The organism is Alcaligenes sp. EGD-AK7, assembly GCF_000465875.3.
Taxonomy (GTDB): Bacteria; Pseudomonadota; Gammaproteobacteria; order Burkholderiales; family Burkholderiaceae_B; genus Alcaligenes; species Alcaligenes phenolicus.
This window is the reverse complement of sequence record NZ_AVOG02000012.1, coordinates 1-55,977: the sequence shown is the minus strand read 5'-3', so window position 1 is coordinate 55,977 and position 55,977 is coordinate 1. Positions and strand designations below refer to the sequence as shown.

General features: G+C 56.2%; 57 protein-coding genes (1 of these 57 only partly in view). 42 read left to right on the top strand and 15 right to left on the bottom strand.

The genetic code is table 11. From position 1 onward, the window contains the following. The 3 genes in view from N879_RS08905 to N879_RS08895 are tightly spaced (at most 54 nt apart) and all read left to right on the top strand, a layout consistent with a single transcriptional unit that may run on beyond the window. Nucleotides 1-624 carry the 3' portion of an HAD family hydrolase gene (locus N879_RS08905; RefSeq protein WP_009456607.1) on the top strand. The gene continues 30 nt to the left of window position 1, outside the view, so only the last 624 of its 654 coding nucleotides appear in the window; its start codon lies beyond the left edge, outside the window; it ends in the stop codon at nucleotides 622-624. Nucleotides 625-678: 54 nt separating this feature from the next. Then, nucleotides 679-1,632, top strand: a complete 954-nt coding sequence (gene msrP / locus N879_RS08900; protein ID WP_021446874.1) for a protein-methionine-sulfoxide reductase catalytic subunit MsrP — start codon at nucleotides 679-681, stop codon at nucleotides 1,630-1,632. Next, nucleotides 1,632-2,240, top strand: coding sequence for a sulfite oxidase heme-binding subunit YedZ (locus tag N879_RS08895; protein ID WP_009456603.1), 609 nt, complete (start codon nucleotides 1,632-1,634; stop codon nucleotides 2,238-2,240). Before msrP ends, N879_RS08895 begins: the two co-directional genes overlap by 1 nt. Before the next feature lie 42 nt (nucleotides 2,241-2,282). On the opposite strand, the gene N879_RS08890 is transcribed toward N879_RS08895, so the two are convergent. Genes N879_RS08890 through N879_RS08880 form a run of 3 tightly spaced genes read right to left on the bottom strand, consistent with a single transcriptional unit; the run spans nucleotide 2,283 to nucleotide 4,383 of the window. Next, nucleotides 2,283-3,092, bottom strand: a complete 810-nt coding sequence (locus tag N879_RS08890) for an N-acetylmuramoyl-L-alanine amidase (RefSeq protein WP_009456601.1) — start codon at nucleotides 3,090-3,092, stop codon at nucleotides 2,283-2,285. A gap of 1 nt (nucleotide 3,093) precedes the next feature. Continuing rightward, the gene (locus N879_RS08885) at nucleotides 3,094-3,816 is read right to left on the bottom strand and encodes an SAM-dependent methyltransferase (protein ID WP_021446873.1); all 723 of its coding nucleotides are present in this window, start codon (nucleotides 3,814-3,816) and stop codon (nucleotides 3,094-3,096) included. A 12-nt stretch (nucleotides 3,817-3,828) separates the two neighbouring features. Next, on the bottom strand, nucleotides 3,829-4,383 hold the full coding sequence (locus N879_RS08880; protein ID WP_021446872.1) for a Maf family protein: 555 nt from the start codon (nucleotides 4,381-4,383) through the stop codon (nucleotides 3,829-3,831). 340 nt (nucleotides 4,384-4,723) lie between these two features. On the opposite strand from N879_RS08880, the gene N879_RS08875 reads away from it, so the two are divergent. The 20 genes from N879_RS08875 (at nucleotide 4,724) to rarD (ending at nucleotide 22,005) form a co-directional block, all read left to right on the top strand. Further along, nucleotides 4,724-5,245 (top strand): YceD family protein, encoded by a 522-nt coding sequence (locus N879_RS08875; RefSeq protein WP_009456592.1) that lies wholly within the window; start codon nucleotides 4,724-4,726, stop codon nucleotides 5,243-5,245. Nucleotides 5,246-5,319: 74 nt separating this feature from the next. Continuing rightward, nucleotides 5,320-5,502, top strand: a complete 183-nt coding sequence (rpmF, locus tag N879_RS08870) for a 50S ribosomal protein L32 (RefSeq protein WP_003800968.1) — start codon at nucleotides 5,320-5,322, stop codon at nucleotides 5,500-5,502. A 41-nt stretch (nucleotides 5,503-5,543) separates the two neighbouring features. Continuing rightward, on the top strand, nucleotides 5,544-6,632 hold the full coding sequence (gene plsX / locus N879_RS08865; protein WP_009456590.1) for a phosphate acyltransferase PlsX: 1,089 nt from the start codon (nucleotides 5,544-5,546) through the stop codon (nucleotides 6,630-6,632). Between the two features lie 25 nt (nucleotides 6,633-6,657). Continuing rightward, on the top strand, nucleotides 6,658-7,635 hold the full coding sequence (locus N879_RS08860; protein WP_009456588.1) for a beta-ketoacyl-ACP synthase III: 978 nt from the start codon (nucleotides 6,658-6,660) through the stop codon (nucleotides 7,633-7,635). A 46-nt stretch (nucleotides 7,636-7,681) separates the two neighbouring features. Further along, nucleotides 7,682-8,620, top strand: a complete 939-nt coding sequence (gene fabD, locus N879_RS08855; RefSeq protein ID WP_021446871.1) for an ACP S-malonyltransferase — start codon at nucleotides 7,682-7,684, stop codon at nucleotides 8,618-8,620. Continuing rightward, entirely contained in the window at nucleotides 8,621-9,364 is a 744-nt protein-coding gene (gene fabG, locus N879_RS08850; RefSeq protein WP_021446870.1) for a 3-oxoacyl-ACP reductase FabG, read from the top strand. It begins immediately after the preceding gene. Nucleotides 9,365-9,548: 184 nt separating this feature from the next. Further along, entirely contained in the window at nucleotides 9,549-9,788 is a 240-nt protein-coding gene (gene acpP, locus N879_RS08845) for an acyl carrier protein (protein WP_003800961.1), read from the top strand. A 140-nt stretch (nucleotides 9,789-9,928) separates the two neighbouring features. Next, a complete protein-coding gene (gene fabF / locus N879_RS08840; RefSeq protein WP_021446869.1) occupies nucleotides 9,929-11,161 on the top strand; it encodes a beta-ketoacyl-ACP synthase II in 1,233 nt (410 codons plus the stop codon). A gap of 274 nt (nucleotides 11,162-11,435) precedes the next feature. Continuing rightward, entirely contained in the window at nucleotides 11,436-11,621 is a 186-nt protein-coding gene (locus N879_RS20770; RefSeq protein WP_235484275.1) for a hypothetical protein, read from the top strand. Next, nucleotides 11,621-12,223 (top strand): RNA polymerase sigma factor RpoE, encoded by a 603-nt coding sequence (gene rpoE / locus N879_RS08830; protein WP_009456579.1) that lies wholly within the window; start codon nucleotides 11,621-11,623, stop codon nucleotides 12,221-12,223. The genes N879_RS20770 and rpoE overlap by 1 nt, the downstream gene beginning before the upstream one ends. A gap of 6 nt (nucleotides 12,224-12,229) precedes the next feature. Beyond that, complete coding sequence (locus N879_RS08825) at nucleotides 12,230-12,727, top strand: sigma-E factor negative regulatory protein (protein ID WP_009456577.1); 498 nt, start codon at nucleotides 12,230-12,232, stop codon at nucleotides 12,725-12,727. Further along, nucleotides 12,724-13,749, top strand: a complete 1,026-nt coding sequence (locus N879_RS08820; protein ID WP_230940648.1) for a MucB/RseB C-terminal domain-containing protein — start codon at nucleotides 12,724-12,726, stop codon at nucleotides 13,747-13,749. Before N879_RS08825 ends, N879_RS08820 begins: the two co-directional genes overlap by 4 nt. Before the next feature lie 24 nt (nucleotides 13,750-13,773). Further along, complete coding sequence (locus N879_RS08815; RefSeq protein WP_009456573.1) at nucleotides 13,774-15,282, top strand: DegQ family serine endoprotease; 1,509 nt, start codon at nucleotides 13,774-13,776, stop codon at nucleotides 15,280-15,282. 243 nt (nucleotides 15,283-15,525) lie between these two features. After that, nucleotides 15,526-17,319, top strand: a complete 1,794-nt coding sequence (gene lepA / locus N879_RS08810) for a translation elongation factor 4 (protein ID WP_009456571.1) — start codon at nucleotides 15,526-15,528, stop codon at nucleotides 17,317-17,319. A 64-nt stretch (nucleotides 17,320-17,383) separates the two neighbouring features. Next, nucleotides 17,384-18,268: a signal peptidase I gene (gene lepB, locus N879_RS08805; RefSeq protein ID WP_009456564.1), complete on the top strand. Its 885-nt coding sequence runs from the start codon at nucleotides 17,384-17,386 to the stop codon at nucleotides 18,266-18,268. After that, nucleotides 18,268-19,026: a ribonuclease III gene (rnc, locus tag N879_RS08800; RefSeq protein WP_009456563.1), complete on the top strand. Its 759-nt coding sequence runs from the start codon at nucleotides 18,268-18,270 to the stop codon at nucleotides 19,024-19,026. Before lepB ends, rnc begins: the two co-directional genes overlap by 1 nt. Further along, nucleotides 19,023-19,913 (top strand): GTPase Era, encoded by an 891-nt coding sequence (gene era / locus N879_RS08795; protein ID WP_009456562.1) that lies wholly within the window; start codon nucleotides 19,023-19,025, stop codon nucleotides 19,911-19,913. The genes rnc and era overlap by 4 nt, the downstream gene beginning before the upstream one ends. Then, a complete protein-coding gene (recO, locus tag N879_RS08790; protein ID WP_009456561.1) occupies nucleotides 19,906-20,496 on the top strand; it encodes a DNA repair protein RecO in 591 nt (196 codons plus the stop codon). The genes era and recO overlap by 8 nt, the downstream gene beginning before the upstream one ends. A gap of 1 nt (nucleotide 20,497) precedes the next feature. Beyond that, on the top strand, nucleotides 20,498-21,103 hold the full coding sequence (locus N879_RS08785; RefSeq protein ID WP_009456560.1) for a PIN domain-containing protein: 606 nt from the start codon (nucleotides 20,498-20,500) through the stop codon (nucleotides 21,101-21,103). Next, nucleotides 21,100-22,005 carry an EamA family transporter RarD gene (gene rarD, locus N879_RS08780; RefSeq protein WP_021446867.1) on the top strand — a complete coding sequence of 302 codons (906 nt, stop codon included), beginning with the start codon at nucleotides 21,100-21,102 and terminating at the stop codon, nucleotides 22,003-22,005. Before N879_RS08785 ends, rarD begins: the two co-directional genes overlap by 4 nt. 246 nt (nucleotides 22,006-22,251) lie before the next feature. On the opposite strand, the gene epsC is transcribed toward rarD, so the two are convergent. From epsC to N879_RS08760, 4 genes are all read right to left on the bottom strand, one after another. Continuing rightward, on the bottom strand, nucleotides 22,252-23,181 hold the full coding sequence (epsC, locus tag N879_RS08775; protein ID WP_021446866.1) for a serine O-acetyltransferase EpsC: 930 nt from the start codon (nucleotides 23,179-23,181) through the stop codon (nucleotides 22,252-22,254). A gap of 266 nt (nucleotides 23,182-23,447) precedes the next feature. After that, entirely contained in the window at nucleotides 23,448-24,158 is a 711-nt protein-coding gene (locus N879_RS08770; RefSeq protein WP_009456559.1) for a Bax inhibitor-1/YccA family protein, read from the bottom strand. Nucleotides 24,159-24,239: 81 nt separating this feature from the next. After that, on the bottom strand, nucleotides 24,240-24,662 hold the full coding sequence (locus tag N879_RS08765; RefSeq protein WP_009456558.1) for a DNA polymerase III subunit chi: 423 nt from the start codon (nucleotides 24,660-24,662) through the stop codon (nucleotides 24,240-24,242). 2 nt (nucleotides 24,663-24,664) lie between these two features. Next, nucleotides 24,665-26,158, bottom strand: a complete 1,494-nt coding sequence (locus tag N879_RS08760) for a leucyl aminopeptidase (protein ID WP_009456557.1) — start codon at nucleotides 26,156-26,158, stop codon at nucleotides 24,665-24,667. A gap of 56 nt (nucleotides 26,159-26,214) precedes the next feature. On the opposite strand from N879_RS08760, the gene lptF reads away from it, so the two are divergent. Next, nucleotides 26,215-27,324, top strand: coding sequence for an LPS export ABC transporter permease LptF (gene lptF, locus N879_RS08755; protein WP_021446865.1), 1,110 nt, complete (start codon nucleotides 26,215-26,217; stop codon nucleotides 27,322-27,324). Between the two features lie 66 nt (nucleotides 27,325-27,390). Here lptF and N879_RS08750 read toward each other — a convergent pair whose 3' ends face one another. Next, the gene (locus tag N879_RS08750) at nucleotides 27,391-28,284 is read right to left on the bottom strand and encodes a LysR family transcriptional regulator (protein ID WP_009456556.1); all 894 of its coding nucleotides are present in this window, start codon (nucleotides 28,282-28,284) and stop codon (nucleotides 27,391-27,393) included. A gap of 165 nt (nucleotides 28,285-28,449) precedes the next feature. On the opposite strand from N879_RS08750, the gene N879_RS08745 reads away from it, so the two are divergent. From N879_RS08745 to N879_RS08735, 3 genes are all read left to right on the top strand, one after another. Next, complete coding sequence (locus tag N879_RS08745; RefSeq protein WP_009456555.1) at nucleotides 28,450-29,943, top strand: CoA-acylating methylmalonate-semialdehyde dehydrogenase; 1,494 nt, start codon at nucleotides 28,450-28,452, stop codon at nucleotides 29,941-29,943. An 86-nt stretch (nucleotides 29,944-30,029) separates the two neighbouring features. Next, nucleotides 30,030-30,980, top strand: a complete 951-nt coding sequence (locus N879_RS08740; RefSeq protein WP_009456554.1) for a CysB family HTH-type transcriptional regulator — start codon at nucleotides 30,030-30,032, stop codon at nucleotides 30,978-30,980. A 206-nt stretch (nucleotides 30,981-31,186) separates the two neighbouring features. Beyond that, nucleotides 31,187-31,522 carry a DUF2325 domain-containing protein gene (locus N879_RS08735; RefSeq protein ID WP_009456553.1) on the top strand — a complete coding sequence of 112 codons (336 nt, stop codon included), beginning with the start codon at nucleotides 31,187-31,189 and terminating at the stop codon, nucleotides 31,520-31,522. 111 nt (nucleotides 31,523-31,633) lie between these two features. On the opposite strand, the gene N879_RS08730 is transcribed toward N879_RS08735, so the two are convergent. Further along, on the bottom strand, nucleotides 31,634-32,353 hold the full coding sequence (locus tag N879_RS08730; protein WP_031232602.1) for a C40 family peptidase: 720 nt from the start codon (nucleotides 32,351-32,353) through the stop codon (nucleotides 31,634-31,636). 346 nt (nucleotides 32,354-32,699) lie between these two features. On the opposite strand from N879_RS08730, the gene N879_RS08725 reads away from it, so the two are divergent. The 3 genes from N879_RS08725 (at nucleotide 32,700) to N879_RS08715 (ending at nucleotide 37,139) form a co-directional block, all read left to right on the top strand. Beyond that, entirely contained in the window at nucleotides 32,700-34,004 is a 1,305-nt protein-coding gene (locus tag N879_RS08725; RefSeq protein ID WP_021446863.1) for an MFS transporter, read from the top strand. 97 nt (nucleotides 34,005-34,101) lie between these two features. Continuing rightward, complete coding sequence (gene acs, locus N879_RS08720) at nucleotides 34,102-36,087, top strand: acetate--CoA ligase (protein WP_021446862.1); 1,986 nt, start codon at nucleotides 34,102-34,104, stop codon at nucleotides 36,085-36,087. 164 nt (nucleotides 36,088-36,251) lie between these two features. Then, nucleotides 36,252-37,139 carry a DMT family transporter gene (locus N879_RS08715; protein ID WP_031232600.1) on the top strand — a complete coding sequence of 296 codons (888 nt, stop codon included), beginning with the start codon at nucleotides 36,252-36,254 and terminating at the stop codon, nucleotides 37,137-37,139. Nucleotides 37,140-37,223: 84 nt separating this feature from the next. Here the strand turns inward: N879_RS08715 and N879_RS08710 are convergent, their stop codons facing one another. Next, a complete protein-coding gene (locus N879_RS08710; RefSeq protein WP_009456539.1) occupies nucleotides 37,224-38,870 on the bottom strand; it encodes an electron transfer flavoprotein-ubiquinone oxidoreductase in 1,647 nt (548 codons plus the stop codon). A 182-nt stretch (nucleotides 38,871-39,052) separates the two neighbouring features. Here N879_RS08710 and N879_RS08705 point away from each other — a divergent pair, with 182 nt between their 5' ends. The 8 genes from N879_RS08705 to N879_RS08670 all read left to right on the top strand — a co-directional run bounded on the left by N879_RS08705 (nucleotide 39,053) and on the right by N879_RS08670 (nucleotide 46,336). After that, on the top strand, nucleotides 39,053-39,475 hold the full coding sequence (locus N879_RS08705; protein WP_009456536.1) for an acyl-CoA thioesterase: 423 nt from the start codon (nucleotides 39,053-39,055) through the stop codon (nucleotides 39,473-39,475). 122 nt (nucleotides 39,476-39,597) lie between these two features. Then, entirely contained in the window at nucleotides 39,598-40,296 is a 699-nt protein-coding gene (locus N879_RS08700; protein ID WP_009456533.1) for a CoA transferase subunit A, read from the top strand. 19 nt (nucleotides 40,297-40,315) lie between these two features. Further along, the gene (locus N879_RS08695) at nucleotides 40,316-40,969 is read left to right on the top strand and encodes a CoA transferase subunit B (RefSeq protein ID WP_009456529.1); all 654 of its coding nucleotides are present in this window, start codon (nucleotides 40,316-40,318) and stop codon (nucleotides 40,967-40,969) included. A 93-nt stretch (nucleotides 40,970-41,062) separates the two neighbouring features. Further along, complete coding sequence (locus tag N879_RS08690; RefSeq protein ID WP_009456527.1) at nucleotides 41,063-42,841, top strand: aminopeptidase P family protein; 1,779 nt, start codon at nucleotides 41,063-41,065, stop codon at nucleotides 42,839-42,841. 148 nt (nucleotides 42,842-42,989) lie between these two features. After that, nucleotides 42,990-44,636 (top strand): CTP synthase, encoded by a 1,647-nt coding sequence (locus tag N879_RS08685; RefSeq protein WP_009456525.1) that lies wholly within the window; start codon nucleotides 42,990-42,992, stop codon nucleotides 44,634-44,636. Between the two features lie 88 nt (nucleotides 44,637-44,724). Then, on the top strand, nucleotides 44,725-45,105 hold the full coding sequence (locus tag N879_RS08680; protein ID WP_009456523.1) for a VOC family protein: 381 nt from the start codon (nucleotides 44,725-44,727) through the stop codon (nucleotides 45,103-45,105). Nucleotides 45,106-45,181: 76 nt separating this feature from the next. Then, a complete protein-coding gene (gene kdsA, locus N879_RS08675; RefSeq protein ID WP_009456521.1) occupies nucleotides 45,182-46,033 on the top strand; it encodes a 3-deoxy-8-phosphooctulonate synthase in 852 nt (283 codons plus the stop codon). An 18-nt stretch (nucleotides 46,034-46,051) separates the two neighbouring features. Then, entirely contained in the window at nucleotides 46,052-46,336 is a 285-nt protein-coding gene (locus N879_RS08670; protein WP_009456520.1) for a DUF1330 domain-containing protein, read from the top strand. A 125-nt stretch (nucleotides 46,337-46,461) separates the two neighbouring features. On the opposite strand, the gene N879_RS08665 is transcribed toward N879_RS08670, so the two are convergent. Next, nucleotides 46,462-47,187, bottom strand: a complete 726-nt coding sequence (locus N879_RS08665) for an SDR family NAD(P)-dependent oxidoreductase (RefSeq protein WP_009456518.1) — start codon at nucleotides 47,185-47,187, stop codon at nucleotides 46,462-46,464. A 158-nt stretch (nucleotides 47,188-47,345) separates the two neighbouring features. Here N879_RS08665 and N879_RS08660 point away from each other — a divergent pair, with 158 nt between their 5' ends. The 4 genes from N879_RS08660 to ftsB all read left to right on the top strand — a co-directional run bounded on the left by N879_RS08660 (nucleotide 47,346) and on the right by ftsB (nucleotide 51,361). Next, the gene (locus N879_RS08660) at nucleotides 47,346-48,920 is read left to right on the top strand and encodes an MFS transporter (RefSeq protein WP_009456515.1); all 1,575 of its coding nucleotides are present in this window, start codon (nucleotides 47,346-47,348) and stop codon (nucleotides 48,918-48,920) included. Nucleotides 48,921-48,922: 2 nt separating this feature from the next. Then, entirely contained in the window at nucleotides 48,923-49,369 is a 447-nt protein-coding gene (locus N879_RS08655) for a MarR family winged helix-turn-helix transcriptional regulator (RefSeq protein ID WP_021446859.1), read from the top strand. 354 nt (nucleotides 49,370-49,723) lie between these two features. Further along, entirely contained in the window at nucleotides 49,724-51,010 is a 1,287-nt protein-coding gene (gene eno / locus N879_RS08650) for a phosphopyruvate hydratase (protein ID WP_009456510.1), read from the top strand. Nucleotides 51,011-51,055: 45 nt separating this feature from the next. Continuing rightward, nucleotides 51,056-51,361 (top strand): cell division protein FtsB, encoded by a 306-nt coding sequence (gene ftsB, locus N879_RS08645; RefSeq protein ID WP_009456508.1) that lies wholly within the window; start codon nucleotides 51,056-51,058, stop codon nucleotides 51,359-51,361. Nucleotides 51,362-51,721: 360 nt separating this feature from the next. Here ftsB and N879_RS08640 read toward each other — a convergent pair whose 3' ends face one another. The 4 genes from N879_RS08640 to N879_RS08625 form a co-directional block, all read right to left on the bottom strand. Further along, nucleotides 51,722-52,549: a hypothetical protein gene (locus tag N879_RS08640; RefSeq protein ID WP_021446858.1), complete on the bottom strand. Its 828-nt coding sequence runs from the start codon at nucleotides 52,547-52,549 to the stop codon at nucleotides 51,722-51,724. 79 nt (nucleotides 52,550-52,628) lie between these two features. Next, nucleotides 52,629-53,540 carry an Hsp33 family molecular chaperone HslO gene (hslO, locus tag N879_RS08635; RefSeq protein WP_009456504.1) on the bottom strand — a complete coding sequence of 304 codons (912 nt, stop codon included), beginning with the start codon at nucleotides 53,538-53,540 and terminating at the stop codon, nucleotides 52,629-52,631. Nucleotides 53,541-53,583: 43 nt separating this feature from the next. Continuing rightward, nucleotides 53,584-54,102, bottom strand: coding sequence for an RDD family protein (locus N879_RS08630; RefSeq protein WP_026483072.1), 519 nt, complete (start codon nucleotides 54,100-54,102; stop codon nucleotides 53,584-53,586). Nucleotides 54,103-54,316: 214 nt separating this feature from the next. After that, a partial coding sequence (locus N879_RS08625; protein WP_021446856.1) for a THUMP domain-containing class I SAM-dependent RNA methyltransferase occupies nucleotides 54,317-55,977 on the bottom strand: 1,661 nt, incomplete at its 5' end.

Genomic DNA, 55,977 nt, shown 5'->3' with positions numbered 1-55,977 from the left:
TGGGACGGCACAGTTATGGATTCGACGTACTCAATTGCCAGTTCTATTCAGTTGGCCAGTGCGGATCTGCAATTGCCTGTGCCCTCGATTCAGCAAGCCAGCTGGGTTATTGGTTTGTCGCTGGAAAGCGCCTTGTATCGCGCTGTGCCGGATTTGACTGCCGAGCAGATGCCGCTGTTTCTGGAGCGCTATCGACATCACTTTATGCAGCGCGACCCGCATATCAAGCTGTTTGACGGAATATTGCCTTTCATGGGTGAACTTCGGGGCCGCCAGATTGCCTTAGGAGTGGCAACGGGTAAAAGTCGTCAAGGTTTGGATAGAGTGCTGCAGCAGGTCAATCTCAGCACTTTTTTTGATGCTACCCGTTGTGCAGATGAAACCCGCAGCAAGCCGGACCCGGAAATGCTGCATCAATTGCTGGCCGAATTGATGTTGGAGCCCGAGCAGGTCTTGATGGTGGGCGATACCGTGCACGATATTCATATGGCGGCCAATGCAGGCATGGATAGCGTGGCTGTCACTTACGGCGCGCACGATCCTCAAACCCTGGCCAAGGCTGAGCCCACGGTCATGGTTGATAATGTGGCGCAAATGCGCGATTGGGTATTGGCACGGATTTAATAGGCGGCAAGCCGGTTTGACGACCATCTTGCCAGACAGGTTCAGGAGATGGAGATGTTCAAATCACGTTCGCAGCCCATACGTCCCTCTGAAATTACCGACGAGTCGGTCTGGCGGGCGCGCCGCCGCCTGCTTTTGCAGGCTCCCGGCGCCTTGGCCCTGGCGGCCAGCTTGCCGGGTCGGGCTCAGGCGGTCCCGGTAGGGCAGGACTTGTCGTTCACGCCTTCCCAGCGCTGGAAACTGGACGATATGCCCACCAGCGAGTCCGATGTCACCTCCTACAATAATTTCTACGAATTTGGCACGGGTAAGGAAGATCCTGCCCGCCATTCGGGGAAATTCAAGACTGAACCCTGGACTTTGCAGATTGACGGTTTGGTGAACAAGCCGCTTACCTTGGATATGGACCGGATATTGAAGCTGGCCCCTTTGGAAGAGCGTATTTATCGTCTGCGTTGTGTTGAAGCCTGGTCCATGGTGGTGCCCTGGGTGGGCTATTCCTTGTCGGCCTTGCTAAAGCAGGCGTCGCCCCAGGGTTCGGCCCGCTTTGTTCGGTTTGAAACAGCGACGGACCCGGAAACCATGCCGGGTCTACGCTCTCGTATCTTGGCCTGGCCCTATGTGGAGGCGCTGCGGTTGGATGAGGCCATGCATCCTTTGACTCTGCTGGCTACCGGTCTGTACGGAAAAAGTCTACCTGTTCAGAATGGAGCGCCGGTGCGGCTGATCGTGCCGTGGAAGTATGGGTTCAAATCGGCCAAGTCTTTGGTGCGCATCACCTTGACGGACACCATGCCCGAGTCCAGCTGGATGAAGGTGGCTCCGCATGAGTATGGCTTTTATGCCAATGTGAACCCGGAAGTGCCGCATCCCCGCTGGAGCCAGGCCACTGAACGTGTCATCGGTTCGGGATTCTTCGCCACCAAAAAACCGACTTTGCCTTTTAACGGCTATGCCGAAGATGTAGCGGGGTTGTATGCCGATATGGATTTAAGGCGCTATTACTGATGAGTACCTGGAAGGCTGCGCAATTGGATAGGCTCAAGCCCTTGGTGTTCTTGCTGGGCTTGTTTCCCTTGGGACGCTGGGTGTGGTTGGGTTTCAATAATGGCCTAAGTGCCAATCCAGCCGAGTTTTTGACCCGATCCAGTGGGGTTTGGGCCTTGGTGCTCTTGCTGTTGACCCTGGCTTTAAGTCCTGTAAGGCGTTTGCTGGCTCAGCCCGCCTTGGTGCGTTGGCGCCGCATGTTGGGTTTGTTCAGTTTTTTTTATGCAGCTTTGCATACCCTGGCCTGGGCCTGGTGGGATCGCTCGGGCGACTGGCTGTCCATGTGGCAGGACGTGGTGCAGCGGCCCTTGATTGCGATCGGGGTAGTGGCTGTGCTGATTTTATTGGCGTTGACCCTGACTTCCACGCATGGTTGGCAGAAACGTTTGGGTCGTGGCTGGAGCCGCTTGCATCAAACCGTGTATTTGGCGGCGGTGCTTTCCATCCTGCACTTTTACCTGATTCGTACTGGTAAAAATGATGTGGTGGAAGTTTATGTCTATGGTTTGGTTCTGGTGGGCTTGCTGGTTTTGCGCCGCTGGCCAGTATTGAATAAGACAGTGCACTAAGCAAAACAGGTAATGAGCATAAGCCCATTACCTGTTTTTTTATCAATCCAGACTTTGCAGAATGGCGGCTGTTTCGGCATCCAGAGTGCCGTCGTAGCGGGCTGGGCGGTAGTGCATCTGGAAGGCGGCGATCACGTTTTGTGTGGCCTTGTCGAACACGCCGCTGTCAGGCGTTTCGTAGCCTGCTTTGCGCAGCAGGGCCTGGGTTTGAGCGGCAGAGGGCAGGGGACGCGTGGCGTACTGCGCCTGCAGTGCTCGGGCCTGTGATTCCTTGTACCAGCGGCCTATGCCTGCTTGGGCCAGTTCCTTCCAGGGGAAATGAGGGCCGGGGTCCAGCTTGCGTTGTGGGGCAACATCGCTGTGGCCAATAATATTGCGGGCAGACACGCCATGACGCTGAGCCAGGTCTTTCAACAGTGCTTTGATTGCTTCAATCTGCCCGGACGTATACGGAGCCCAGCGACCATCTGCCAAGCGGCCCATATTAACGATTTCGATGCCGATAGAGCCGGTGTTCAGGTCTGTGAAACCGTACCAGGAGCCCAGACCTGCATGCCAGGCGCGGCGTTCCTCTGGAACCAGACGGTAGACAGTGGGACGGCGCTCGTCACTGACCAAGTAATGGGCGCTGACATCACGCTGCGTCAGCACCTTCAAGGAGGTGGCGTGGTCGCCAGCGGTGTAGTGCATGACCAGATAACGCACTCGGCTGTTCTGGCCCTGAGCGCTATAGCTGTCATCAAGTTTGAAGGGACCGCTACTGCCACAGGCCGCCAATAAGGCCGTCAGGCTAAGTACGCCAATCTGAACGCTGCGCTTCAAGACGGGTGTAAGAAAAGACAGGGATTTCATCTTAACGACCAGCCAGAAACAGGAAAATGCAGGGGGTTTTGTCCAGGGCAGGCGGCTGGCGCTCGCGCCATTGTTCAACTGTGGCAGTCTGGATCAATTCACGCGTACCTGTCAGGTCACGAGCCAGGCACAAGCGTGTTGTGGGCTTGAGGGACTGCAGCAAGGTGCTGTACATGGCCTGGTTGCGATAAGGTGTTTCGATCAGGATCTGGGTTTGTTTCAGGGCTTGGGACTGGCTTTCCCATTGCTTGAGCTGCTTGGCGCGAGCGGCCCCATCTACAGGCGCATAGCCGTGGAATACAAACTGCTGACCGTCCAGGCCGCTGGCCATCAGGCTCAGCAAAATGGAAGAGGGGCCAACGTGAGGGCGCACGGGGATCTTCATTTCGTGGGCCATGGCAACCACCAGCGCACCGGGGTCGGCGACGGCGGGGCAGCCAGCTTCCGATACCAGACCAATGGCTTGACCTTGCAGGGCTGTTTTCAACCACTCACGCATTTCACCGGGTTTATTGCCGCGCTTGTCCAGCGTGTGAATGGTGATTTCTTGCAGAGGTACCACGGGCTCAACCAGTTTCAGGAAGGCGCGGGCGGTTTTGGCGTTCTCGGCAATAAAGACGGTCAGTTCGCGCGTCAAAGCCTTGACGTCGGCGGGTAGCCAGCCGCTGATCGGGCTCTCGCTTAAGCCTACGGGGATCAGGTGCAAAGGGGCGGCTTGGGGCATGGCGTATCAGTCCTAAACGGAAGGGGGCAAAAGGGTGGGGCGCAAGGGGTTCAAGCCAAAGTGACGCAGCATGGTGCACAGCTCGATCAGCGGCAGGCCAATGATAGCGGTTGGGTCGTCCGAGCGCATGGACTCCATCAGGGCAATACCCAGGCTTTCGGCCTTGGCGCTGCCAGCGGTGTCATACGGTTTTTCCTGCAGCAAATAGTGCTCGATTTCTTCATCACTCAATGCGCGAAAACGACAATTGGTAACAATATCGCTGCACAGAAATTCCTGGCCATCTGTCACGCATAAAGCGCTATGGAAATCGATGTCTTGACCGCTCAGGCGACGCAGTTGTTTCTGCGCACCGGCATGGTCGCCAGGCTTGCCAATAGCATCCTGGCCCGATGTGGCGACCTGATCGGAGCCGATCACGAGGGCGCCTGGGTTCAGCTGGCTGATACGGGCCGCTTTTTCACGCGCCAGACGCAGGCTGAGCTGGGCGGGAGCCTCTGCGGGAAGTGGGGTTTCATCAATGTCAGGAGACTGACAGGTGAAAGGCAAGCCCAAACGCGCTAACATAGCGCGGCGATAGACTGAGCTTGATGCAAGGATGAGACGCATAGTGTGTTTTAGCTGTGCTTTGGTTTGACTGCCTTGTGCTTAGCACGGTATTATCTAATGTTTTCTTCGTTATTGAAATGGTTGTGGGCTAGCTTGGCGGTTTGCCGACTGCGCTTTACATGCTTCAATACCGAGGGGCAGGAAAAAAAGCAGTACAAGAAAAAGTGGTAGAGCCCCCAAGCGATACCAAGGCAGTGAAACAAGCAAGCAGCAAACAAGCGAAAGCGACAAATAAAGCAGAACAAACAAGCGGTTCCAGATCCTGGTAAAACCGTGGTTTGATGCCCTAAGCATACTTATGACGACACAGTATATCGACACCTTGAATCTAGCCCGTGCCCCTCAGGAAATGTCGGGCCAGGTGCTGGTGGAAGATTTGTCTCGTCTGGTATCCGATTTGCCCGATCAAGGCGATTTGCGCATTGACTGGAGTGTGTCGGGTCGGGAAGATTCTGCCCGGCGTCGTTTTGTGCATGTGCAGGCCAAAGGTAGTGTCATTTTGGAATGCCAGCGCTGTGTGAAGCCTTTTGAGTGGCCCATCGATATTTCCAACGAAGTACAGATTGTGGCAACCGAGGACGAACTTGAGCTGGATGATGACGATACGGAAGGTCCTGATCGCATCTTGTGTGAAGGCCAGTTGGATGTCCTGGGACTGGTCGAGGACGAGCTGATTCTTAGCGTGCCTTATGTGCCGCGCCATGAGGTTTGTCCCGACGCGCAGTCGCTGTCCATGGAAGCCAAATCTGACGACCTGGATGAGTCCGCCTTTGAGCGGCCGTCCCCGTTTGCCGTATTGGGCTCGCTCAAGAAGTCTTGATTGTTTGTTACTAATTCGTTAATTTTTTCGGGCTGCACCCATTTATTCGGGGTTGTCCATCTACAGGAGTCATCATGGCTGTTCAGCAGAATAAAAAGAGCCCGTCCCGGCGTAACATGCGTCGTTCGCACGACGCGCTTACTGGTCCTTCGACGGCTATCGAGCCTACGACTGGCGAACTGCACCTGCGTCACCACATCAGCCCTAACGGCATCTACCGTGGCCGTAAAGTGCTGAAAACAAAGAACGACGAGTAATAGTCTCTTTGTCGTTGCAAGCAACATAGGTTGCATGCTTGATGTCTAACAAAAAAATACGTATTGCCATCGATTGCATGGGCGGCGATATCGGTTTATCCGTCACTGTCCCTGCAGCGCTGCTTTTTGCCAAGCGCTATCCGGATGTGCACTGCTTATTGGTTGGCGAGCCTCAGGCCATCGAGCAAACATTGCGTGCGCAAGGTAATGTCGATACCTCCTGGTACGACATTCTTCCCGCATCCGAAGTTGTCACCATGGCCGATTCGGTCGAGGTGGCCCTGCGCCGCAAAAAAGACTCCTCCATGCGAGTGGCTGCCCAGTCCGTCAAGGACGGGATAGCTGATGCCTGCATTTCTGCGGGCAATACCGGCGCATGGATGGCAATTTCGCGCTACGTACTCAAAACTCTGGATGGGATTGATCGCCCAGCCATTGCCACGTCCATCCCTAACCAAAAGGGCGGGGCCACGATCATGCTGGACCTGGGTGCCAATGTGGATTGTTCCGCAGAACACCTGTTGCAGTTCGCCATCATGGGTTCTGCGCTGGCCAGTATCGTGGATCGTCATGAGCGTCCCACCGTGGGCTTGCTCAATATTGGTGAAGAGGTCATCAAGGGCAACGAGGTCGTCAAGAAGGCGGCTGAATTGCTGCGCTCCAGCGGACTGAATTTTTACGGCAACGTAGAAGGCGACGATATCTGCAAAGGTACCGTCAACGTGGTCGTGTGCGACGGTTTCGTGGGCAATGTGGTCCTTAAATCCATTGAAGGGCTGGCCAAGATGGTCGGCAGTATGCTGCGCGACGAATTTACCCGTGACCCCTTGAGCAAAGTGTCCGCTTTGCTGGCTCGTCCTGTCTTGAATCGTTTCCGCGACAGGGTGGATAATCGCCGTCATAACGGTGCGGCCCTTTTGGGTTTACGCGGTATTGTTATCAAGAGTCATGGTTCTGCCGATGCCTACGCTTTCGGTTATGCTTTGCAACGGGCCCGCGGTGCGGTGCTCAATGGTCTGCTCAGCGGTACCAGCCAGGCAGTCGAACGCATCATGCAAAGTGTGAACTTGCATGAAGAGCAAAGCGGCGAACCAGATACACGCCATACTTCAGAGCCCTCGTCCTCATAAGAACGGGCTTGATCGGGAACATAAAATGACGATATTTGCCAAGATTATCGGTACAGGCGGCTACCTGCCTCCTCGGATTGTGTCTAACGATGATCTAGCGGTGGAGCTGGCTCAAAAGGGTATCGAAACCTCCGATCAGTGGATTGTCGAGCGTACCGGTATTCACCAGCGTCATCTTGCCGATCCCGGTGTCCGTACCAGCCACTTGGCAACCCAGGCCGCGCGTCAGGCGCTGGAAGATGCGGGCATTGCTGCCCAGGATCTGGACCTGATTGTGGTGGCTACTTCCACTCCCGATTACGTTTTCCCCAGCACCGCGTGTCTGGTGCAGGCCGAATTGGGCAACAAGGGCGCTGCCGCGTACGACGTACAAGCGGTGTGCAGCGGCTTTGTCTATGCACTGACGACTGCCGACGCCATGATCAAGGCCGGCCGTGCGCGCAATGCGCTGGTCATCGGTGCCGAAGTGTTCTCCAGCATCCTGGACTGGAACGACCGCTCTACCTGCGTCCTGTTTGGCGACGGTGCGGGCGCTGTGGTTCTGCAAGCCAGCGATGAACCCGGTGTTCTGGCTGCCCAGCTCAATGCAGATGGCAGTCAAATGGGTATTTTGTGCGCGGCAGGCAATGTCTCGCACGGTCAGGTAGTGGGCGATCCCTTCCTGCGTATGGATGGTCAGGCTGTGTTCAAGCTGGCTGTCACTTCTCTGGCCGCTTCGGCCAATCAAGTCTGCGAACAGGCTGGCGTCTCTCTGGCCGATATCGATTGGCTGGTGCCGCACCAGGCCAACGTTCGTATCATCAATTTTCTAGGTCGTAAGCTGGGTATCCCCTCCGAGAAGGTGGTTATCACGGTTGATCAACATGCCAACACCTCGGCAGCCAGTGTGCCATTGGCCCTGAATGCCGCTCGCCGGGATGGTCGTATCCGTGCCGGTGATCTGGCGCTGTTGCAAGGCGTGGGTGGCGGCTTTACCTGGGGTTCGGTGCTGGTCCGCTGCTAAGTAGCGCGATCCGGATTACCGCCTCATCTCTTTGGGTTTTTCTACCATGAAAATTGCGTTTGTCTTTCCAGGACAAGGCTCGCAGTCCGTAGGCATGCTCGATGCCTGGGCCGAGTCTGCTGTCGTACAGCAAGCCATTGCACAAGCCAGCCAGTCGCTGGGCCAGGACCTGGCTCAGTTGATGGCACAAGGGCCTGCCGAGGCTCTGAACCTGACTACCAATACTCAACCTGTCATGCTGGCTAGCGCCGTGGCCATGTATCAGGCCTGGATTCAGGCCGGTGGCCCCGCTCCTGCCGTGATGGCCGGTCATAGCCTGGGTGAATACTCGGCCCTGACTGCTGCCGGTGCTCTGAGCCTGGAACAAGCAGTTCCGCTGGTTCGCATCCGTGCCGATGCCATGCAAGCTGCCGTACCTGTGGGTGTCGGTACCATGGCTGCCGTGCTGGGTCTGGATGACGATCAAGTGCGCGATGTGTGTGCTCGTGCCTCTGAGGGACAGCAGATTGTTCAGGCTGTTAACTACAATGCGCCTGCTCAGGTTGTGATAGCCGGGAATGTGGAAGCGGTAGATCGTGCATGTGCGCTGGCTAAAGAAGCCGGTGCCAAGCGTGCCTTGGTGCTGCCTGTATCGGCTCCTTTCCACTCCAGTCTGTTGGAACCGGCAGCTGCTGTGCTGGCCCAGGCTCTGGCCTCGGTTCAAGTGCAAACTCCTGCTATTTCCGTGATCAATAACGTGGACGTAGCCGCGCCTACCGACCCCGAACAGATTAAAGATGCGCTGGTCCGTCAGGCCTGGCATCCCGTGCGCTGGGTTGAGACTATCCAGGCCATGAAGGCTCAAGGAGTCACCCACGTGGTCGAGTGTGGCCCGGGCAAAGTGCTGACGGGGCTGGTCAAGCGTATTGACCGTGATCTGGTCGCCTTGTCGATCAGCGACCCTGCGTCCTTGCAGGCCACTTTGGAAGCCCTGGAGGGAGCATAAATGCAAGAGTTGGATCTAAGCGGCAAGACTGCCCTGGTAACCGGCGCATCGCGTGGTATCGGTCAGGCGATTGCTAAAGAGTTGATGGCACGTGGTGCCAAGGTGGTTGGTACCGCTACTTCCGAGTCCGGCGCACAGGCGATTTCCGCTGTGCTGGATCAGAATGGCAGCTACGGCCATGTTTTGAACGTGGACGACCCGGCTGCTTGCGAAGCGCTGATTTCGGCTTTGAGCAAAGAAGACGGTGGCCCGCACATTCTGGTTAATAATGCCGGTATTACGCGTGACAATCTGGCCATGCGCTTGAAAGATGAAGACTGGGATGCCGTTATCCAGACCAATCTAAGTGCCGTGTTCCGCCTGTCGCGTGCCGTTATCCGCCCCATGATGAAAGCCCGCTGGGGCCGTATCATCAGCATCACTTCGGTGGTGGGCGAGAGCGGCAACCCCGGTCAAGCCAACTACGCAGCTGCCAAAGCCGGTGTCGCCGGCATGAGCCGTGCCTTGGCGCGCGAGCTCGGTAGCCGTAACATTACAGTTAATTGTGTCGCTCCGGGCTTTATTGATACGGACATGACACGCTCTCTGACCCCTGAGCAGTCGGCGGCAATTTTGTCGCAAATCCCCCTGGGACGACTGGGCGCTGCTGAAGATATCGCTAACGCGGTAGCCTTCCTGGCCGGGTCGCAAGCGCAATATATTACGGGCAGCACCATCCATGTGAATGGTGGTATGCACATGTAAGGCTTGGCATCGCGCCCGGCTGAGGTAAAATTGCGGGATTATTTGGGGCCTATTGCTTGAGCCGGCGTTGTAAGAATAACGTTGGGCCTCATACAAGAACGCCGTTTTTTGTCATAGCTTATCCCTCTTAGCAGTATGGATTGGCTATAATTTGCGGGAATTTTTCCCAACTTGGAGAATCTGCATGGAAAGCATCGAACAGCGCGTCAAGAAGATCGTCGCTGAACAACTTGGCGTTAACGAAGCCGAGATCAAAAACGAATCTTCTTTTCTCGACGACCTCGGTGCCGACTCGCTCGACATGGTCGAGCTCGTGATGGCGCTCGAAGACGAATTCGAAACCGAAATACCAGACGAAGAAGCTGAGAAAATCACGACGGTCCAGCAAGCTGTGGACTACATCAATTCTCACAGCAAGCAGTAAGTTCAATTAAGAGGGTGGGCGGCATTGTGCACGCCCTCGCTCCAGAGCGGTTTCCAGAGAGTAGCCTGTGCCCGGCGGCTTTAGCTTGCAAGACGCAGTTATTCCCTTTAAACCGCTTTTTTTGTGTTTAGGAGTCATCCGTGAAACGACGTGTCGTGATTACCGGGCTGGGTATTGTTTCCCCGGTCGGCAACGATATTCCTACCGCGTGGGATAACATCGTCAATGGGCGTTCGGGCATCGGGCGTATTACCCGTTTCGATCCTTCGGCCCTAACAGCCCAGATAGCGGGTGAGGTCAAGGATTTTGATTTAACACCATACATTTCGTCCAAAGAAGCCAAGCAGATGGATACCTTTATCCATTACGGCGTGGTGGCAGGTATGCAAGCCTGGAAGGACTGCGGCCTGGACATCAACAGCATCAATGCTGAGCGTGTCGGCGTTATCGTAGGTTCGGGGATTGGTGGTTTGCCCCGCATTGAAGAAACCCAAAAAGATTATCTGGAACGGGGCCCACGTCGGATTTCCCCGTTCTTTGTGCCTGGCTCCCTGGTCAATCTGGTGTCTGGCCAATTGTCCATCGGCCTGGGCCTGAAAGGTCCTAGCTACGCTGTTGTGTCGGCATGTACAACCGGCCTGCACTCCATTGGTGACGCTGCTCGCTTGATCGAGTATGGCGACGCCGATGTGATGATTGCCGGCGGTGCCGAGTCCACCGTGTCCCCGCTGGGTATTGGCGGTTTTGCTGCCATGCGTGCTCTGTCCACCCGTAACGACGATCCTGAAACGGCATCGCGTCCCTGGGATATGGACCGCGACGGCTTTGTGCTGGGTGAGGGCGCTGGTGTGCTGGTGCTGGAAGAGTACGAACACGCCAAAAAACGTGGCGCACGCATTTACGGCGAGTTCTCCGGCTACGGCATGAGCTCTGACGCTCACCATATCACTTCGCCCGACCGTGACGGTCCGCGTCGTGGCGTGATGAATGCCTTGCGTAACGGTGGCATCAACGCTGACGAAGTTCAGTACGTCAACGCACACGGTACTTCCACGCCATTGGGCGATGTGAACGAGTCCGAAGCATTGAAACTGGCTTTTGGCGATCACGCTTACAAGCTGGTGGTCAACTCCACCAAGTCCATGACGGGTCACCTGCTGGGTGCGGCCGGTGGTATTGAAGCGGTGTTCACCACCTTGGCGGTGTATAACCAGATCTCGCCCCCAACCATCAACATCTTCAACCAGGACCCTGCCTGCGACCTGGATTACTGCGCCAACCAGGCGCGTGACATGAAGATTGATGTCGCTCTGTCCAACTCCTTCGGGTTTGGCGGCACTAACGGTTCGATGGTGGTTCGTCGTCTTCGCTAAGCTGGACTGCCCCACTCGTAACGCCCAGTCCTGGTCGATCGGAGCTCCGGCTCCGGTGCGCCGACTGGGCGCTTTTGTCTGTGCCTTGCTTGCAGCAGCCCTGGCCTGGACAATGTCTAGCTGGCAATGGCCCTGGGCCCTGGCAATATTGGCAGGTGCTTTGTGGGCTTATTTTTTGTATGCTCGCAGTCGTGGGGCATGGGATGAGCGCGCTACACTAGCGTATCGTGCAGGGCTATACTCCTTGAAGTGCGAGGGGGCTGCAAAGGAGTCCGTGCAAATAGAGCAGATCTGGCGTTGTGCCTGGTTCATGACCTTGCGTTTGCGCCGTGATTGCTCCAAGGCTTGCCGTACCGTGACCGTATGGCGCCGCGCCCAGTCGCAGCAGGACTGGTGGGCCTTGTCTTTATGTGCCAACCGACTGTCTCATCAGGTCCGTGCTCAGAATAAGGATTCTTAATGAGTGAACGCGATACCGATGCCGAACTAGTTGCACGTGTTCAGCGTGGGGATAAGCGAGCCTTTGACCTGCTGGTACTGAAGTACCAGCGCAAGATCATGCGTCTGCTCAGCCGCATGGTACGTGACCCGTCTGAAGTCGAGGACGTGGCTCAGGAAACCTTCATCAAAGCGTACCGAGCTCTTCCCCAGTTCCGGGGCGAGAGTGCTTTTTACACCTGGCTGTACCGCATTGCGATCAACACGGCCCGTAACTGGCAGGCCTCGGCCGCCCGACGTCCCAACACTTTGCAGAACGTCGAAACTGAAGAAGGTGAAACTTTTGACCGAATCGACAACCTAAGCGATATAAGCACGCCAGAATCGATGATGGTCAGTCGCCAGATTGCTGAAACGGTAAATACAGCGATCCAGGCACTGCCCGAAGAGTTGCGGACGGCTATCGTGCTACGTGAAATAGAAGGTATGAGCTACGAAGATATTGCTCAGACCATGGACTGCCCTATAGGAACTGTACGCTCACGCATCTTTCGAGCCCGTGACGCCATTGCTGCGCAATTGCGTCCCATACTCGATGGTGAAGATAGTGAACGACGGTGGTAAGGATTGATGATGCAAGCCCTGAAATCCCATTCCGATGATGATCAACTCAATGCCTGGGAGGCCGCCGTGTCTTCCTGGGTGGATGGCGAGGCTGAAATACGCCCCGAGGAACTGGACTCCCCCTACGGGCGTCAAGTCTGGGATACCTACCATTTGATTGGTGACGTCATGCGTACCGATGCGCTGGCGATCCGTACGTCGGATCGCTTTTACGCGCGTCTGTCCAAAGCAATTGACGAAGAGCCTACCGTGCTCGCCCCGAATGCCATGAAACGACCCTTGGTGCAGCGCTATGGTGTCAGCGGCCTGGCCGTGGTGGCTGCCGTGGCTGCCGCCTTGTGGGTAGGCCTGCCGTATATGGGGGTGAACTCCGTGCCAGGCACGCTGGTGGCCAGCGCCCAGGATGATCAGCTCTGGAATGATTACGCGGATTTGCACCGCGACTTTGTTGGTACCGGTCCGGTACGCCATGTTTCCTTTGAAAGTGGAGCCCTGGGTCAATGAGGTCTGTACGTATGCCGTCGCAGATGGGCTTGGCGCGTCTCTATAAGGGCTTGTTTGCCCTTTCTCTGGCGGTGCTGTGCACACCTGTACTGGCTCAGGATGCCAGCGGGCTGGAGCCCCTGGATCTGCCCTGGTTGCAGAAAGTCCATAAAGCGGCGCGTGACCTGGATTATTCCGGGGTCATTATTTACACCCAGGATCAGGCCAGCCAGTCCATGAAACTGGTCCACATTATTGATGGTACCGGCGAGCGCGAGCGTCTGGAGATTCTGGACGGCGAGCCGCGCGAGTTTCTGCGTCAGAACGAAGTCACCCAATGCCTGATTCCCGAAAAGAAAATGGTGGTGATCGAGCGTCGTGAAAACGAACGCTTTCCCAGTTTTCTGGTTGGTGATGTCAGCCAATTACCCAATTTTTACGATATGCGCCGCTTGCCATCGCGCGAGCGCGTGGCCGGTCGCCCTTGCGACCTGATCGAGCTGGTTCCCAAGGATGATCAGCGTTACGGCTACCGCGTGTGTGCCGATACCGATCATCATTTGCTATTGAAAATGCAGACTCTGGACCCACAACAAGAGGTAGTGGATCAGATCGCTTTTGCCTCTGTTGCCTTTGGCGAGCAGGTGGATTTGCAGGAACTGCGTACCAGTTGGAACCCCAGCAAGTGGGAAGTGGTCGAACCCGAAGTACGAAAAATAGATTTGAACGAGCTGGGTTGGCATCTGGCCATGCCTGCCGGTTTTACCTTGCGGTCCGAAATGCTCCGGCCCATGCGTGCGGGGCGTCAGGTCACCCATTTGATGTTGTCTGATGGTCTGGCTGCCATTTCCGTGTTTCTGGAGAAGGTAGGGACCCCTGAAGCAGAAGAAAACAGCCTGGGTGCCTTTCACCGTGGCTCCATGAATATGTACCGCAGTCGCATTAATGATTATGTTTTGACCAGCACGGGTGCCGTACCTGTACAGACCTTGCGCGCCTTGCTGGAAGGTACCCAGTTCACCCCTCTATCCCGGACACATTGACTATCGTCCACCAGGAGTCTTTGAATGGAAAAATCGAGTCAAAAAATGCGTATTCCTGTTCTCTCGGCCTTGACGGCGGCCGTGATGCTGGCGGCGGGTGCGCCTATGGCCTACGCGCAGGCTCAGCCTGTCACGACAACCGAGCAAGTCCAGAGCACGACGCTGGGGCTGCCTGACTTTACTGGCGTTGTTGCCAAGACCGAGGATGGAGTAGTCAATATCCGTACCACCGAGGCCGTCCGGGTGCGCTCCCCCGCCATGGGTCCGGGCTCGGATCCTTATGATATGTTCCGCTGGTTCTTTGGGCCCGATTTCATGCCGCCCGGCATGGCGCCGCAGCGCCCTCGTGGCGGTGGCAATGAAGGCCAGCAGCCTCAAGAGCGCACAGTGCCACGTGGTGTGGGTTCGGGTTTCATCATCTCTGCTGACGGCTACATCCTGACCAATAACCATGTGGTGGCCGACTCCAATGGCATTTTCGTCACGCTGAGCAACGGCAAGGAATATCCAGCCAAGATCATCGGGACGGACGAGCGCACCGACGTGGCCCTGATCAAGATCGAAGCCAAAGACCTGAAGCCCATGGTGATCGGTGATTCCAAGCAGCTCAAGAAAGGACAGTGGGTTCTGGCTATTGGCTCGCCCTTCGGTCTGGAATCCACCGTGACTTCCGGGATTGTCAGCGCCATCAACCGTGAAACCGGCGATTACCTGCCTTTCATTCAGACCGACGTGGCTGTGAACCCTGGTAACTCCGGTGGTCCGCTGATCAACCTGAATGGTGAAGTAGTGGGTGTGAACTCCCAGATCATTTCGCGTAGCGGTGGCTTCATGGGTATTTCCCTGGCCATTCCTATCGACGAAGCCATGAATGTGGTCGAGCAGCTCAAGTCTGACGGCAAGGTGACTCGCGGTCGTATCGGTGTGCAGATCACTCCGGTAGCCGATGATGTCGCTACCGCACTGGGTCTGAAAGACAGCAAGGGAGCCTTGGTCAGCAGCGTGGAAGAGGGCGGTCCTGCCGCCAAGGCCGGTATTCAGTCTGGCGACGTGATCCTGAAGTTCAACGGTCGCACCATTGATCAAATGACAGACTTGCCCCGTATTGTGGGAAGCACCAAACCAGGTCAAAGCTCCACACTGGAAATCTGGCGCAAGGGCAAGTTGCAGACCATCAAGATTGATGTCGAAGAAATGCCTTCCAGCAGCCCAACTGCTGCCGCCAAGGACGAGAAAGACAGTTCTGCTGCCAGCACGGCCGATGCCTTTGGCTTGAAAGTGACGGCAGTTCCTGCTGCTGATCTGAAGCGTTTGGGCGTTGAAAGTGCGGTTCAGGTAACAGAGGCCACGGCCCCTGCCAGCGAAGCCGGTCTGCAGCCTGGTGACCTGATTTTGCGTGTCAACGATAAAGACGTAGGGACGCCGGATCAATACGCTAAAATGGTGGCTTCCTTGGATAAATCCAAAGCAGCAGCCTTGCTGGTCCTGCGTGCAGGGCAGTCGCAATGGGTTTTGATTACGCCATCGAAATAAAAATTCTGTAAAACGGCTAAAATGGTAGTCATTGATGAACTCCGGCCAGGGGCCGGAGTTTTTCCGCCGCTATTCGCGGGGGCAGTTTGCCCCGAATGGATACTGGCTCCACGTGCGCCCGTCTGACAGGACGGGTCTTGCGTTTTCGGCGCGTGGACTGAAAAGGGGCGTCATTGGCGCCCCTTTCTTGTGCCGTCTCTCTGGCATTGCGCCTCAACATTTTCTTTGTTTATTAACGGGTTTATGGATCACATCCGCAATTTCTCTATTATTGCCCATATCGATCATGGCAAATCGACCTTGGCTGACCGCCTGATCCAACGCTGTGGTGGCCTGGCCGACCGCGAGATGTCGACCCAGGTTCTGGATTCGATGGACATCGAGAAAGAGCGTGGCATCACGATTAAGGCCCAGACCGCCGCTTTGCACTACAAGGCTCAGGATGGCAAGGTATACAACCTGAACCTGATCGACACTCCCGGCCACGTTGACTTCTCCTATGAAGTCAGCCGTTCCTTGTCGGCCTGTGAAGGTGCCTTGCTGGTCGTGGACGCTTCCCAAGGTGTGGAAGCGCAGACTGTAGCCAACTGCTATACCGCTTTGGATCAGGGCGTGGAAGTGATCCCAGTGCTCAACAAAATGGACTTGCCTTCGGCTGACCCGGATGCAGCTCGCCAGGAAGTGGAAGACGTGATTGGCATTGATGCCAGTGACGCAATTGCCGCCAGTGCGAAAACCGGCCTGGGTATCGACGAGATTCTGGAAACCATCGTGGCGCGTGTTCCGCCGCCAGTGGGTGACCCGACTGCTCCCTTGCAAGCCCTGATCATTGACTCCTGGTTTGACAATTACGTGGGCGTGGTCATGCTGGTGCGCATCGTCAACGGTGTGCTCAAGCCCAAGGAAAAAATTCTGCTGATGGCTACTCGTGCGACGCACCTTGTCGAGCATATCGGTGTCTTTACCCCCAAGTCTGAAAACCGTCCTCATCTGTCTGCAGGCGAGGTGGGTTTCATCATTGCCGGTATTAAAGAGCTGGAACACGCCAAGGTTGGTGACACCATCACTCTGGCCGGCAAACCGGCTGAAAAAGCCTTGCCTGGCTTCAAGGAAGTGAAGCCTCAGGTGTTTGCCGGTTTGTACCCGGTGGAAAGCAGTGAGTACGACCAGCTGCGCGACTCTCTGGAAAAGCTCAAGCTGAACGACTCGTCCCTGATGTTCGAGCCCGAAGTGTCCCAGGCGCTGGGTTTTGGTTTCCGTTGCGGCTTCCTGGGTCTGCTTCATATGGAAATCGTCCAGGAGCGTCTGGAGCGCGAATTCGACATGGATATCATCACCACCGCACCGTCGGTGGTGTACGAGGTCGAGCGTCGTGACGGCGAAGTCTTGATGATTGAAAGCCCTTCCCGCATGCCGGAAGTGGCCCATATCGAAGACGTACGCGAGCCTATTGTTGTGGTTTCGCTGCTAATGCCGCAGGAATACGTAGGCCCGGTCATGACCCTGTGTACAGCCAAGCGCGGTTTGCAGTTAAATATGACCTATCATGGCCGTCAGGTGAACCTGGTCTATGAGATGCCTCTGGCCGAGATCGTGCTGGACTTCTTTGACCGACTCAAATCGGTATCGCGCGGCTACGCTTCCATGGACTACGAGTTCAAGGAATACCGTTCGGCCGATGTGGTCAAGGTTGATATCCTGATCAACGGCGACCGGGTTGATGCCCTGTCCATGATTGTGCACCGTAGCAACGCCCGTTACCGTGGACGCGAAGTGGTCGCCAAGATGCGCTCTCTGATTCCGCGGCAGATGTTTGATATTGCGATTCAGGCTGCCATTGGCGCCGAAGTTATTTCTCGCGAAAACGTCAAGGCATTGCGCAAGAACGTGCTGGCCAAGTGTTATGGCGGCGATATTTCTCGTAAGAAAAAGCTGCTTGAGAAGCAAAAAGCCGGTAAGAAGCGGATGAAGCAAGTTGGGAACGTGGAAATTCCGCAGGAAGCCTTTTTGGCAATTTTGCAGGTCGAGGATAAGTAATGCTCTGGTCGGCAGCTCAAGCCGACCACAGCCAGGACTGCTTTAATTTCTTTAAAGGAAACCGATGAGCTGGGATTTCGCTCTGATTTTGTTTGTACTGCTGATATTGACCGGCGCAATCTGGTTTTTGGATCGTTTCTCCCTGCGCTCGCGCCGTCTGGCGCGTGCGCAGGCCGCGATGCAGGCGGTACCGGAAACGGCAGCTCAAGACCCTGAGCACTTGCAGCAACTGCGCCAGGACGCTTATGACCAGGCCAACCGCATGCCGTGGTGGATTGAGTATGGCGTCAGTTTTTTCCCAGTCATTCTGTTCGTGTTTGTATTGCGCTCTTTTATCATTGAGCCGTTTCGCATCCCGTCAGGCTCCATGTTGCCCACGCTGAAAAATGGCGATCTGATTCTGGTGAACAAATACGAGTACGGCATTCGCCTGCCCGTTAGCGGCACCAAGGTTGTGCCTTTGGGCCATCCCGAGCGTGGTGATGTGATTGTGTTCCGTTACCCCGTTGATACCACGGTGGACTACATCAAACGTGTGGTCGGTGTGCCGGGTGACCGTGTGGAGTACCGCGACAAGGTGCTGTCCGTCAATGGTCAAGTCATTACCCAAGTGCGCAGTGGCGATTACTACGAACCGGATCGCTCCGCCTACATTGGGCGCTATCTGGAAGAGCTGGGCAAAGTGCAGCACAACATCTTGCTGAACAAGACTCAGCCTCAGGGTTTGATGCCTATCGTGGCGTTCCCCAACCGCGACTCCTGTGAGTATTTCTCCAACGGTATCTCTTGTGTGGTGCCCGAAGGTAATTACTTCGTCATGGGAGACAATCGCGACAATAGTCTGGACAGTCGTTATTGGGGCTTTGTGCCCGATGAGAATATTGTGGGACGCGCCTTCTTTATCTGGATGAATTTCCGCGAACTTAGCCGTATAGGTCGCTTCCATTAATGAAACGTCTTGCTTTGCTTGAAGCCGCTATCGGCTACTCCTTCAAAGACACAGGCCTGCTTGAGCAGGCCTTGACCCATCGTAGCCACAGCGCTCGCCATAACGAGCGGCTGGAGTTCCTGGGGGATTCGGTCTTGAACTTCACGGTTGCGGCCTTGTTGTTCGACCGTTTCCAACGCATTGATGAAGGCGATCTGTCCCGCCTGCGAGCGAATCTGGTCAAACAGGCCGCTCTGGCGGAAATTGCTACTCGTCTGGGTTTGTCGGATTATTTGCGTCTGGGGGAAGGGGAGCTGAAAAGCGGTGGTTTCCGTCGTCCCTCCATTCTGGCAGACGCGCTGGAAGCCATTTTTGGCGCTGTCTTTCTGGACGCGGGCTTTACGCAAGCCCAAACCGTCATCACCCAGCTCTATGAGCCCATGCTGGTAGATGTGGACCCCAAAACCTTGGGGAAAGATCCCAAGACCTTGCTGCAGGAGCTGCTGCAAGGTCGCAAGCTGGATTTGCCGGTGTATACCGTGGTGGCCACCCATGGCGCAGCCCACGATCAGCTCTTCGATATCGAATGCACGATCGCCAAGCTCAACATCCATGTTCGTGCCAGTGGCAGCAGCCGTCGTGCGGCTGAACAAGCCGCCGCTACGCAGGCCATTGCTATTTTAGAAGCTGAATTTCCAGCCAAGACGACGCGCGCCAGTCGCCATCGTCGCCCCTCACAATTGACACTGCCTGTGGCAGTGTCGCAGGAAACAGAATGACAGAGACCCCTTTTCGCTGCGGCTTCGTGGCTATTGTTGGACGACCGAATGTCGGCAAGTCCACGCTGGCCAATGCCCTGATCGGCAGCAAGATTTCGATCGTGTCGCGCAAGGCGCAGACCACGCGTCACCGCATCAACAGTGTGCTGACGCGTGATCACGATCAAATGGTGTTTGTGGACACCCCCGGTTTTCAGACCAAGCACGGTGGGGCCATGAACCGCATGATGAACCGCGTCGTGACCCAGGCCCTGGCCGATGTGGACGTGGTGGTGCATGTGGTCGAAGCCGGCAAGTGGTCCGCTTCGGACGCCGAATTGCTGCCCATGCTGCCTAAAGGTGGCAAGACCATTCTGGTCATCAACAAGGTGGATGCCTTGAAAAGCAAGAATGACTTGCTGCCCTATATCGCCCGCCTGTCGCAGGAATTCGACTATGGTGCCGTGATTCCGGTCAGTGCTGCCAAGCGTCTGCAACTGGACCCTTTGCTGAACGAGATCGCCTCCCGCCTGCCTGAAGGCGAGGCCATGTTTGACGCTGACACCATTACCGACCGCTCGGTGCGCTTCATTACCTCGGAGCTGCTGCGCGAGAAGATCTTCCGCCTGGTGGGTGACGAGCTGCCGTACGGGTGTACCGTGGTTATCGAACAATGGGACGAGAACGAGCAGGGCGCGCGTATTTCGGCCTGCGTGGTCGTAGAACGCGAAAGCCACCGTCCGATTCTGTTGGGAGCGGGTGGCATGCACATGAAGCGCATTGCAACCGAGGCTCGCCAAGATATTGCCAAGCTGATCGACAAGCCTGTGTTCCTGGATGTGTATATCAAGGTGCGCAAGGGCTGGTCCGATCGTGAAGCGGTCCTGCGCGACCTGGGGTATGAGTAATCCCCGTCATCGCTTTCAGGACGAAGCGGGCTACATACTGCACACCGGTGCCTGGCGTGAAACGTCCCTGATCTGTCATGCCTTTACGCGTAACCACGGGCTGGTGCCCCTGGTCGCGAAAGGCGCTAAAAGGCCGCATTCCATTTTGCGGCCTGCTTTGTCTGTGTTTCAGCCTTTGTTATTGGCCTGGTCGGGCAAGAATGAAGTCAAAACGCTGACACGGGCGGACTGCGCCGGGATTCGCCCCTTGAAAGGTCGTGCCCTGATGTCGGCCTGGTACATGAACGAATTGCTGATTCGTTTGTTGCCGCGTGAAGACCCACATCCTGTTCTGTTCGATGCCTACGAAGAGGCTCTGGTGCACTTGGCCCAGATTCCTCGTCCACCCGTGGCGGGGGCCTTGCGGCGCTTTGAGTGGGTGCTGCTGACCGAAACCGGCTATGGCTTTGATGAAGCCACGCCGGACTTTGACGATCCTGTCGGCGAGCCGGAGTTGCGCATACGCTTGCGCGAACGCCTGAACAGCTTGCTGGGTCGCCCCTTGCATACCCGCTCCGTTCTCATGCAGCTGCAACGCTATTGATATGGCCGTCTCCCTTCCTTCCGTGCTGGTTCTGGATACCTGCGTACTGATCTCCAACGTACTGCGCCGCTTGCTCCTGGCCCTGGCTGACGAGCAGTTGTTCAAGCCTGTCTGGAGTCCGGTGATCGGGGACGAATGGCGGCGTAATGCGGGCAGGTTGTGGAAAGTCATGCCCACCTCTATCGAGGAGCAGTGGGAAGCGCTGCAACAGCGTTACCCCGAAGCCGATTTAGGCGATAGCAGCGAGTTCAAGAAGGACTTGCGCTACTCCGATGCCAAGGACTGGCATGTGATCGCCACTGCCCGTTTGGCACAGCAGCGTTATCCCGGTCAGCCGGTGGGAATCCTGACCCGTAATCTGAAAGACTTTAATCGTTCCGAGCTGCGACGTCTGGGAATCAGCCTGTGGGAGCCGGATCAGTTTTTGGGTTTGCTCATGGCCGCTCATCCGGATGTGATGCAGCGCTTGCTGGATGGTTTGCCCGCTTTGATGCTGACGCCCGAAGCGCAGGCACTGGATACGCATACTTTGTTAAAGCGTGATCGTTTGTTCAGTGTGGGGCAGGCTTATTTGCGGCGTCAGAAAATGGATGAGGCGCACTCATGAAGCAAGGTGTATTGCTGTCGGTCCTGGCCTCCGCTTTATTTGCCTGCCTGTACTACTACGCTACCGTCTTGCACCCGCTCAGTGGCGAGCAGATTTTTGCCTGGCGCATTGTGCTGGGCTTGCCTGCCTTGGCTTTGGTGATCACGCGCGCACGACGCTGGCGGGAGGTACGTTGGGTTCTGCGACACTGGCCCGGTAATTGGCGCTATTTTGCCTTGCTCTTGCTGGCTGCAGCCCTGGTCGGGGTACAGCTCTGGATTTTTGTCTGGGCGCCTTTGCACCAGATGGCGCTGGACGTGTCCCTGGGCTACTTCCTCTTGCCGCTGATGATGGTGCTGGTAGGGCGGGTGATCTACAAAGACAGATTGAGCACTATTCAGTGGATTGCTGTGGCATTGGCCGGCGTGGGTGTGCTGCACGAGCTGTTCCGCGTAGGGAGCGTCTCCTGGGCGACAGCGGTGGTGGTTGGGGGTTATCCACCTTATTTCATGCTGCGCCGTTATCTGCGTCTGGGCTCGCTGGCTTCACTCTGGTTTGATCTGAGCTTCTTGTTCCTGCCAGCTTGCTGGCTGCTCTTTGTTCAAGACACGCAGATGTGGGGCCTGTTCGCGGATCAGCCTCGCTTGATCTGGCAGGTCCCGGTTCTGGGCCTGATCAGTTCCGTTGCACTGGTCAGCTATCTGTCTGCCAGTCGTCAGTTGCCTTTGGCCTTGTTTGGCATTCTGGGTTATGTGGAGCCGGTGCTCTTGTTCTGGGTGGCGTATTTGCTGCTGGACGAGCCCATGAGCGCGAATCAGTGGTGGACCTATATTCCGATCTGGATTGCCATTTCCTTGATGGCGATGGAAGGTTTCATCAAAATGTGGCGACCCGGACCCCCTGTGCCGCCTCCCAAGGCGTAAATTCTGCTAGTTAGTACCAGCCAGTGCCGAAGGGCAGTTAGCGTCTGCCCAGACGTTCTGGGGGCTTCCTGAATGAAGCAGAACTCCGATAGAAAACGACTCCTGAGAGTCCCTCTTCAAAGTTGGATAGCTATCCATGCTTTTTGGAAGGACATGACAGGAGTCGTTTTTTTTACTACGGGGCTCTTCTAGAGGAGATAGTCCGGGCCGTACCAGACTGGGTCCTGCGCGATATAAGCAGGCTGCTTAGCGCAGTTTTTCCGGGCAGTCAGGTTGATTGCGCAACAAATTTGCCTGGGTCACCGAACAACCCGCTGGTACGTCTTCCGTAATCCAGACATTACCGCCAATCGTAGAACCTGCACCCAGAGTGACGCGCCCCAGGATGGTGGCACCCGCGTAAATAACCACGTCGTCTTCCACGATGGGGTGACGTGGCTGACCTTTCAGCAGCAAGCCTTTTTCGTCCTTGCTAAAGCGCTTGGCACCCAGGGTGACGGCCTGATAAATACGAACCCGCTTGCCGATGATGGCGGTCTCGCCAATCACAACGCCGGTGCCGTGGTCGATGAAACAGGAATGGTCAATTTGCGCGCCGGGATGAATATCAATACCGGTCTGGCTATGGGCCAGTTCTGCAATAATGCGCGCCGTCAGGGGCAGTCCCAGATTGGTCAGAGCGTGGGCGATGCGGTGATGGATCATGGCCAGCAGGCCGGGATAGCACAGCAGTACCTCGTCCACATTGCGGGCAGCCGGGTCGCCTTGATAGGCAGCGACCACGTCCAGATCCAGGGTGCGGCGCAGGTCTGGCAGCTTGTTGGCAAAAGCCTGTATGGCCTTGTGTGCCTGCTCTTCAATGGTCTCGCGGTCGTACTTGTCACCACGCAGCAAAGCGGCGCGCTGCAGTTCGATACGAGCTTGTTGCAGCAGGGTGTTCAGCGCCTGGCCCAGGTGGTGGCCGACAAAGTGGTCTTCGTACTCGCGACGCAGCTCCGGGCTGCCCAGGCGCATGGGAAACAGGATGCCTTTGAGCTGCTCGGTCACTTGAATCAAAGCTTGTACCGACGGAAATTCCTGGCCTTCAAGCTCGTTCAAGCGTTGATGCGCCTGTCGCCATTCTTCGCGGGCCCCGCGCAGATTGTCGACGATATGTTGAGTTTCAAAGACTGCCACCAGTGTTCTCCAAAGGGGAAATTTTCTACAAGGTTTACTATACCCGCGCGTCTGAGCAAGGACACGAAAAACAGGGCGCTGCGTCAGGGTGATTCCCTTTGCCATGGCTCAGGCCCGGTCGTGCCGCTTCAAGGCCCCATGAGCTTGGGGCAAGATCAAGCAGATGAGGGGCATGGTCAGATTTTCAAGCCAGCGTGCTTGAGCGTGCGGATAATAAAAAAAGCCCCCTTCGAAAAGGGGGCTTGGGGAGTGCGGGGTCCGCGATCTTATTCGCGGTTACCGCCCAGCACGCCTAAAAGCACCAGCAGGTTGCTGAAAATGTTGTAGACGTCCAGATAGATCGCCAGGGTGGCCGACACGTAGTTGGTTTCACCACCGTTGATGACGCGCTGCAGATCAACCAGCAAGAAGGCCGAGAAGATACCGATAGCCATCACGGAGATGGTCAGCATCAGCGCAGGCAGTTGCAGGAAGATGTTGGCCAAGGCCGCAACCAGCAAGATAACGGCACCGACAAACAGGAATTTCTGCATGCCGGAGAAATCACGCTTGGTGGTGCTGGCAATAGTTGCCATGGCGCCAAAGACTGCGGCGGTACCGCCAAAGGCCAGCATGATCAGTTGTGCGCCATTACCCATGCCCAGGACAAAGCCCAGCAGACGGGACAGCATCACACCCATGAAGAAGGTAAAGGCCATCAGCAGGGCGACACCCAGCGAGCTGTTCTTGTTCTTTTCGATCAGGAACATCAGGCCAAAGGCACCGACCAGGAAAACAATGGCGCTCAGGCCTGGGCTGGCGCCCATAACCCGGTTAATCCCGGAGGACAGGCCCAGCAAGGCTCCCAGCACGGTGGGAATCATGGACAGGGCCAGCAGCCAGTAGGTGTTGCGCAGGACGCGATTGCGAGCAATCAGCGACTGGGCGCCCAGGGTGCCGTTATGCTCAGGCAAGCTTGATTGACGAAATTCGCTCATGATGAGTCCTTAGAATACAGAGAGATCAGTGGTCAAGAATAACTGACAACTACCTGAATAATCAAGAATCTTCTTTATTATTCAAGCACCCAGTTTATGGGCATGCACTTGGCAGCCTTGCGCCTGGTAGACACGCCAGCGTTCGCGAGCCTGGGTACGGTCAGCTTCCCGTTCGGAGACAATTTCCAATATACGCGGGAATTGTTCAAAACCGGGCGGGCATTGGGCATCCAGATTCAACAGCCAGCTTTGCTCACCTGCGGGCACGGGGGCGGCACTGGTCAACAAAACAGGGGTGGTGGCTGCCAAGGGGTCTTCCACACCGACGTGCGGGACAAAAGCCGTGGATTCAAAACCCCAGAGCAGGCGATCGAAACGGGCCAGTTGGCGGGCATCGGAAAGATACACCACCACCTGACGGCCCGCCTCGTAGTGCTTGCGCACGACCTCGCAGGCCATACGCAAGCGATCTGGCGCGCCGAAAGCGAAATCGACGCGGCTCATGCTTAGCGACACTGATTAAGCAGGTACTGAACCAGCAAAGGCACGGGACGGCCTGTGGCGCCCTTGTCCTTGCCGCTGCGCCAGGCAGTGCCGGCGATGTCCAGGTGAGCCCAGCGGTACGCTTTGGTGAAGCGGGACAGGAAGCAGGCGGCGGTTACCGAACCGGCTGGTGGGCCACCAATATTGGCCATATCAGCAAAGTTCGAGCGCAGTTGCTCCTGGTAGGCGTCGTCCATGGGCATGCGCCATGCCGTGTCACCCGTTTGCTTGCCAGCTTGCATCAGTTCATCAGCCAGGTCGTCGTCGGTCGAGAACAGGCCGGTGTTGACGTGGCCCAGAGCGACCACGCAAGCGCCGGTCAGGGTGGCCATATCAATCACGGCAGCGGGTTTGAAGCGCTCGACGTAGGTCAGGGCATCGCACAGGACCAGACGGCCTTCGGCGTCCGTGTTCAGGATCTCGATGGTCTGGCCAGACATGCTGGTCACGACGTCGCCCGGTTTATTGGCGCGGCCGCTGGGCATGTTCTCGCAAGAAGCCACTACAGCGATCACTTCACGGTCGATGTTCAGTTCGGCAATGGCGCGCATGGTGCCTAGAACGCTGGCAGCACCGCCCATGTCGTACTTCATTTCGTCCATATTGCCGGCTGGCTTGATGGAGATACCGCCCGAGTCGAAGGTCAGGCCCTTACCCACCAGAACGATAGGACCGTCCTCGTGTTTGGTCTTGGTGTTGGGGGTATGGCGCAGCACGATGAACGCAGGCGGTTCATCCGAGCCCTTGGCCACCGACAGGAACGAACCCATCTTCAAGGCTTCGATCTGCTTGCGCTCCAGCACTTCGGCCTTCAGCGTCTTGAATTCCTTGGCCAACTGCTTGGCGGTTTTGCCCAGGTAGGTAGGAGTGCAGATATTGCCGGGCAGGTCGGCCAGCAAGCGAGTCAGGTTGACGCCGTTACCAATGGCCTGACCTTGCTCCAGACCGGCCTTGGCTTCGCTGGCTTGGGTGCGGGCCGTCCACAGCAGGAACTGGCTCAGCTGGGGAGCAGGTTCGGGCTTGCTGAACGTGGCGGTGTAGCGGTAGCTGGCGCGGCATACGGCCACGGCAGCGTCCTGAGCGCGGCTGCGCAAGGTGGTGCCTTTGCAATCAATGCTGGCCAGGGCCGAAACGGCTTCTTTCAGGTCTGCTTTCAGGCAGTAAGAAGCAAGGCAGGCCTGGGCTTGCGTATGAGTTGCTGCTTTGTATTCCTCTTGAGCGCCTAAGCCGACTAAAATAACGCGTTCGGCCTTAACACCGGGCAGATTGCGCAGCACCAGGTGGGTATTGGGCTTGCCTTTAAACTCGGCTTTGACAGCAGCGCTCACAGCTCCGTTGCTGGCGCGGTCGATAAGTTCCGCTGCGGGGCTTAGAATGCCCTCGGCAAAGACGCCTACGCCTAGTGCGGCCGTCTTAATTTGGTGCAAAGAAGCGGATGTCTGTGTGCTAAATTCCATTCAACTATCCTCAGTGTGTCGCAAATCGTACCTGCGATTATCTCGCAAATTCTCATATGTCTCTATTTAAACGCTCTGCGGTATCCGAAATCTTAAGTCACAGTGGCGTTGTACTGTCCACTTTGCTGATTGTGTGGCTTAGTGTACTTCTGGTGCGTTTGTTAGGCGAAGCGGCCAATGGCACGATTGGCCCTGACGTGGTGCTGGGTCTGGCCGCCTTTTCCAGTATTACCGCCTTGCCGATTATTCTGGCCGTTTCCCTGTTCATTGCCGTGCTCACTACGGTGACGCGCAGCTTTCGGGAATCCGAAATGGTGGTCTGGTTTGCCAGCGGCCTGTCCTTGAAAAACTGGGTAACGCCCGTTTTGCAGTGTGCAGTGCCGGTTGCCATTCTGATTGCCGTTCTGACCTTGCAGGCTTCGCCATGGGCTTATCGTCAGATTGCCGAGTACCGCCAGCGTTTTGAGCAGCGCTCGGACCTGAGTAAGGTGACCGCCGGGCAGTTTATCGAGTCCGATGATGGTGCCCGTGTGTTTTACGCCGACTCCCCAGAAAAAGAAGGGGATGAGCTGGGTAATGTGATCGCCCGCGTGATCGACCCGCAGTGGCTCAGCATTGTGACTGCGCAAAGTGCCCGCATGGAAGAGCAGCCCAATGGCGATCGCTTTCTGGTCTTGAGCGAAGGCCATCGCTACGACTTGAAGCCCGGTCAGGCTGAATTCCGTATGGTGGACTTTGAAAGTTATGGCATGCGTCTGGAGAGCCGTGATGCAGGCAATACCGCTGAAACGATCCGCGCCCGTGCCGAGCAGCAGATCAAGGCTCGTCAAACCACCTTGTTACTCAGTGATGACGATGCCGAAGCGCGCTCACAGATCATGTGGCGCTTGGCTTTGCCCCTGGCGGCACTGAATCTGGCCTTGCTGGCGATTCCTCTGGGAGCGGTGAATCCCAGGATGGGACGCTCAGGCAATATTCTGGTGGCTGGTCTGGTAGGTCTGCTCTATATGAACCTGATCAACCTCTCGCGCGGCTGGATTCGTAATGGCCAATTGGGTTTTGAAATCGGTTTGTGGCTGGTTCATGCCATCTTCTTGCTGATCATGCTCTTCATGATGTGGCGTAAATTGCGCATCAAGGCACCTAAACCGCCAGCAGTAAGCTGATCGGCAAAAGGGGCGTCCAGCCCCCTTTTTGTGCCTGTCGAATGGCTTTTTGATCGGTTTGGCGGCTCAAGCCCCATCCAGCAAATCCTGCCGCTCTTCCACTGACTGCTTCAGAAAGTGCCACAGCCGAGTCAGGCTGGGGTTCTGGCGTTGCTCTTCATGACAGAACATCCAGAAGCGTCGACGCAATTCCACCTGGTCGGGTAGAACACAACGCAGGCGCGGATCGGTTTTTGCCAGGAAGCAGGGCAGAACGGCAATTCCTTGCCCCTGCAAGGTGGCCTGGTACTGCGCAATCACGCTGGTGCTGCGAAAGCGTACGGCGGCGGATCTGACGATTTCTTCCAGATAGCGCAGGCTGTCGCTGAACACCAGATCATCCACATAGGCAATAAAGCGATGCTGGGACAAATCCTGCACGCTTTCTATGGGCGGATGGCTGTTCAAATAATCCTGATGGGCATAGAGCCGCAAGCTGTAGTCTGCCAGGCGCGTACACCAGTAAGGGCCGCGTTGGGGGCGCTCCAGTGCAATGGCCAAGTCGGCATCCCGGCGTGACAGACTGATAGGGCGGGGTACAGGCAAAAGCTCCAGGGTCAGCTCTGGGTATTGGGCCTGGAAAATGCTGAGCAAGGGCGTCAGCACATAGCTGCCAAAGGCTTCGGTGCAGCCCAGGCGCAGCTTGCCGGTCAAGGGTCTGGCCTTGCCCGTAATCGCATCGCGAGCCGCCAGCAAGCGGCTCTCTACCGGCTCCATGCGTTGCTGCAGATTCTGCCCTTCGCTGGTCAGGCTATAGCCGCTGACCGTGGATTTGTGGAACAGCCGCAAGCCCAGCTCCTGCTCCAGCGCCTGGATACGGCGTGCCACGGTGCTGTGTTGAACGCCCAGCCGTTGAGCGGCAACGCTGATACGCTGGCAGCGGGCCACTTCCAGAAAGTAACGCAGATTATCCCAGTCCATCGTGATGGGCCCGCCCTGAAAAAGACTTGTGCATAAATGCCCAGCTCCTGTGCATTTTTCAACATGGTAAACGGGTCTTGAGGCTTCTACACTCGATGAGAACCCTCATACAAGTGGGATAACAAATAAGGCTTAGCCGCCTGAGCAATTCATTGGAGACATGCTATGACGGAAGTGGTTCGTGTACCTTTGCTGATCGATGGACAACATGTTCAATCCAAGAGCACCCGTTGGGACGATGTGCTCAATCCAGCCACCCAGGAAGTCGTGGCCCAAGTGCCTTACGCCACGATGGAAGAGCTGGAAACCATTATTGCCAGCTCGGCCAAGGCTTATGAGAGCTGGCGCCATTCCAGCCAGGGCGCGCGCATGCGCGTCATGCTGAATCTGCAGCGTCTGGTGCGTGAAAACAGTGCCAAGCTGGCTGAAGCCATCTCGCGTGAACACGGCAAGACTATGCCTGACGCTGAAGGTGAAGTAGGCCGCGGCCTGGAAGTGATCGAATACGCGTGTTCCATTGCTTCGATGCAATTGGGCGAATACGCAGAAAACGCTGCGGGCGGTATTGATGTCTACACCCTGATCCAGCCCTTGGGCGTGTGTGCCGGTGTGACCGCGTTCAACTTCCCGGTGATGCTGCCCTGCTTCATGTTCCCGCTGGCTGTGGCTTGCGGTAATACCTTCGTGCTCAAGCCTTCCGAGCAGGATCCTAGCGCCAGTCTGATGCTGGCTGAACTGGCTCTGGAAGCTGGCCTGCCTCCAGGAGTGCTGAACGTGGTCCACGGCGGTGCAGATATTGCCAATGCCCTGGTGACCCATCCTGAAGTCAAGGCTGTGTCCTTTATTGGTTCGACGGCCGTTGGCACCGAAATTCACCGTCGTGCCACTGAAGCAGGCAAGCGCTCGCAAGCCATGATGGGCGCCAAGAACCACTGCATTGTGATGCCTGATGCGGATCGTGATGTGGCGATCAACCAATTGCTGGGCGCTGCTTTTGGCGCGGCCGGCCAGCGCTGCATGGCGATCTCGGTAGCCGTGATGGTCGGCGAAACTGGCGAGTGGGTTGATGAACTGGTCAAACGTGCTGCCACCATGAAGGTCAACGTAGGTACGGACCGTCAGGCCGATCTGGGCCCCTTGGTCTCGCCGCGTGCTCGCCAGCGTGTGGAATCCTTGATTGAAGCCGGTGTACAGGAAGGTGCCAGCCTCTTGCTGGATGGTCGTGGCGTGAAAGTGCCTGGCTATGAAAGCGGTAACTTTGTCGGCCCAACCATCTTCAATGATGTGAAAGCCGATATGCGCATTTACGAAGAAGAAATCTTCGGACCCGTGCTGTGCATTGTGCGTGTCAATACGCTGGAAGAGGCGGTGCAGTTCATCAACCGCAACCCCAACGGTAATGGCGTGTCCATCTTCACCCAGGACGGCGGCCATGCGCGCTACTTCCAGAACCGTATTGACGTAGGCCAGATCGGTATCAATATTCCTATCCCTGTGCCGGTGGCCTGGTTCAGTTTTACTGGCTCGCGTGCGTCCAAGCTGGGTGATCTGGGTCCGAACGGCAAACAAGCCGTTCAGTTCTGGACACAGACCAAAACCGTGACGGCCCGCTGGCAAGCTCATGCCAATACGATGAATACAACAATCAGCATGACGTAATTGTTGAATCTATATATATAACTTAATGAAATAAGCGAGCTGTTCCTTATTACATATAATAGCCCTGTACCTGGGGCTATTAACATATGAATATTCAACAATTCCGCTTTGTCCGAGAGACCATCCGACGTAACTTCAATCTGACTGAAGCCGCTCGCTCGCTCTATACCTCCCAGCCGGGGGTGTCCAAAGCGATCATCGAGTTTGAAGATGAACTGGGCATCAAGATTTTTGAACGTCATGGAAAACGCATTAAGGGCTTGACCCGACCGGGCGAAGCTGTCGCCGAGGTGATCGACCGCATCATGCGCGAGATCGACAACCTCAAGCGTGTCAGCGACGACTTCGCCCGCCGTGATGAAGGCACCTTGGTGATCGCTTGTACCCACGCCCAGGCACGATATTTGCTGCCCAAGGTGATCCCTGAATTCCGCCGTCGCTTTCCCAAGGTCCATATGTCCTTGGCTGAAGGCAGCCCGCCTGTGCTGGCCCAGATGGTGATACACGAGCAGGCTGACGTGGCCATCGCTACCGAAACCCTGGCATTGACGCCGGGCCTGGTCGCTTTGCCGGTCTACACCTGGGAGCATACGGTGGTGGTGACGCCGGATCATCCACTGGCTGATCTGCCTGCCAACAAGCAGCTGTCCATTGAAACCCTGGCGCAGTACCCCATCGTGACTTATGACCATGCTTTCTCGGGTCGAGGTTCGATCGACGAGGCCTTTGCCAAGCATGGCATCACTCCGGATATTGTGCTGGAAGCTATTGATGCTGACGTGATCAAAACCTACGTTGATGTCGGTCTGGGTATCGGTATCATCGCAGGCATCGCGTTCGATCCGCGTCGTGACAAAGGTCTGGTGGGCCTGCCAGCGGGGCATTTGTTTGGCGCACACCACACCAAGGTGGCGGTGAAAGCCGGGGCTTTCCTGCGTGACTATATTTTTGAACTGCTGGAGATGCTGGCACCGGAATTGACCCGGGATGTGGTGCTGAGCGCTCTGGATGAGAAACAAGCTGGTGGCCCGTTGTAGAGCTAGCCGCTGTTTAGTTGGAAATACGGGCCATCGTGATTACACGGTGGCCCTTATTGTTTGTGCAGTCGGCGTGGTTTTGCAGGGCAGGTGAGAGCTTATGGTCAAAGGCTATAAGTAAAAATTGAAACAAGCTATCGACTCAATTGACTATGATAATAAGAATGATTATCATTATCCAACTTTCTTAGCCAATGGAGCTTCCTGTGTCTCAATACGTCAGTGCAGTCGTGGTTGGAGCAGACCGTCTGGGGAACATTCCCGACTTGCTCAAGATCCACAATATCTCGATCAAACATCATATTAGCGGGCGTGATCCAGCCCACCAGAAAAAAACCCTGCAGTTGCCTTCCGGCACCGATTTGCTGATTTTGCTGACCGACTTCCTGGGTCACAACGTCATGAAAACCTTCCGGGCTGCTGCCTTGAAGTCCGGTATTCGAGTAGTTGCCTGCCGACGCTCGGTTTGTAGCATGAAGCAAGCCTTAACCCAATGCGGCTATTGTGAATCTTGTCCGCTCGGTAAGTCCAAGAGCCACTAGATTGGCGGCATGACTTACTGGGGCAAAGAAGGAATCTTTACAGATCAAAAAAAGCCACTGTTATGAAACAGTGGCTTTTTTGTGTGCTGCCGGTTTGGCAGCAGGGCGGTCTTATTTGACGCTACGCAAACGAGCTTCCGACTGCTGCGTATCGGCAGCCGCCAGACGGCGTGCGCCGTTATAGCGTTTTTTCCAGTAACCCACTTCCATGTTCTCGACGCGGACAACAGCGCCAGTGCGAGGGGCGTGGACAAATTTGTCATCACCCAGGTAAATGCCTACGTGAGAGAAACGAGCGCCACGAGTATTGAAGAAGACCAGGTCACCTTTGCGCAGCTCGCTACGGTTAACCGAAGTGCCTTCTTTGGCAATGTCCTTGGATTGGCGGGGTAGCTTCAGACCCAGGGACTTTTCAGCCACGTAGGACACCAGACCGCTGCAATCAAAGCCAGTGCTGGGAGCATCGCCACCAAAACTGTACTTCACGCCCAGGAAGTCCAGGGCGGCGTTGGCAAGGCCGTGGGTAGAGGAAGAAGCTTGGCTACTGCGGCTTTCGGCGCGCCCTTGGCGACGATCGCTGCTGTAAGCAATATTGATGTCGTTACGAGCGCGGTTGGCTAGATATGTACCCAGCGGGTCGGACTCGGTCTGGAATTCGTAGTCGGCGTAATAGCCGTGATCCAGTTCTGCACGATCTTTGTTCTGGCTGGACTGTTGAGTTCCAGTGGTGGCACACCCTGTCAGAGCGAGCGCGCCGGCTAACAAAAGATACTTGGCGCTGCGATAGGTAATGTGCAAAAGTGCGGGTGGATTCAGGTAATGTGGCGGCATGACCAGGGCTTTTTTAAGGACTTGGTGGGCAGCAGCACAACCTTGATGCCTATTTTTGCTGAAATTAGCAGCAATTGATGGGTATCAGGGCTGTAAGTATGGCTAAAAGCACCATACTTTGCCGGACGTTGCTGTGCGTTGAATGTTTGGCAGTGTACCGGATGATAATTGCACCGTAAAGCATTGTAGGAGTGTATTTTGCGATTGAATCATACTGTTGCAAAGTGCGGCTGACAGCGGTTTTCAGGCCCTGTGCATGGGTCCAGTGCTCTTCTTGCTGACTTGTTGAAAGTTAGCCGAAATAGAGCGAAGTTTTATTGTTTATAGGGATTGAATGATGCGATTTATGGGACAGGCCCTAGGGAAAGCCCTGAACGAAGGAGTACGGCTGCGCGAGTTGTGGGCTTGGGCTATGTATGATTTCGCAAACTCTGGCTACACCACCGTCATTTTGACCAGTGTTTACAGTGCCTATTTTGTTGGTGTCGTCGCCGAAGGCCGCAGCTGGGCTACCTTGGCGTGGACCTTGGCCTTGTCCGCTTCGTATTTGAGCATCATGTTGACCATGCCGGGGCTCGGTGCAAAAGCCGATGCACGTCAAGGCAAAAGGCGACTTTTGTTCAGCAGCACCCTAGGCTGTGTGTCGGCAACCGTGATGCTGTATTGGGCCGGTCCCAATGACATCGTCTGGGCCCTGGTTTTTATCGCTTTATCCAATTATTGCTACTGCATAGGCGAGTCCATCATCGGCGCTTTCTTGCCGGAAATTGCCCGGCCTGACGCCTTGGGGCGTGTCTCCGGGTGGGGCTGGGGTTTTGGTTATTTTGGTGGCATGTTGGCCTTGGGACTTTCCCTGGCTTTTCTGACCTGGGCGACCTCGCAAGGGTGGACGGCTCAGGAGTATGTGCCGGGAATTGCCCTGATTACGGCTGCCTTGTTTGCCTTGTCAGCCTTGCCTTCTTTTCTGTTTCTGCGCGAACGCAGTGCACCCAGCGGGGCAGAGCAGCAGGGCATGTTGTCGCGCCTGATTGCATCGGCGCGTGATGTGCATCAGCATTTTCCCGATTTCCGCACCTTGTTGTTATGTGGTGCTGCCTATCAAGCCGGGATTGCCGTCATTATTACTTTGTCGGCGGTGTATGCCACCGAGGCCATGGGTTTCACCATGGCGCAAACCATGACACTGATCTTTACCGTCAATATTGCGGCCGCTGTGGGGGCTTTGTTGTTTGGACATGTGCAGGATCGCATCGGCCATAGACGTGCTCTGGCACTGACGCTGTGTGCCTGGCTGGTCATGGTGGGCATTGCTGTCAGCACGCGTTCCCTGGCGGGGTTCTGGGCGGCGGCAGCCGTCGCCGGGCTATGCATAGGGAGTAGCCAAAGTGCGGGGCGAGCCATGGTTGGACTGCTGGCTCCCAAGAGTCGTCTGGCTGAATTTTTCGCCTTGTGGACCTTTGCCATTCAACTGGCCGCAGTATGTGGTCCGCTGTCTTACGGTCTGGTGACTTGGCTAAGCGGCGGGAACCACCGCTTGGCTCTGGCCTGCACGGGATTATTCTTTCTGGCGGGCCTGCTGATCCTGTCGCGTTTGAATTTTCAGCGCGGCATTTTGGCCAAGAATCAAGCCGATCTCAGTTGTCAGGATTGAGTAAGTAAGGCGCGTTACGTTTATATAAAATTAAGCTGGGCTGCCCATGCGCGGCCCAAAAAAAACACCAAATCTGGAAAATAAAGGAGCCAACACCATGAGCGGTCCAACGTCTATTGAATCCGTCCTGTCGGAAAGCCGAGTCTTTCCCGTGTTCCCCAAACTGGAACGCGAAGCAAGCATTGCTGGCATGGCGGCCTACCAGGAGCTTTGCCAGAAAGCCGAGCAGGACAACCCCGGTTTCTGGGCGGAGTTGGCCCGTGATCGTCTGGTCTGGACCAAGCCTTTTACCCAGGTTCTGGACGACAGCAAGCCCCCGTTTTACAAGTGGTTCCATGATGGCGAGCTGAACGTCTCGGCCAACTGTCTGGACAAGCACCTTGGCACCCCCACTGAAAACAAAACTGCACTGATCTTTGAAGCCGACGGCGGTGAAGTCACCAAAGTGACCTTCCGCGAACTGTATGAACAGGTTTGCCAGTTTGCCAATGGTTTGAAAGCCCTGGGTTACAAGACGGGCGAACGTGCCCTGATCTACATGCCCATGTCGGTGCAGGCCATTGTGGCCATGCAAGCATGTGCCCGTTTGGGTATTACTCACTCCGTCGTGTTTGGTGGTTTCTCGGCCAAGAGCCTGCACGAACGGGCCGTGGACGTGGGTGCCTCCCTGGTCATTACCGCTGACGAACAGCGTCGTGGTGGCCGTGCCATCCCCCTGAAAAATGCAGTTGACGAAGCCCTGAGCGGCGGTGACTGCGAAGCCGTGCGTCACGTCATTGTGTACAAACGCACGGGCGGCCCCGCTGCCTGGCATGAAGGTCGCGATCTGTGGTGGGAAGATGCTGTCAAAGGTCAAGGCAGCGAGTGCCCAGCCGTGTCCGTGAATGCAGAGCACCCTCTGTTTGTTCTGTACACCTCCGGCTCTACGGGCAAGCCTAAAGGCGTGCAGCACTCCTCGGCAGGTTATCTGCTGGGTGCCATGCTGAGCGTGCAGTGGACCTTCGATGCCAAGGACAGCGATGTGTTCTGGTGTACCGCCGATATCGGTTGGGTAACAGGCCACACCTTCATCACTTACGGCCCTCTGGCTGCTGGCGTGACGCAGGTTGTGTTTGAAGGCGTGCCTACCTACCCGGATGCTGGCCGTTTCTGGAACATGATTGAACGCCACGGCGTGACGGTGTTCTACACCGCACCTACCGCTATTCGCTCCTTGACCAAGGCAGCCGAAGCGGACGAGGCCATTCATCCCAAGCAATACAATCTGGATACCCTGCGCATCATCGGTTCGGTGGGTGAACCCATCAACCCCGAAGCCTGGATGTGGTATTTCAAGAATGTGGGCCGCGAGCGTTGCCCTATTGTGGATACCTGGTGGCAAACGGAGACCGGCGGTCACGTCATTACTCCCTTGCCTGGCGCCACTCCCCTGAAACCCGGTTCCTGCGGCCTGCCGTTCCCCGGCATGGACGTTGCCATTGTGGACGAGGTGGGTGAAGAAGCGGAACGCGGCAATGGCGGCTTCCTGGTCATTCGCAAGCCTTGGCCCAATATGATCCGTACCATCTGGGGCGATCCAGACCGTTTCGTGAAAAGCTACTTCCCCCCCGAGCTGAAAGGCTATTACCTGGCCGGTGACGGCGCACAGCGTGATACTGACGGTTACTTCTGGGTCATGGGCCGTATCGACGACGTGCTGAACGTTTCGGGTCACCGCTTGGGCACGATGGAAGTGGAGTCTGCCCTGGTGGCACACCCGCTGGTCGCTGAAGCCGCTGTTGTGGGCAAGCCTGACCCCACGACGGGTGAAGCCATTGTGGCCTTTGTGGTGCTGAATGGTGATCTGCCCTCCGGCGAAGAGGCCGACAAGGTTGCCGCTGAGCTGCGCAATTGGGTAGGCAAGGAAATCGGTCCTATCGCCAAGCCTCGTGAGATTCGCTTTGGTGAAAACCTGCCCAAGACACGTTCGGGCAAGATCATGCGTCGTTTGCTGCGCTTTGTTGCCAATAACGAGCCGATCACCCAAGACGTATCCACGCTGGAGAATCCGGCCATTCTGGATCAGTTGTCCGAAGCACACTAATTTTTTTGGTAGTTCCTGTTTGACCCTGGTTTCTTTGCAGAGCCAGGGTTTTTTTATTTCTCCTGATTATTTTGTTACTGAAAACCTGCGCAGTGTGGAATTAGCCTAGCATTGAGTCCGTGGCCAAAACATCGGTCCATGAATTCAAAGAAAAGGGGAAAGGTTTGAGCGGGGAACAGCAGGCAGACAGGGGCGCTTTGGCGCTGATGGGCTTGGTGGTACTGACCTGGGGCATGAGTTGGGTCGTGATGAAGGCGATGACTGTCTACATCGGGCCAGTGGATCTGATTGCAGCACGCTATGCGGTGGCATTTGTTTTTTTATGGCTGGTGCTGCGTCTTAAAGGCGGGCATTTACGGCCTACGCCATGGAAGCTGAGCCTGGGTGTTGCCATTTTCCAGACTACCGGCTTTCAACTGCTTAGCCAGTTTTCCTTGCAAGCCGGTGGGGCAGGCAAGATGGTGGCCCTGGCCTACACCATGCCAATCTGGATTCTGCTGTTGTCCTGGCCCATGTTGGGGCAACGACCTCAGAAACGTCACGTAATGGGTATGGTGCCCGCGATTTTGGGCTTGATGCTTCTGATTGCGCCCTGGGAAGGAATGGGCGGCATACTTGGTTCGGTTCTGGCGACATTGAGTGGCGTGAGCTGGGCCTTGGGGGCGGTTTTCTCCAAACAGCTATTTGAGCGTCATCGAGTGGAGCTGCTCAATGCCACAGTCTGGCAGTGTCTTCTGGGGATTGTGATTGTTCTGCCCTTGAGCTTCCTGATTTCCCAGCGTCCTATCGTGATGGAATGGCAGATGTTCAGTGGCGTTCTGTACCTGGGCGTGATTGCAACTGGGGTAGGTTGGCTGCTGTGGATGGCGGTAGTCAGTCGTGTCAGCGCGACCTTGGCGGGGATGTCCAGTCTGGGCGTGCCTGCACTGACTGTTTTGCTGGCCTGGCTGTTGTTGGACGAATGGCCAACTCAACTGGAGTTAATGGGGACAGGCCTGATTCTATTGGGGCTGTTCGTAGTGAACTGGCCCAGCCGATCTCGCAAGTCATAGAGCAAAAAAAAGCCACCCCTCAGGGTGGCTTTTTCGACATTAACACTTCTGGCCTTGGCGGTGACACCAAGGCCAGATTTGTTTTTACATGCCGTTGTACACCGGACCTTCGCCGCCTTGCGGGGGAACCCAGACGATATTCTGGGTGGGGTCCTTGATGTCACAGGTTTTGCAGTGCACGCAGTTCTGTGCATTGATCTGCAGCTTGTCGTCGCCGGTTTCAGTCTTGATGAACTCGTATACGCCAGCCGGACAGAAACGGGCTTCGGGGCCACCGTAGCGAGCCAGGTTCACCGCCACAGGAACGGACGGATCTTTCAGCGTCAGGTGGACAGGTTCGTCTTCTTCGTGGTTGGTGTTTGAAATAAACACGGAGCTGAGACGATCGAAGGTGATCTTGCCATCTGGCTTGGGGTAGTCGATACGCGCGCATTCGGCTGCAGGCTGCAAACAGGCGTGGTCAGGCTTGTCGTTGCGCAGTGTCCAAGGCATTTTTCCTTTGAACAGGCCTTGCTCCACAAAGGTCATGACGGACGCAATCGAGCGGCCTTTCTTGAACCATTGCTTGAAGTTGCGGGCCTTGTTCAGCTCCTCATGCAGCCAGGACTGTTTGAACTTTTCGGCAAATTGCGACAGCTCGTCTTGCTTGCGCCCGGCTTGCAAGGCTTCAAAAGCGGCCTCAGCGGCCAGGGAGCCGGATTTGATCGCAGCGTGGCTACCCTTGATGCGCGAAGCATTCAGGAAACCGGCATCACAACCGACCAAAGCACCACCGGGGAAGCTGAGCTTGGGTAATGCCAGCAAACCACCGGCGGTCAGGGAGCGAGCCCCGTAAGCAATGCGCTTGCCGCCTTCAAACGTGGCGCGCAGGGCAGGGTGGGTTTTGTAGCGCTGAAATTCTTCAAAGGGAGACAGCCAGGGGTTGGCGTAATCCAGACCGACTACCATCCCGACCATGACCAGATTGTTATCCAGGTGGTACAGGAAAGAGCCGCCGTAGGTGTCCGAATCCAGTGGCCAGCCAGCGGTGTGGATCACCAGGCCGGGCTGCGATTGGGAGGGGTCTACTTCCCACAATTCTTTAATGCCAATGCCGTAGCTTTGGGCATTGCGGGACTCGTCCAGCTTGAAACGCTCGGTCAGCTCACGGCCCAGGTGGCCACGCGAACCTTCGGCAAAAATGGTGTAGGACGCCAGCAGTTCCATGCCGGGTTGATAGTGGGCGGTGTGCGTGCCGTCGCGGGCCACACCCATATCGCCCGTCAGGACGCCACGGACCGCGCCGTTGTCGTCATACAGAATGTGGGCAGCGGCAAAGCCGGGGAAAATATCCACGCCCAGGGCCTCGGCCTGCTCACCCATCCATTGCACGACATTGCCCAGGCGAACAATGTAATTGCCATGGTTTTTAAAACAGTCAGGCAGCAACCACATCGGGGTGCTGCGTGCGCCTTTTTCGGTCAGGAAAAGGAATTTGTCTTCAGTCACTTCTACCGAAATAGGAGCACCTTGCGCTTTCCAGTCTGGCAGCAGCTCGTCCAGGGCGCGCGTGTCCATGACAGCGCCTGACAGGATATGGGCACCCACTTCAGCGCCTTTTTCCAGGACACAGACGCTGATTTCTTGTTCTTTTTCTTGGGCGAGCTGTTTAAGACGTATCGCGGTGGCCAGGCCTGCAGGGCCAGCGCCGACGATAATAACGTCATATTCCATCGATTCACGTTCAGACATTGCTGCTGATCTCCTATTACGGCTTAGCGCTTTGTTCTTGATTGTTGGCGGGTGAAATTCGTGTACTGTGCGTACGGTCGATTGTATTGTAGTCTGAGCAATCCCGTTTTGAGTTCAGAGGCCAGAGGCAGTGCCCCTTGGCTTCCGGCTTCATCAGTAAATATCAGTAAGGAGAGCATGTAATGACACAAGTAGTAGATTCTGGTGCAGGAGCCACTTTTGATATTGCCGTGCGCTGGGGCGATCTGGATGCCATGAATCATGTTAACAATACGGTCTACTTTCGCTACATCGAGGAAGCCCGGGTCCAGTTAATGATGAAGCTGGGCATGGTGCCACCTTCTCCACGTACCGGGGTGCTGGCGCACGCCAGCCTGGATTTCCTGCGTTCGGTCCTGTATCCGGCCACTGTGCGGATTGTGCACAAATTGCTGAAAGTCGGTGGCAGCAGCATTGAGTTGGAAGTCTTTGTATGTGACGCAAATCAAGCTGATGTCATTTATGCACGTGGCCGCTGTGTGCTCGTGTCCATTAACCCCCAAGGCGGCTCACAACCTTGGACCGAAGATGAGCGTAAACAGATACACTCGGTTTTTCAGGGTTAAGCTTTACGTATACGGAAAGCATAGTCAAGTCGTAGAATGCCTGATAGCACTGTATGGTGCATAGCGGCATTATTGGACAAAGTTTGCTGTTTAGGCCAATTAAAGAGTTATTGGAGAGTCAATTGAATAAAGTCTATCCAAGCGCCAAGGAGGCGTTGCAGGGGGTCGTTGCCGACGGACAGACAGTCGCTGTAGGTGGATTCGGCCTGTGCGGAATTCCCGAAGCGCTGATTGCTGCGCTGCGCGATAGCGGAGTCAAAAACCTGACCTGCATTAGCAATAATGCCGGGGTGGATGGCTTTGGTCTGGGTCAGTTGCTGGAAACACGCCAGATCCGCAAGATGATTTCCTCCTATGTGGGCGAAAACAAGGAGTTCGAGCGCCAGTATCTGGCGGGCGAGCTGGAACTGGAGTTCACTCCTCAGGGCACACTGGCTGAAAAGCTGCGTGCCGGTGGCGCAGGCATCCCTGCGTTCTTTACCGCAACGGGTGTGGGCACTATCGTGGCTGACGGTAAGGAAATCCGCGAGTTCAACGGTCAGCAATACGTGATGGAAGAGGCCCTGGTGCCCGATGTATCGCTGGTTAAAGCTTACAAGGCCGACCGCAGCGGCAACCTGGTGTTTCGCAAGACCGCGCGCAACTTCAACCCGAACGTGGCCATGGCTGGAAAAATCACCATTGTCGAGGTCGAGGAAATTGTCGAGACCGGCAGCCTGGACCCGGATGATGTGCATTTGCCCGGTATTTATGTGCACCGTATCGTGCTCAATGCCCAGCCCGAAAAGCGCATTGAACAGCGTACCGTTCGTTCTTCCTGATTAGCGAGGCAAGATAATAATGGCTTGGAATAGAGATCAAATGGCGGCACGCGCCGCTCTGGAGCTTCAGGACGGCTTTTACGTCAACCTGGGTATCGGTTTGCCTACGCTGGTTGCCAACCACGTGCCCGAAGGTATTGAGGTCTGGCTGCAGTCGGAAAACGGTTTGCTGGGTATCGGCCCCTTTCCGACTGAGGACAAGATTGACGCTGACCTGATCAACGCAGGCAAGCAAACCATCACCACCTTGCCCGGTTCGTCCATCTTTTCCTCGGCAGACTCGTTTGCCATGATTCGCGGCGGCAAGATCAATATCGCGATTCTGGGTGCCATGCAGGTGTCGGAAAAGGGTGATCTGGCCAACTGGATGATCCCCGGCAAGATGATCAAGGGTATGGGTGGTGCCATGGACCTGGTCGCTGGCGTTGGCCGTGTCGTGGTTCTGATGGAACACGTGGCCACCAAGAAAGACGGCACAGAAGACCTGAAAATTCTGCCTTCTTGCACCTTGCCCCTGACGGGCGTGGGGGTAGTTGACCTCATCATTACCGATCTGGGGGTGATGGAAGTGACGGAAAATGGTTTAAAGTTGCTTGAGTTGGCACCAGAAGTCAGCCTTGAGTACATTCAGTCCAAGACAGGCGTCCCGCTGGACGTCAGTGCTTTGGCCTGATCGGTCTCTCTGGCTAAAAAAGCTTCGGCGCGAGTCGGAGCTTTTTTTATGCTTGATCGGTGCGTGAACGCTGTTTATGTAAAGGAAGTTGGCATGGCCCATCCCCCCGTTGCCGCACGCTTGCAGGCGCTGCGCGAACAAATGCAATTTCAGTCCGTGCAGGCAAGTATCTGGCCTACATCTGACCCCCATCTGTCTGAATACCTGCCCGATCGCTGGAAAAGCCGTCAGTGGCTAAGCGGATTTGTCGGGTCGGCCGGGCTCCTGGTGGTGACGGCAGATTGGGCCGGTTTGTGGACCGATAGCCGTTATTGGGAACAGGCTGCCAAGGAGCTGGAAGGTAGCGGCATTCAATTGCAACGTGCGGGCGAGGCCGGGGTGCCGGAGCCAGCCAACTGGCTGGCGGAACATTTGCCTGCCCAGTCGCGAGTCGCACTGGATAGCCAGTCGGTGTCGGCACAAAGTCTGCTGGCCTGGCAAAAAGCGACGCCAGAGCTGGAATGGGTTCTGGAGGCTGACTTGCTCAGCCCTATCTGGACGGAGCGACCTGCTGCACCTGTTGGTCAGGTGGTGGAGCATTTACCCCCGTTTGCCTGCCGCACTCGTCAGGAAAACTTGAGCAGCACGCGGGCGGCCATGCAGGAGCAGGGGGCACATTGGCATTTGCTGAGTGCGCTCGATGATATTGCCTGGACCTTGAATTTGCGCGGCAGCGATGTGTCCTATAACCCGGTGTTCCTGTCGTACCTGCTGATAGGCCCGGATCAGGCGTTTCTGTTTGTGGATAGCAACAAGCTGTCAGCAGGCATACAGGAGGCGCTGGCTGCGGATGGCGTGCAAGTTCAAGGCTATACCGAACTGTCCTCCTTCATGCGCGCCTTGCCGGCATCCATGCCCATCTTGCTGGATATGGCTCGGACCACGGCCTGGGCTGCCCAGCTGGCAGCGCATCTGAATGTGGTCGAACACATCAATCCCGCTCAATTGCTCAAGTCCTGCAAGACCGATGCCGAGCTGGATCATGTGCGTGAAACCATGGAAAAAGACGGCGCTGCCTTGTGCGAGTTCTTTGCCTGGTTTGAACAGCAAAGCGATGTCAATGAGCTGGATGTGGACGAACATATCTGCGCGGCGCGTGCTCGTCAGGAAGGTTTTGTCAGCCCCAGCTTTGGCACGATTGCCGCCTATAACGCCAATGGTGCCATGCCGCACTATCAGGCTACCCAGCAGTCCCATGCCCACATCGACGGCAATGGTTTATTGCTGATCGACTCGGGTGGGCAGTATCAGGGCGGGACGACCGACATTACCCGTGTAGTGCCGGTAGGTCAGGTGTCTGCCGAGCAGATTCGTGACTTCACGCTGGTGCTCAAAGGCATGGTGTCCTTGTCCATGCTGGTGTTCCCGGAAGGCATTGCCGGTCAGCAAATTGATGTACTGGCCCGTCAGCCTTTGTGGGAGCAGGGCCTGGACTTTGGTCATGGCACTGGCCATGGCGTGGGTTACTTCATGAATGTGCATGAAGGCCCGCAGTCCATTTCCTGGCGCGGTCGTATCGGGCCTCATTCCGCCATGCGTGCCGGCATGATTACCTCCAACGAGCCTGGCTTGTACCGTCCCGGCCAATGGGGCATTCGCATCGAGAATCTGGTGGCGGCGGTTCCGGCCCTGCGCAGCGAGTACGGGCAGTTCCTGCGTTTTGAAACCCTGACCCTGTGCCCCATTGATACGCGTTGTATAGATGCCGCACTACTGACGGCTGCCGAGCGTAACTGGCTCAATGAATATCATCAGCAAGTGCGTGAACGTCTCTTGCCTCGTGTTCAGGGGGATGCACGCAAGTGGCTTGAGCAAAGGACGCAGGCGATCTGATCGCCACCCTCTGCTCTTGTCAATAGCTGCAAGGGCTAGTGGTATTTCCGCTGTGAAATGCCACTAGTCGGGTCGCCAAGCATGGGCGCTTGCCGTTATAATCCAAATTTCCCGCTATCGCCTGATTTGACCTCAGGCGCCTTTTATAATGACCACCAAATATGTATTCGTAACGGGAGGCGTTGTGTCCTCCCTGGGCAAAGGTATTGCGGCTGCATCCCTGGCTGCCATCCTGGAGTCCCGCGGTTTGCGCGTGACTATGCTCAAGCTGGATCCCTACATCAACGTAGATCCGGGCACCATGAGCCCCTTCCAGCACGGTGAAGTGTTTGTTACTGAGGATGGTGCGGAAACCGACCTGGACCTGGGCCACTACGAGCGCTTTATTTCCGCTCGCATGCGCAAGGTCAACAACTTCACCACGGGCCAGATTTACGAATCCGTGCTGCGCAAAGAGCGTCGCGGGGACTATCTGGGCAAGACCGTGCAGGTTATCCCGCACATCACCAACGAAATCCAGGATTTCATCATTCGTGGCGCCAAGGCTGCCTACAATGGTGAGGCCGATGTTGCCATCGTCGAGATCGGCGGCACAGTGGGTGATATCGAATCCCAACCTTTCCTGGAAGCTGCCCGCCAGATGAATCTGCGTCTGGGCCGCAACAACACCGCTTTTGTTCACCTGACGCTGGTGCCTTTCATTGCATCGGCAGGCGAGCTGAAAACCAAACCTACCCAGCACTCGGTGCAAAAGCTGCGTGAAATCGGTATTCACCCACACGCTTTGCTGTGCCGTGCGGATCGCGTCATTCCTGACGACGAACTGGCCAAGATTTCGCTGTTCTCCAACGTGCCCATGGACGCCGTGATTTCGGTGTGGGACGCGGATTCCATCTACAAGATTCCAGCCATGCTGCACAAGCAAGGTCTGGACAGCCTGGTGTGCGATGCACTGGCGCTGTCGCCTCCACCGGCTGATCTGTCCATGTGGGATCGTCTGGTACAGGCCCTGGAAAATCCGGAGCACGAAGTGCGTATCGGTATGGTCGGCAAGTACGTAGACCTGACCGAATCCTACAAGTCGCTCAGCGAAGCACTGGTTCACGCCGGTATTCACACCCGTACCCGTATCAATATCGAGTACCTGGATTCCGAAGTCATCGAGAACGAAGGCACCGATTGTCTGAAAGGTCTGGACGCCATTCTGGTGCCAGGCGGCTTTGGCAAACGCGGTACCGAAGGCAAGATTCGCGCCATTCAATACGCTCGTGAAAACGGCGTGCCATTCCTGGGTATCTGCCTGGGCATGCAATTGGCGGTGGTTGAATTTGCTCGCAATGTGGGCAATCTGGTGGGCGCGAACTCGACCGAATTCGATCCATCGGCCGTGCACCCGGTTGTGGCCTTGATTACCGAATGGGCAGACCGCGAAGGCAAGATTGAGCACCGTGATGGTTCCTCCGATTTGGGCGGCACCATGCGCAAGGGCGCACAGCGTTGCCCAGTGAAGCCAGGTTCGCGTGCTGAAGCCATTTACGGTCCGGAAGTAAATGAACGTCACCGCCACCGTTTCGAAGTGAATACCTTGTATGTGCCACGTCTGGAAGAAGTGGGCATGGTGATTTCCGCTCGTACTCCTACCGAGAACCTGCCAGAAATCATGGAATTGCCTGATCATCCCTGGTTCATGGGCGTGCAATTCCATCCGGAATTCACTTCCACTCCGCGTGATGGCCATCCGCTGTTTACCAGCTATATCAAAGCTGCTCTGGACCACCAGAAAAAATCAGCCTGATAATTTGGTATGACTGAAAAGGCCCGCGCTACGCGGGCTTTTTCATTCGGGGCGACAGAGTGTGTTGCCCGCTTTCCTGGGAGTTGTCATGATCGAACAGCTGGATCATTTGGTGCTCACCTGTACCGACCCGCAAGCCACAACCCATTTCTATACACAAGTGTTGGGCATGAAGCAGGAAGTCTTTGGGCAAGGACGCATTGCCTTCAGCTTTGGCTCGCAAAAGATCAATTTGCATGTGCGTGGGCAGGAGTTCGAGCCCAAGGCGCATTTGCCGGTGCCGGGGGCGCTGGACCTGTGCTTTATTGCCAGCATTCCGCTGGAGCAGGTGATCGCGCATCTGCAGTCACAAGCTTGGCCCATTATTGAAGGGCCGGTGCAGCGTACAGGAGCTACCGGCCCGATTCGCTCAGTCTATGTGCGCGACCCGGACTTGAACCTGATCGAAATCTCCGAACGATTGGGCTGACAGGCTTGCTGCACTGCGGTGCAGCAGCGCCGTCAGGAATGTGGGAGAATGCAGAAATACTGAAACGAGGTCTATTATGGATTTATGCGGTTACGACGTTGGCCTGGATCGGCCCTTTTTTCTGATCGCTGGCCCTTGTGTGATTGAATCGCGTCAAATGGCGTTTGATACAGCGGGCCAGCTTGCTGAGATTACTTCGGCTCTGGGTATCCCCTTTATCTACAAAAGCTCGTTTGACAAGGCCAACCGGAGTTCGGACAAGTCTTATCGTGGCCCCGGCATGGCCGAAGGTCTGCAGATTCTGGCGGATGTGCGCTCGCACTACAAAGTGCCGGTCCTGACCGATGTGCACGACAAGGACCAGGTCGATGATGTGGCGGCCGTCGTGGATGTGCTGCAAACCCCGGCTTTCCTGTGCCGTCAGACCGACTTTATTCAGGCCTGCGCTGCTACCCTGAAACCCGTGAATATCAAGAAGGGCCAGTTCCTGGCTCCTCAGGATATGGTGCAGGTGGTGGCAAAAGCACGTGCGGCAGCGATGGAAATGGGCGGAGATGGCTCCACCATCATGGTCTGTGAGCGTGGTGCTTCCTTTGGCTACAACAACCTGGTGTCCGATATGCGGTCCCTGGCGATCATGCGCGCCACGGATTGCCCGGTCGTGTTTGATGCCACGCACTCGGTACAGTTGCCGGGCGGGCAGGGCACGACATCGGGTGGTCAGCGTGAGTTTGTGCCCGTCCTGGCGCGTGCTGCTGTCGCAGCGGGTGTGTCGGGCGTGTTCATGGAAACTCACCCTAACCCGGACAAGGCCTTGTCTGACGGCCCGAATGCTGTCCCTCTGTCGCAGATGGCAGACTTGCTGCGGACATTGCAGCAGATCGATTCGATTGTTAAAAACAGCGGTGCCTTGCAGCACGGCTATTAAAAGTAGTTTGGAGACACTATGTCCGCATTTTTGATTGCTAATGTCGAAGTAACCAACCCCGAGCAGTACAAGCAGTACCAGGAGTTTTCCAGCATTGCCATGAAAACCCACAACGTGAAAGTGTTGGTACGTGGCGGTGAAACGGTCACTCTGGAAGGCAATGCGCCTTTGCGTACCGTGGTTATGGAGTTCGACACACTGGAACAGGCCCAGGCGTTCCACGATTCCGAGGAATACCGCCGTGCTCGTCAAGCACGTGAGGGTGCTGCCAACATGACGATGTACGTGGTGCAGGGTCTGTAAGAAGCGGACTACGCCATGTAGTCAGGCAGGAAAAAGGGAGTGTGAAAACACTCCCTTTTTTGATGCTTGCAGGGACACAGCCCGACCTTCTTGAGCACGATGGCAGGAAGGAGTTGTGTGGCTGTTTAGAAACGCGGATCACGCAGGGCTGGTAGGGTCAGCTCGCGTATAAAGCTGGCGGGAGACAGTTGCAGCAGGCTACGCACAATCGTGAGCACGTCATGCACTGGAATCGTCTCGCCCTGGTCACGCTCTGCGGCGGCGTGCAGTGGCACATCCAGGCCGTCTTCCGTATTCAGGTAGCCCAGTTGCAGGCAAGTGACGGCCAGGCCTTGATCTCTATAGCCTTCACGCAGACTGTCTGCCAAACCATTCAAGGCAAATTTTGTTGCTCCGAAGGCAACTTCTGGGCGACCGCTTTGACGCAGACCCGAGGTGGAACCAGTCAGAATCAGGCGGGGCTGTTTGCTGCGCAGTAAATGAGGCAGCAGATGACGTATGGCCAATAAGGCTCCAGTCAGATTCACATCGATCAGACGACGGATGGCCTGATCGTTTTGCGACAGAAAATCGTAATCCTCACTGAAGGCAGTGTCTTCCCAAATCCCAAGGTTATAAATCAGCACGTCCAGTGATTGCGGGCAGGCGGCTGCTAATTGGCTGGCGGCGTCAGGCTGGGACAAGTCGGCACTGATCCAGTGTTGATTGATGCCGGGATCGGGACTGAGCGGGCTGGCCGATGGCGCGGGTGTCCGGCGAGCCACGCCATAAAGCGTGTTGCCGTCTTGGGCCAGGCCGTCCATCAAGGCGCGTCCCAGCCCCATGCTGGCACCGACAATCATGATATTCATACTGTTTTCCTGTGGGGGGGGATGTGCTTGGAAAGCGGTGCTTTCCGGATGGTCGCTATTGTGTACCGGGATGCCGGGATATGGGTTGATTCAGACAGCGCTTGTCAGGTTTTTATCACTCTCGTAAAATTGTTGACTAGGCAATAGTTGCATGGTCAATGGAAATGGTAAACGTATCGGAAACAGCACAAAAGACGCCGGGGCGGGTCTTGTCAGTCACAGAGTCCATACTGGCGATGATGGGGCTGTGCTTTGTGGTGATGTTGGTGGCAATTGATCAGACCGTGGTCGGGACAGCCTTGCCCACCATTGTCTCCGAGCTGCATGGTTTTGAACTGTATGCCTGGGTGGCAACGGCGTATTTGCTGACTTCAGTGATTACCGTGCCTATCTTTGGCCGTCTGGGAGATTTTTATGGGCGCCGCCGCTTTGTGCTGGTGTCCATCGTTTTGTTTACCCTGGCTTCCGTGCTCTGCGGCATGGCACAAAGCATGTTGCAGCTGGTACTGGCACGTGCCTTGCAAGGGATTGCGGGGGGCATGCTGGTGGGGACCGCATTTGCCTGTGTGCCTGATCTGTTTCCTGACCCCCGTGTGCGTTTACGCTGGCAAGTCATGCTGAGCGCTTCCTTTGGGATTGCGAACGGGATAGGGCCCTTTCTGGGCGGAATTCTGACCGAGCACTATGGCTGGCGCTCCGTGTTTTATGTGAATCTGCCCGTGGGTTTGTTAAGCCTGTATTTTGTCTATCGCTATTTGCCGCAGATCCGTCATTTTCGTCAAACCCAGGTCCGCATGGATTACTTGGGTGCTTTCTTGTTGATGGTCGGTTTGGCCTGTATCCAGTTGCTGGTAGAGTTGCTGCCGCAATATGGGGGCAGCTATTTGATGGTTTTGCTTGGCCTGTGCAGTGTGGCTGCTTTTGTTCTGCTGGTGACCTGGGAGCGACGGGTGGCAGAACCTTTGCTGCCCCTGGTCTTGTTCAGTAGCCCAGCCCAATTCTCTTTGCTGGTTTTGTCTGCGGGCTTGGGCTTTATTCTGTTTGGTCTCTTGTTCTATGCGCCCTTGTTGTTGCAAGGGGGGTATGGCCTGCGACCACAAACCGCCGGTTTGTTGATCACGCCCTTGGTCGTGTTCATTACGGTGGGCAGTATCATTAATGGCCGTACGATTACGCGCCTGCGTCGTCCTACCTTGATGCTGTATCTGGGTCTGGTGCTGTTGACCATCGCCTGCCTGGGTATGGTGTTCATCAAGAAAACCGATCCGCACTGGCATTTTGTGATCTATGCCACTATTGCCGGCACTGGGGTCGGTTGCATCATGCCCAATCTGACGGTATTTGCGCAGGAAATTGTGGAACGCTCCATGCTGGGCATCGCCACGGCCATGCTACAGTCCATGCGCATGGTGGGTGGCATGTTGGGTACTGCTGTGGTTGGAACCCTGATCAATTACCAGTATGGGGAGGCCATCCGCACGCAATTGGCGGCTTTGCCCACAAGCCTGGTCAACTCCCTGCAAGATCCGCAAGTTCTGATGAGCGCGAGTCAGCAGACGCAGTTTCTGGAGCAGGCCGGGCAGGAAGGGCTGGTGTATCTGGGCTTGGCCCGCGACGCCCTGGCACATGCCGTCAATATGGGGATGGCCGTGACCTTGCTGCTGATAGTCTGGTGTTTTTATTGGGTACGCAAAGTGCCACCGATACGATTTAATCGTCAAGAACAGTCTTGAACATGATGAATGAATTTCCGCAACTTCAAGCGGCTCAGCAGCTGGGGCGCACGTATCGCAGCCTGATGGCGGCATTTGATCAGCAGTTGGGGATGCCCTTGCCACGCTGGCGTATCCTGATTTCCTTGTACCAGGAAGAGGGCAGTCTGTCTCAAAAGCAGTTGGTGCGTCTGCTGCGCATTGATCCGGCTGCGGTGACACGGCAGCTTAAAAGCATCGAGTCCCTGGGGCTGATCGAGCGTTTCACGGATGAGCAGGACAACCGGCTGACCAATGTGCGTCTAAGCCCCGCTGGCCGCGAGCTGGTGGAAGCCACCTTGCCCCGGCGTCGTCGTCTGGTGGAAGCCATGCTGCAAGACTTCTCTGATCAGGATCTGAATCAGTTGATCACCTTGCTGGGCAACTGGGAAAGCGCCTTGTTGAAAGCGGCCGACAAAGATTTACTTTGAGACGTATCGGTACTTTTTGTATTTACAGAGACGCCGCCTAGTCTCGGAATTTCTGGTGATAATAAACACGTGCCGGTTTCGATCCGGATGAAGGCAGGGTCTTGAATCCAGGCTTTTTTCCAGCTTTCGGGACCAGACATGGCACGGCTGTGTCATGGGCAGGTACAATCCTGTTTTAGCAGGAGGGCAGGGGGCGCTGATTGCACTATAGCTGTCGCGCTTGCTGATCTTTTCAACTTCCAGGCTAGGCGCCTTTTCAAGCTGATTTTCACATCGGCTTACGGCGATATGCCCGGCAGCAGGATTGTTTAACTTATCTAGCTTAATGCTACTTCAGGCAGGACTGTCAAAATCATGAGTGCAATCGTAGATATTATTGGCCGCGAGATTCTGGACTCCCGTGGTAATCCAACGGTGGAGTGTGATGTATTGCTCGAATCGGGCGCTATGGGGCGTGCCTCCGTTCCATCTGGTGCATCCACTGGCGCTCGCGAAGCGTTGGAGCTGCGTGATGGTGACAAGAGCCGTTACCTGGGCAAAGGTGTTTTGCGCGCTGTCGAGAACCTGAACACAGAAATCTCCGAAGCCTTGATGGGCTTGGATGCTCAAGAACAAACCTTTATCGATCGTACCCTGATCGAGCTGGACGGCACCGAAGACAAGAGCCGCTTGGGCGCTAACGCCATGCTGGCTGCCAGTATGGCTGTGGCCCGTGCCGCTGCTGATGATTCGGGTCTGTCCCTGTACCGCTACTTCGGTGGCAGTGGTGCCATGGCCATGCCCGTGCCAATGATGAACGTCATCAACGGTGGTGCACACGCCAACAACACCCTGGATCTGCAAGAATTCATGATCATGCCCGTGGGTGCCAAGAGCTTCCGCGAATCGCTGCGCATGGGTGCAGAAGTATTCCACACCCTGAAAGGCCTGATCCACGATCAAGGCATGTCCACCGCTGTGGGCGATGAGGGTGGTTTTGCTCCTAACGTGGCCAACCACGAAGCCGCTATCGAACTGATCCTGCGCGCTATCGAACAAGCTGGCTACGAACCCGGCACCCAGATCGCTCTGGCCCTGGACTGCGCCGCTTCCGAGTTCTACCGCGACGGCAAATACCACCTGGCCGGCGAAGGCGGCGTGTCCCTGAGCTCGCAAGACTTTGCCAATCTGTTGGCCAACTGGTGCGACAAGTACCCCATCATCTCCATTGAAGATGGTATGGCCGAAGACGATTGGGATGGCTGGCGCATTCTGAGCCAGCAACTGGGCGACAAGATCCAGTTGGTTGGTGACGATTTGTTTGTAACCAACACCAAGATCCTGAAGAAGGGCATCGAGCTGGGTATCGGCAACTCCATTCTGATCAAGATCAACCAGATCGGCACCCTGACCGAAACCTTTGCTGCCATCGAAATGGCCAAGCGCGCTGGTTACACCGCCGTGATTTCGCACCGTTCGGGTGAAACCGAAGACTCCACGATTGCGGACATCGCTGTGGCAACGAACGCCATGCAGATCAAAACAGGCTCCCTGTCCCGTTCCGATCGCATGTCCAAGTACAACCAGTTGTTGCGTATTGAAGAAGAATTGGCAGAAGTTGCTACCTTCCCAGGTCGCGAAGCGTTCTATAATCTGCGCTAATTCTGTCTGATGAACCGGGTCGGAAGACCCGGTTCTTATATCGCCATGCGCCTTATCGTCCTGCTTCTGCTGTGCCTGACCCTGGTAACCCATTACGCTTTATGGTGGGGCAAAGGCGGTTGGCTGGATGTACGGCAAATGCAGACCAGGCTGGTTGCGCAAAAAGAAACCAATGAAGCCCTGACGGCGCGTAATAACGCCTTGCTGGCCGAGGTTCAGGATTTACGCTCGGGTACACACGCAGTTGAAGAGCGCGCCCGTAGCGAGTTTGGCATGATGCGTGAAGGCGAGATCTTCGTGCAGATTGTGCCTCCCGGTGGTTCGGCTGCTACGACAAGCAGCCCACGTTAAGAAGTAGCGCGCAAGGCGCTGCTGGAACTGCCGATCGGCCAGTTCATTTCTGATTACTCTTCTACCTTATGTTTGGATCGTTGATCCGGGCTTTGTTGCGCCCTTGGTATGTGGGCCTGGATCGGGCTTGGTTATAAGTCGCAGGCATTTCAGGGTCGGAGTGGTGGCAGAGTAGCTATCGAGTTCCTTTGGCTTTGTTGGTTTTGTGACGGCCTTATCCGTGCTTTCCTTCTCCTTGTTCCCTTCACTGCCCCGACTACGGCCACAAGAGGCTGTAACTCTGTCTACCACTTGTGGCAGGAATGCGTTTATAGCGTCCTATGCTGCCGACTCCTGAAGCCGCCCCGAATAGCGCGGCAGTTAGTAGCAGGCAGGGTTTGGGGGCGGGGATTCAGCTCCTCCTGAGTCTGGGGTGGGTACGGCTGGTTCTGGAGAGGAGGCGCTAGCACCAGGCCCTTGAATAGAGTCACTCCATGAGGGAAGACGAGCACTCCCGTCCGTTGATGGTATTTCCGCTGGCTCTATATCTGCTGACCAGCCTGTTTGGGAAACTGGCAAGGCAAGCTCGTTTTCAGTCTGCTGGGCATAGACGACCCGACCGTCAGCCAAGTCATCCCACTGCACGGCATCGGACTGCATAGGGTGTCTGATTTCCAGGCGTAGCCAGACCGCTGCCGAACCTGAAGGGCCAGGCATGCTGGCAGCAAGCTTGGGTAGCAGGCGAAGCAAGGAAAGAGGGCCCGGCTTATGGGCATAGAGCAGGTACAAGTGCAATGTGTTGGCCTGGTAGATGCTGGGGCCGCCGTGGCTGGCTTGATCCGCTTGTTGTGCCTGCCAGCCCTGGGTAATGCTTGTACGCCCCTCATGAAGCCGGGAAGGCCTGCCATGCAGCATAAAAGCCTGTGGTGAGGGCGACAGAATCTGGATCTGCCATTGATCGTGCAGTGGCACTTTGGCAGCAGCCAGGGTTTGGCTGAATGCCAGGGCAATGGTTTCAGGCCGGGCATGCTGCACACTGGCCTGGCGAGCCGCCTGCAACAGGCCATGCTGCAGGCGTACGCGCAAGGAGTACAGCGTCAGCACGTCCAGCACCAGCCAGCTCAGCAGGATGATTGCAAGCAGGGCTCCCATGATGTGAGCGCCAGCCAAACCAGATTGAGGATGGGGTGAGGAAAAAGAATCAGCCATGATGTTGCCATCATGGCTGAGTGTCTTTTAGCTTGGTAGAAGGACTTGTGCGGGTGTAGTCCTTCGTAGCGGTTTCTGCTTAGTGCAGGGTATCGTCACCAGGCTGGGTATCGCCCTTGTCGACAAACAGGGACGCGCAGTCAATTGCATCGTACTGATAGGGCTTGCCGCAGAAGTTGCAGGACACATTGATGGTGTCTTGTTCTGCCAGCATTTGCTCGATTTCTGCCCGGCCCAGCATGCGCAGCATATTGCTGACGCGTTGACGGGAACAGGGGCAATGCCAGCGCACGGACTGAGGTTCAAAGACTTGCAGGTCTTCTTCCCAGAACAGGCGATGAATCAAGGTGTCGCTATCGAGTTGCAGCAATTCTTGTGTCTGGACGGTGGAGCCCAGCGCCAGGGCGCGTTCCCAGGTGTCCAGATTTTGCGCCAGGCTGTGGCCGCCTTGGGGCGGGATACGTTGCAGCAACAGCCCTGCACAACGGTTTTCGTCGGCGGCCAGCCACAGGTGGGTATCCAACTGCTCGGAGGTGCGCATATAGGTTTGCAGAACCTCGGCAACGGTCTCGCCTTCCAGAGGCACCACGCCTTGGTAGGGGCGGAAATCCTTGCTGCTTTGACGCGGGGCCAGTACTACGGTGAAGCGGCCTTGGCCTTGGGGGTTGAGCAGGGTTTGCAAGGTGCCGGTTTGGGGCACGGGATGGTTCTCACGCAGCGACACCGTTGCGCGTATGTCCATGTCGGACGTGCATTCCACCACCAGCAAGGCGATCGGGCCGTCGCCCTGGATTTGCAAAATCAGGGAGCCGTCAAACTTGAGGTTGCCCGCCAGCAGTACCGAAGCGGCTACCAGCTCGCCCAGCAAGTCGCGGATGCAGGCAGGATAGTGCTGGTGTTCCAGACCCATTTGCCAGGCTTGCTCAAGATGAACAATCTGGGCTCGTGTGCTTTGGTCGGCGAACAAGTATTTTTTTAAAATGTCAGTCATGACTTTGCTGTACTACTAAAAAATGAAGAGGCAGCCTGCCTGCTCAGGTGGCTGCCGAAGTAACACGGGTAGGGCGCGCATCGATCAGGCGAGTCTTGCTAAGACGGTCGTGCAGGAACTGCTGGTCTTTGTCGAACCAGGTCCAGATGAAGTTCAGAAAAGGCGTAAACACGATAAGCAGGTCCGTGGACGCATAGCCTGTGTAGCCAGACAGAAGCTGAACCAGCAAAGCTCCCAGCAAGGGCAGGGGCCATAGCAGAATATAACGCAGCAGCAGGGTACGCAGGGCAGGAATCTGACCTTGCTCGTCTACCAGTCGCATATGCCAGGTTTTCATGGGCAGGGTCTGTCCCACTTTGCGCCAGCACAGCACGAAATAAATCCCCAGCGCAATAAATAGAACGACCTGACGCACATGACGCAGATCCAGGCCGCTACGGCTTTGGGTCAAGGTATCAAACAGATAGCCGGTGGTGAAAATAACGCCAAACAGCAGGATGGATTCATACATCATGCAGGCAAAGCGTCGCCAGCGGCCAGGAGTAGTGAAAGTGGGTGTCATGGTGCGTCTTGAGGCAGGGAAGACTGCCATTATCGCGTATATCGCTGCCTAACGGAATGCTGCCAGTTCAAGGCTGGAACAGAAGGCATGGAGTCGGGCGGGCCCCAGAAGGGTAGAAAAGTAATCAAGATATGGGGGGCTTGTCCCAATAAACAAGGGCCAAGCCATTTTCATGGACTTGGCCCTTGTCGCCTTGTGCAAGACGGCTTGACGCTTATTCGGCGCTGGCTGAGTCTTCGCTGGCGTCCGAGGCTGTCTCGTTATTGCGATAACTGGCCGGAACCATGTCAAAGCAGAACAGACGGCAATCCAGAGCACCGTTGTACAGCGGGTAACGACGCTTGGGCTTGAGGCGCATATGACGTGGCAGCTCCAGGTCGCTGCTGATCATGTTCACGCTCCAGTTGGCGAAGTTTTGCTTGAGGTTGCTGGCCCAGTTGGGCCAGAAATCCTCGTCCTGATGTTCCAGGCGCTCGCCGTAAGGAGGATTGGTGACAATCCAGCCGGCTTCCGTTTCGGGACGAATCTTCAGGGCATCGCCTTGCTCGAAGCGAATCGTCTCCAGCGTCAGGTGCGAGCGTTCCAGGTTGGAACGGGCTGCATCCAGAACGGTGGGGTTGATGTCGTAGCCAATCAATGGAGTATCCAGACGAGGAGCGATCATGGAGCGCGCTTCGTCCTTGATGTCACGCCACAAGCGCTGGTCGTGGCAGCGCAGACGCTCGAAGTGGAAGGGGCGCCAGATGCCGGGAGGCGCTCCCAAAGCCATCCAGGCGGCTTCGATCAGAATCGTGCCACTACCGCAGAAGGGGTCGATCAAAGGCTTGCTGGGGTCCCAGCCAGACAGGGCCAGCAGGCCCGCTGCCAGGTTTTCACGCAAAGGCGCATCGCCCTTGTCGTGACGCCAGCCGCGCTTGAACAGAGACTCGCCACTGGTATCCAGGTAGAAGGTGGCACTGGTCTCGTCCAGGAACAAATGCACCTTGGCATCCGGGCGTACGGTATCGATGGAAGGACGTGCGCCTTCCAGATCACGCAGGCGGTCACAAATCCCGTCTTTGGCGCGCAGATTGCAGTACTGCAAGCTTTGCATGGGGCTGCGTATGGCCGAGGTGTCGACACGCAGTGTCTGCTCGGGGCCAAACCAGCGTTCCCAGGGAGTCACCCGAGCCAGGGCCAGAATGTCCTCTTCGTTGGTGACAGGAGCGTGCGAGACTTCCAGCAAAATGCGTGTCGCCAGTCGCGAGGACAGGTTGGCACGCATGACACCGATCCAGTCCGCATCAAAATGGCAGCCCGCACGGCCGGTTTGGACGTTCTCGTAACCTAGTGCTTGCAGTTCCAGCGACAGCGCTTCTTCCAGCCCTTGTGGGCAGGGAGCAAACAGACGGTAGCGTTCCCCTTGCAGAGCCTTGACCTGGACGCGCTCGTTTTGCTCGATATTGCTATCGGGCAGGCGCTGACCGGGCTTGGGGGCCTGGGGGCTGTCTACACGCTGAATAGGCGAGACATATTGAGGAAAGGCATCGGAGTCACCGGCCGGGCTAAACAGCTTGCTGGGCATTTTGCCGGCAGGGGTACGCTCCGAAGATTCCTTGTCGCCCTTGAAGGCGGGACGCTCGCGGCGTTCACCCGAGAAATTGCGGCGCTCGCCTGTTTGAGGGCGGCTGTCGCGGTCACGATTGAATGCAGGGCGTTCACGACGCTCATCGGAGAACTCACGACGTTCGCCCGATTGCGGACGGCTGTCACGGTCACGGTTGAATGCAGGACGTTCGCGGCGCTCACCGGAGAACTCACGACGTTCGCCCGATTGGGGACGGCTGTCACGGTCACGGTTGAATGCGGGACGCTCACGGCGTTCACCGGAGAATT

Excerpts from the sequence above, each read along its gene's own strand:
- msrP (WP_021446874.1), top strand. The coding sequence starts at position 679 with ATGTTCAAATCACGTTCGCAGCCCATACGTCCCTCTGAAATTACCGAC.
- N879_RS08895 (WP_009456603.1), top strand. The coding sequence starts at position 1,632 with ATGAGTACCTGGAAGGCTGCGCAATTGGATAGGCTCAAGCCCTTGGTG.
- N879_RS08890 (WP_009456601.1), bottom strand. The coding sequence starts at position 3,092 with ATGAAATCCCTGTCTTTTCTTACACCCGTCTTGAAGCGCAGCGTTCAG.
- N879_RS08885 (WP_021446873.1), bottom strand. The coding sequence starts at position 3,816 with ATGCCCCAAGCCGCCCCTTTGCACCTGATCCCCGTAGGCTTAAGCGAG.
- N879_RS08880 (WP_021446872.1), bottom strand. The coding sequence starts at position 4,383 with ATGTTAGCGCGTTTGGGCTTGCCTTTCACCTGTCAGTCTCCTGACATT.
- N879_RS08875 (WP_009456592.1), top strand. The coding sequence starts at position 4,724 with ATGACGACACAGTATATCGACACCTTGAATCTAGCCCGTGCCCCTCAG.
- rpmF (WP_003800968.1), top strand. The coding sequence starts at position 5,320 with ATGGCTGTTCAGCAGAATAAAAAGAGCCCGTCCCGGCGTAACATGCGT.
- plsX (WP_009456590.1), top strand. The coding sequence starts at position 5,544 with ATGTCTAACAAAAAAATACGTATTGCCATCGATTGCATGGGCGGCGAT.
- N879_RS08860 (WP_009456588.1), top strand. The coding sequence starts at position 6,658 with ATGACGATATTTGCCAAGATTATCGGTACAGGCGGCTACCTGCCTCCT.
- fabD (WP_021446871.1), top strand. The coding sequence starts at position 7,682 with ATGAAAATTGCGTTTGTCTTTCCAGGACAAGGCTCGCAGTCCGTAGGC.
- fabG (WP_021446870.1), top strand. The coding sequence starts at position 8,621 with ATGCAAGAGTTGGATCTAAGCGGCAAGACTGCCCTGGTAACCGGCGCA.
- acpP (WP_003800961.1), top strand. The coding sequence starts at position 9,549 with ATGGAAAGCATCGAACAGCGCGTCAAGAAGATCGTCGCTGAACAACTT.
- rpoE (WP_009456579.1), top strand. The coding sequence starts at position 11,621 with ATGAGTGAACGCGATACCGATGCCGAACTAGTTGCACGTGTTCAGCGT.
- N879_RS08825 (WP_009456577.1), top strand. The coding sequence starts at position 12,230 with ATGATGCAAGCCCTGAAATCCCATTCCGATGATGATCAACTCAATGCC.
- N879_RS08820 (WP_230940648.1), top strand. The coding sequence starts at position 12,724 with ATGAGGTCTGTACGTATGCCGTCGCAGATGGGCTTGGCGCGTCTCTAT.
- N879_RS08815 (WP_009456573.1), top strand. The coding sequence starts at position 13,774 with ATGGAAAAATCGAGTCAAAAAATGCGTATTCCTGTTCTCTCGGCCTTG.
- lepA (WP_009456571.1), top strand. The coding sequence starts at position 15,526 with ATGGATCACATCCGCAATTTCTCTATTATTGCCCATATCGATCATGGC.
- lepB (WP_009456564.1), top strand. The coding sequence starts at position 17,384 with ATGAGCTGGGATTTCGCTCTGATTTTGTTTGTACTGCTGATATTGACC.
- rnc (WP_009456563.1), top strand. The coding sequence starts at position 18,268 with ATGAAACGTCTTGCTTTGCTTGAAGCCGCTATCGGCTACTCCTTCAAA.
- era (WP_009456562.1), top strand. The coding sequence starts at position 19,023 with ATGACAGAGACCCCTTTTCGCTGCGGCTTCGTGGCTATTGTTGGACGA.
- recO (WP_009456561.1), top strand. The coding sequence starts at position 19,906 with ATGAGTAATCCCCGTCATCGCTTTCAGGACGAAGCGGGCTACATACTG.
- N879_RS08785 (WP_009456560.1), top strand. The coding sequence starts at position 20,498 with ATGGCCGTCTCCCTTCCTTCCGTGCTGGTTCTGGATACCTGCGTACTG.
- rarD (WP_021446867.1), top strand. The coding sequence starts at position 21,100 with ATGAAGCAAGGTGTATTGCTGTCGGTCCTGGCCTCCGCTTTATTTGCC.
- N879_RS08770 (WP_009456559.1), bottom strand. The coding sequence starts at position 24,158 with ATGAGCGAATTTCGTCAATCAAGCTTGCCTGAGCATAACGGCACCCTG.
- N879_RS08765 (WP_009456558.1), bottom strand. The coding sequence starts at position 24,662 with ATGAGCCGCGTCGATTTCGCTTTCGGCGCGCCAGATCGCTTGCGTATG.
- N879_RS08760 (WP_009456557.1), bottom strand. The coding sequence starts at position 26,158 with ATGGAATTTAGCACACAGACATCCGCTTCTTTGCACCAAATTAAGACG.
- lptF (WP_021446865.1), top strand. The coding sequence starts at position 26,215 with ATGTCTCTATTTAAACGCTCTGCGGTATCCGAAATCTTAAGTCACAGT.
- N879_RS08750 (WP_009456556.1), bottom strand. The coding sequence starts at position 28,284 with ATGGACTGGGATAATCTGCGTTACTTTCTGGAAGTGGCCCGCTGCCAG.
- N879_RS08745 (WP_009456555.1), top strand. The coding sequence starts at position 28,450 with ATGACGGAAGTGGTTCGTGTACCTTTGCTGATCGATGGACAACATGTT.
- N879_RS08740 (WP_009456554.1), top strand. The coding sequence starts at position 30,030 with ATGAATATTCAACAATTCCGCTTTGTCCGAGAGACCATCCGACGTAAC.
- N879_RS08730 (WP_031232602.1), bottom strand. The coding sequence starts at position 32,353 with ATGCCGCCACATTACCTGAATCCACCCGCACTTTTGCACATTACCTAT.
- N879_RS08725 (WP_021446863.1), top strand. The coding sequence starts at position 32,700 with ATGGGACAGGCCCTAGGGAAAGCCCTGAACGAAGGAGTACGGCTGCGC.
- acs (WP_021446862.1), top strand. The coding sequence starts at position 34,102 with ATGAGCGGTCCAACGTCTATTGAATCCGTCCTGTCGGAAAGCCGAGTC.
- N879_RS08710 (WP_009456539.1), bottom strand. The coding sequence starts at position 38,870 with ATGTCTGAACGTGAATCGATGGAATATGACGTTATTATCGTCGGCGCT.
- N879_RS08705 (WP_009456536.1), top strand. The coding sequence starts at position 39,053 with ATGACACAAGTAGTAGATTCTGGTGCAGGAGCCACTTTTGATATTGCC.
- N879_RS08695 (WP_009456529.1), top strand. The coding sequence starts at position 40,316 with ATGGCTTGGAATAGAGATCAAATGGCGGCACGCGCCGCTCTGGAGCTT.
- N879_RS08690 (WP_009456527.1), top strand. The coding sequence starts at position 41,063 with ATGGCCCATCCCCCCGTTGCCGCACGCTTGCAGGCGCTGCGCGAACAA.
- N879_RS08685 (WP_009456525.1), top strand. The coding sequence starts at position 42,990 with ATGACCACCAAATATGTATTCGTAACGGGAGGCGTTGTGTCCTCCCTG.
- N879_RS08680 (WP_009456523.1), top strand. The coding sequence starts at position 44,725 with ATGATCGAACAGCTGGATCATTTGGTGCTCACCTGTACCGACCCGCAA.
- kdsA (WP_009456521.1), top strand. The coding sequence starts at position 45,182 with ATGGATTTATGCGGTTACGACGTTGGCCTGGATCGGCCCTTTTTTCTG.
- N879_RS08670 (WP_009456520.1), top strand. The coding sequence starts at position 46,052 with ATGTCCGCATTTTTGATTGCTAATGTCGAAGTAACCAACCCCGAGCAG.
- N879_RS08665 (WP_009456518.1), bottom strand. The coding sequence starts at position 47,187 with ATGAATATCATGATTGTCGGTGCCAGCATGGGGCTGGGACGCGCCTTG.
- N879_RS08660 (WP_009456515.1), top strand. The coding sequence starts at position 47,346 with ATGGAAATGGTAAACGTATCGGAAACAGCACAAAAGACGCCGGGGCGG.
- N879_RS08655 (WP_021446859.1), top strand. The coding sequence starts at position 48,923 with ATGATGAATGAATTTCCGCAACTTCAAGCGGCTCAGCAGCTGGGGCGC.
- eno (WP_009456510.1), top strand. The coding sequence starts at position 49,724 with ATGAGTGCAATCGTAGATATTATTGGCCGCGAGATTCTGGACTCCCGT.
- ftsB (WP_009456508.1), top strand. The coding sequence starts at position 51,056 with ATGCGCCTTATCGTCCTGCTTCTGCTGTGCCTGACCCTGGTAACCCAT.
- N879_RS08640 (WP_021446858.1), bottom strand. The coding sequence starts at position 52,549 with ATGGCTGATTCTTTTTCCTCACCCCATCCTCAATCTGGTTTGGCTGGC.
- hslO (WP_009456504.1), bottom strand. The coding sequence starts at position 53,540 with ATGACTGACATTTTAAAAAAATACTTGTTCGCCGACCAAAGCACACGA.
- N879_RS08630 (WP_026483072.1), bottom strand. The coding sequence starts at position 54,102 with ATGACACCCACTTTCACTACTCCTGGCCGCTGGCGACGCTTTGCCTGC.